The sequence below is a fragment of the Burkholderia sp. S171 genome (assembly GCF_009766085.1).
Classification (GTDB): domain Bacteria; phylum Pseudomonadota; class Gammaproteobacteria; order Burkholderiales; family Burkholderiaceae; genus Caballeronia.
Genome location: NZ_LMUF01000032.1, coordinates 1 through 57671 on the forward strand (window position 1 = coordinate 1; position 57671 = coordinate 57671).

Here is a 57671-nt window from a genome sequence, read left to right on the forward strand (position 1 = left end):
GGGGTCACGGAAGCGGCAGGAAAGCTGCATGACGCCGGTCTGATCCATCACAGCCGTGGTTGCATCAAGGTGCTCGATCGGGCCGGTCTGGAAGCCCGTGCGTGCGAATGCTACGGCATCGTCAAGCGCGAGTTCGACCGCATGCTGCCGCGCGTGCGCCAGGCTGAGGAGGTTTGCTAAGAGTTGTTCTGTTGTGCGGATCGGCGAATGAGTGGGAAGGGCGGGGGAGCCTTCTCTCGTTGCCGAAAATGTAGGACCGCGTTTCGATCGGATAGCCAAATTCGTGTAGTAAATGCGATGGTGCGAGCGGCGGTTGGAACTATACGTTGCTGCCGGCGACAACCGTGACGCCAGCAGACGACTGCTGCGCGGGCGCCTCGCAGCGCGCGAGATCGTCGTCGTTTCCGGTGCCACGGGCGCGTAGGGCACAGCCGCCGTACTGCTTGCAGTGGCGATGGGTGCTCACGCGTGATCGCTGTCGGACGGAATGCGGCTGCGCTAGATACGCTGGCGAATGCGGGACGCGGTCGCGTCACGCCGGTCGCAGCCACTGGCGACAGTGCGGCCGACGTTGAGATGATCCGCGCCGCGTCACACGGCGGTGCCGACATGGCCTTCGATATGGTCCGCGGCGCGCGACCCGAACATGACGCTTGCGGCCCTACGCAGCCTCGTCCCGGCGGCAGGCTGGTTCTGATGGGTAGCATGGCTGTGCCGGTGTCACTTCCCTATACCGAAGTGATGTTGAATAGCGGGGAGATTCTCGGCCATTTCATGTATCCGCGCGTCGCTTACCGGCGCCTGCTCGCGCTCATCGGGACCGGCGAACGCGACATGAGCGTGATCCGGCCCGTGACCTTTGCATTGCGAGCGTTGCCCGATGCAATAGAGCGGGCAGCGGCGGCGACCAATTTCGAATGCGTCGTCATTGAACACAAGCAGTGAACCCCGTGCGAGAGGAGAATTGCATTTCCACGGGCCGGCGTTGAACTCTCGCAGAAGATCATCCGTTCATGGCAGGTGCATTGTCCCGTTCGGTCATTGACCGGCGAGGTAAGCATTCATCGCCGGCAGTGCGTCTTTACCGTCAAACGTCTTGACCCCGGCAAGCCACTCGGCGAGGACGCCCGGATTGCGCTTCAACCACTCACGCGCCGCAACGTTAGGCTCTTTCTTCTCGGTGGTGATCGACTGCATCACCTCGCTCTCGAGCGACGGCGTAAATTTCAAATTCGCCACGAATTTCCCGGCATTGGGACAGCGCGTCAGATAGTCGGGCGGTACCATCGTATAGACCTTCGCCTCGCCTTAGTTCGGTCCGAAGACCGCATCGCCGCCGCTCAAATAATTCATCTTCAGCTCGATGTTCATCGGGTGAGGGTCCCAGCCAAGGAACACCACCCACTTCTTGCTGCGGACCGCGCGATTCACTTCGACCAGCATGCCTGCTTCACTCGATTCGACCAGCTTGAAGTCCTTAAGGTCGAACTGATTGCTATCGATCATCTTTTGCACGAGCACGTTGCCTGCACCGCCGGATCCCAAACCGTAGATCCGATGATCGAGCTTGTCGCCGAACTTCGCGATATCCGCGAATGATTTGAGGCCTGCATCGTAGACGTAAGACGGCACGGCAAGCGTGTACTTCGCGCCGGTCAGGTTGGGCTCGCTGAGTACTTTGATGCTGCCGCTCTTGATGAACGGCTCGGCGACGCCATCCATTGCCGGTCGCCAGTCGCCGAGGAAGACATCGATCTGTTTCATTTTCACGCCCGTCAGCGCAATCGGCACCGACGCGATTGTTTTTGTCGGCTGATAACCAAGGCCAGTGAACACCGTCGATGCCAGCGCCGTGGTCGCGGCAATATCGGTCCAGCCGATATCGGCGAAATGGACCGGCCGGCAGACCGCCGGGTCCTGAGCGTAAGCGCTTGCGCTGCAGCAAAGAATCGACAACAAACCGGTGAAACGTGTGGGGGCGTTCATTCTGTGTTCTCCAACGAGGGACAGAAACCGTAACGAAAACGGGTCGATCCGGCGAGCCGGCGTTCGTTTTTCGAAGCAGCTCATCCAGGTGCGACAAGCTCAATTCCGAGTCGTTGGGCGATGCCCGACGAGCGCTTCCTAGCGGCTTAAACGCCTCGGAGGCGTTTGTGTGACGCTTCAGCCAACACCGGGCGGCCTGAGAAGATCGCGTGCTTCGGCGTCGTGATAGGAGTTGGTGCCGCGGTAGTAGCGCTTCGAGGCGTCCTCCATCGGCTGAAAGTCCCAAGGCGTCACACGTCCTGTCGTCAACGATTGATAAACCAGACGTCGCCGACGCTGGCTGCTCAGCACCTCTTCCTTCAGTCCGGCAAGATTCCAGCGCGCGGCCACCTCTCCAAGAAATTCCTCCACTAGCGCAAGATAATCAGGATGACCAACGAGATCATTGAGTTCGTCCGGATCGGCTTCCATGTCGAACAACTGGGGAGGATCGTGGTCCACGAAGTTGAACTTGTAACGTCCCTTGCGGAGCATCACGTAAGGCGCGGCCACGCCTTCAGAGAACAGTTCGCTCACTGCAATCCGCTCGGGGTCTTCCGCCGAGAGAAGCGGTAGCAAGCTCTGGCCGTCCGGCGCTTCGGGATAGCCGCGCCAGTCGCCTCCGGAGGCGATGTCGACCAGCGTCGGGAGGATATCGATGAGACTGCAGTTCGACTTCACCCGCTGTCCTTCCGGTACACCGGGGCCGGCCATGATCAACGGGATGCGCGATGACCAGTCATAGAAGCTCATTTTGTACCAGAGGCCGCGCTCGCCGATCATGTCGCCGTGATCGGCGCAAAGAATGACGACCGTGTTGTCCATGAGGCTTGCACGGGTGAGCGCCTCCAGCACTTCGCCTATGCGCTCATCCACGTACGAGATGCTGCCGTAATAACCATGACGCGCGCGACGGATATCGTCGTCGCTCAGACCAAGCTCGCCGCGATCGTATTGCTCCCACAAGCGCCTGCTGTGCGGGTCGCGTTTTTCCGGCTCGATGAAGGGCACGCGCGGCAGATCGATTTCTTCATCGCTATAGAGATCCCAGAAACGCTTGGGCGTCACGTACGGGTCGTGCGGATGGGTGAACGAGGAGACCAGCAGGAACGGGCGATCATCGTCTTCGCGTGCCCAGTCAAAGATTTTCCGGGTTGCGTGGAAGGCCACCTCTTCATCAAAGTCCTGCTGGAGCGAACGCTCGGCAATGCCCCCGCCGTGCACGTTCTTCATGTTGTGAAACCAGTCCATCGTGCGCCAGGGATCGTCCCAATCGGCTGTCCAATTGAAATCCGATGGGCAAATGTCCGTGGTCACGCGTTCTTCAAAACCGTGAAGCTGATCAGGGCCGATGAAGTGCATCTTGCCGGAGAGGCACGTGCGATAACCCATTAAGCGCAGGTAGTGGGCGAACGTCGGAATGTCGGCGGGCAACTGCGCGGCGTTGTCCCATGCACCGATGTTCGAGCAACGCTTACCGGTCATGAATGCGAGTCGGGCAGGCGCGCACAACGGAAAATTTGTGTAGCAGTTTTCGAAGACCGCTCCACGTTTTGCAATGGAGTCGATGTTCGGCGTCTTGACCACGTTGTGGCCATACGCATGAAGGGCTCGTGCACTGAGCTGGTCGACCATGAGGACGACAATGTTGGGCCTGCGTGCCATGGCGTTCACACCCGCGCTGCGAATGGGGTCAGCCAACGACACGTGGCGGGAGCGAAGCCTGCGGGTGATGTCATCATTTTCTCCAGTTAAATCGATTCAAGGAATAGTCGATCGGCGCGGGATGGCAACGTCATGCAACCGCCTGCGACGATGGATGATTGACGTAAAAAAGTCGATGTCAGCCAGCTCCGAGAAACCAATTTAACCAGTCATAAATACGCAGCTTGATGTTTTGCGACACTTCGCGCGTTCACGATTGTCTTATGCGTTCCTGCAACAACCCCACTTCGACATACGTCGTGTAGCCGAGGGTGTGCGTAGCTGATCGGCGGCGCGAACTAGCTCGCTCTTGCACCGCGTGCTGAGCATCTCGTAGTGGGATTTGATCTGTCGATGGTTAGCGGCTTTGCAGGCCGCCATGAGCAAGTCGAGAGGCATCGGCGTGCTGTGCGAAGGAGCGCATTTGGCGGACGCGCTTCCTAGGCCACGTCGGGAACGGCCACACCCGCACATGATTCGGCCGCGCTGACGGCCTTGGAACGCTCGCCGCCTCCGCACGATGTCCAGAGGCGGCTTCTTACGTAGCTGGACGCAAAGATTTTCCGGACCGGCGGTCGCACTGGAAAAACCGTGCGGGCCATACTTGCCCGATTCACGTAATGTGATGCAGTGAGTTGGCCAAAGCGAAGACCGGCGATTTTATCTGGCGCAGGCATCCGCATTGACCACCATGCTGAATCAGATCAGAGCAACACGGCTTGCCGCAAGAGTTCCAAGGCTTTCATTTCGTCCAGACGACCCGTACGCGCCTTGCCCGCGAGCGTCTTGATGAGCGCCTCGGCTATCGGCTCAATACCTTGCAGATCGTCCAGACTCGTCGCCGAAGTCTGGTTGCGCGCCTCTGTGGCGACCTGCGTGGAGGATGCGGGCGCGAGCCGCTGCCGAACAGCGGAGTGCGGAACGTCGTTATCGACAGCTTGGTGAATCACCGGTTCGGCGGCGGACGGGACCGCTTGGTCTAGTTGCCCTGTGACCACATTCGCCTCAGCGGTGACGCCTGTCGAAACGCCTGTGCTATCCGCATCAGGAAGTAGGGCGAGTCGAGCGCCCGCAGTTTTCGTCTTCGCACCCGCAGGTTTCTTCGCCGCTGTCGCTTTTGGCTCAATCGCAGGCGGCAGTTCTTGCTGAGCAGACGCATTGTGACGCGACGGGGGAACAAGCACATCCGACACCGACGCAGGGATGTCCGTGACAGATTGCGGAACGTCCAACCAGCCAGTCGGCAAACCAAGGCGTTCGGTGAACCGGTTTGCTTCGGCATCGTCCATCCGTTTCTGTCCATAGAAACGATTGGCCATGTTGGAGTCGCTGATTTCCATCACAACGCCGAGCCGCACCTTCGATCCTTTGCGGGACGTAAGCACGTGCAAGTTGGCGCGACGAATGTTTTCCAACGCTGCGATGTCGTTCAGCGGCAAGGATTGCTGAGTCCCCGACTTTGAAGACGCTTTGACCTTTGCCGGTGCCGATTTTGTCGGGATTGCCGTGGCAGGCTTCGCGGCCGTAGCGTTGTTCTTCGCGACGGTCCTTGGCGACCCGACAGGTGTCTTCTTTGGCATTTCTGGTTCTCTGGGCGAGCGATCGGTGAGAGTAGCGTGGTGATTAGCCTGTGTAGCAGGAGCCGGCGTCAATACTTGCTCGTACGCAATGTCCGGTTCGGCGTTCGCATGAATGAAGTCAAGGGGTGACCTCAATCGACTAATGGTCTCAGGTGTGAGGACAGGATTAGGTTGATCGAAAAATCCATCCGGAAGCCCAAGTGTCGTTTCGATATGAAAGGCTGTCTCAGGTGTGAATCTCTCGCCGTTCACCAATTCGGCTACGCGCGTCAAGTTGGAGTCGAGTCCCAGTGCGATGTTTTCTGCGCCTACTGCATCTACCAGCAACTTGAACGAACGTGTCTTGAAGATGGAAGCCGTTTGGACCGGGTCTCGAGTAGGTGGAGCTTTTACGTATGGCTTGTTCTGTCGATGGGATGTCGCTTTTGCAGGTTGGCGTGCTTGACGCTGGCCTTTGTCTCGAGATCCCGAGTATCGCCCGTGTGCTTGACTCATAAAGTGGGGCTCCCCGCCGTGAAATCACTATCAGTTCGCGCATTATAGGCGAGGGTGTACTGATAGCGGACTTGCCGACGGCAACGCGCCATTCTGTGTTGGTCAGATCACGAGCACAGCTGAGTTTTGCACGACACAGTTCGCTGTGGCCTTATGCGTAATACCTCGGCATTCCCAACGGAGACTTACTGGCCCGTCGAACGCAGCGCGTGACAAGTCGGTGAAGCGTCGCACGCAGGCCACGACGGAGCCGCAACGACGTAGATTGCCGGCTGTGATTTTCGTGTCCAGACAAACGGTGGTGTGGCAGCGATCCCGCGCAGCAGGTATGTTGAGCACGCCTTCAGAGTTTTCCGGCGCTAGAGGGAAGTCGACGAAATCCAGTGGCAGCTATTGGAACCTCGTTAACACACAAATCGACTTTGGATGGAGGGGAGGAAAGGGCAGATCAGGGCGGTGCTTTCCGCTGGGAACACAGAAACAGCACCTTCCTATGGAGTTGGAATATCTTGCGTAGGGGTGAGGCGAGGCAAATTCGCAAAACTGCGCCTCGCTCATTTTCACCGGAATCCCGCGTCGCGACTGGTTTTTCATCCTGTCGAGACCCACGAAGGATCGGGATTCCAGCTATCTCGCCCTATTGGCAAGAGTCACGCCCAAAGGCGATCAGACAGTTTCAGGTGTCGAAGAAACCTGCAACCAGCTGTTCGCCTTTGCCACCTCTTTTTTCGCAGGTTCGCGATAAGCGTGGTCGAGCGTCATGCGTAGATAGTCATAGCTCTTGCGGATCGCGTTACGCACCCTGGTGATCGACTCCGGCGCAGGATTGGTCCCAAGCAGTGTCGCGATGATGTCGAGTGCCATCCACGGATGCTCGTCGTCATAATGTGCATGCACGTGAAGCCACCGCATGGCCGATTTGCGGATCGGTTCGGGGAAAGTAAGTGCATAAGTATCTTCCGAGCACACCATGCAGGAGAATTCGCCCGTTGCACCCTCGACCGCATAGTTCGTGGCCGCCATGGCCACGGCGAGGTCGTCAATCACGCTGACGTGCCCGCACCAATGCGCAAGCGCGTGCATTTCGCTCGGCACTTCCTTGTTCAGGACTTCGTGCATCGTGAGTCCCGACGCCGACGCCCACTGAAGCCAATGCTTCGCGTGCATGTTTTCGACGCGGATGTTTTGAATGAGATACGAACGCGCCATGGTCTCGCCCCGCGACGTGCCAAATCGGGCCTTCATCAAGTTCGACGCCATGAATTGCGGGAACTGCTCGATCACCGGGAAAAAACCGGCCAGGAAGCGATGTGTGCTTTCAATGTCCAGCGTTGCGTCTTTCATTGCTTTGCAGAATGGGTGGCTAAGTGCCAGTAACTTTTGTTCTTCGCAGTCTGCAACGACGCCCTGCAGCCATTCCGGATAACTTTTAATGTCTTTCAACTCACCGGACCGGATAAATTCAGTGCTCATAGGTTCATCTCTCTGGAGGGGCTCACACTTTTCGACGACGCCCCCTGGCGAAGTCGGATATCCGGGTGGACAGGGCGATGCGAGCTTTGCAGAGATAATGTATCAGTAATATGAATCTACGAACATTCTTCAAAAAAATAATAAAAATGATATTGTTCAGACAATAAAAGCCTCAGCAAATCGAATCCCGGCCGAGCAAAATAATTGCTATTTTTTATGTGAGCAGTGTCGGCTCAACGGAATTCAAGCGCTGTGGCTCGGCCCAGGGAGAAGGGCGTCCAATAAAATAACCTTGCGCATAATCGACACCATACTTCTTCAGCAATTCTATGATGTCTGCGTTTTCAACATATTCTGCAATAGTTTGACATCCTAATGAATGGCCGATGTCATTTATCGCGATAACCATCTCCTGACTGACGGTGTCTTGAGGCAGGTTCTTGATGAATGCGCCGTCAATCTTCAGGTAGTCGACCGGAAGATGTTTGAGATATCCGAACGAGGACATGCCGGCGCCAAAATCGTCCAACGCGAAATGGCAACCCAGAATGCTTAGTTCATTCATGAAGTGCACAGCGGACAAGAGGTTGCCAATTGCCGCTGTTTCGGTGATTTCGAAGCACAACAAGCCGGCAGCAATACCATTTTCCCTGATCTGTTCGACCACGTAGTGCAAGAAACGCGAGTCGCCAACAGAAGCACCGGATAGGTTGATTGCATACTCGCTATATTGCTTGGCCGGAGTGCGTGAGAGTGCACGTAACGCTGTGCGCACGACCCAGCGATCTATAGCGGTCATCAGGCCGTAGCGTTCGGCCGCAGGTATGAACTTGTCGGGCGTGATGGCCGGGCCGCCTTGCGCGTCGATCATGCGGAGCAGCAACTCGACCTTATTCAAGCCGCCTGTCTGCTGGTCTCCCGTATGAAGGTTGCGAATCGGTTGCGCATAGAGACAAAACAGGTCGTGTTCGAGCGCATGCTTCAGACGTCTAGCCCAAGACGCTTCGTTAGCGTGCGTGGCAAGGTCGCTATCATTCAGGTCAGCCTCTTGAATGCGATCTCTGCCTCGCTCCTTGGCAACGAAGCAGGCAATATCAGTCAGGTGCATCGCCGATTCTGCGGTGATGTCCGGCTCGTCCAGAACCAGAAGCCCAATGCTCAGACTTGTCTTGAACTGCTGCGCCTCCCATTGATAACAGAACGTATTCGCCGAGCGCAGGAGCTCGTCGGCCAGTGCCATGGCTTGCGCCCGATCGTATCCTCTTAACAATGCACCGAATTCATCGCCTCCCAGCCGCCCAAAGGTGTCCCCTGCACGGAAGATTCCCGACAGATGAGTCGAGATTGCGCAGAGCATGCCATCGCCCGCAGCATGACCGCAGGTGTCGTTGACGATCTTGAAGCGGTCGAGATCAAACACTAGCAACACGTCACACACCGCGGCATTGACGTGCCTCACCTCAGCGAGTGAAGCAGCGAGCTGCCGTTCAAACTCCAGGCGATTGACCAGGTCGGTAAGGCTATCGTGCGATGCTTGCCACGCGAGGCTTCGTATGTACTCCTTCTCGCGTGTCATGTTGCGAAGGATGATCACATAACCCTGATGCCCGTCGTTTGAACCGCCCAGGTCACTCAGGTAAAAAGGCGATCCGGTGATGCGCGACACCACGGCCCTGACATTGACTTCGACGCCGCCTTGAGAGACAAGGATCATCTCGACGAACTGGTCGTCGAGATCATCCCCTAGCAAGCCGTCGCTAGCGAGCTTGGCGAGAATTTTCTCCGGTTCGCGCGAGCGTTCGTACAGCAGGGAAAAAGCATCGGAAAACGGGCGCCCCAGACACCAGGCGCTGGTCGTGCACAGGATCCGTTCTGCTGCGGGATTGATGAACTCAATCTCTCCCGAGAGACTTGTCGCAATCACTGCCTCTCCGATCGAGCCCAGCGTAGCCTTGGCTCGCGCCTCGCTGCGCCGCAACGCCATTTCGGTAAGCCTGCGCTGAATCACCAGTCGGCGGACATGCCACACAGTGAGCAGCATCAGCACGGTCGCGGCCCAGAGATCGACCATGAGCAGCAGCCACGCGACCTTGCGAAACGTCGCACTCAACTCGTAAGAAAAGCCCCGGGAGAGCGGCGCAACCTTCTCATTGATCTGAAAAATTTCCTCTTGCAGCTCCACGAGTTCGGCATCAGCTTCCGACCGCTCAGAAAACCGGCGATGAAGCTGACCCGCGACCTGTTGCAGCTTGTCCATGTGAACGTCGCTGAGCTTCCAGAGATCCATCGCATCCTTGAGGTAGCTGACATGGCGGAAGATGCGATACACCCATGCAGCACTCACCACGTCCGAGCGGGCGAAGCCGCCCATGACCAGTTCGTCTTGCGCCGTGTGCATATCTGTCTTCGTACGGTCAAGAATGTCACGCGCCCGCCTCAAGTGCAGGAGCCCGCCCATTGCCTCAGCGTGCCGCTGATACAGCACTTCATCGCCGGTTTCTGCATAGAGGTGCAGGAAAAACGTCGCGTCCTTTTCGCCTTTTGACCAAACGCTTTCGGCGCCGATATAGGCGCGCAGCGACGACATGATGTCGATACTGACGACCGCCAAAGTGACGAGAATCAGTATTACGACCAGGAAGGGCCACACAAGGCGGATTACCTGATTGGCATCGCTATGGGGCACATGTTTAATGCGCATGAATGTGTTCCGTTAGTACCTCGCTTCGCTTTCCTGAATGCGATAGCAACGGCGTCGGCTGGGCCGACGTCGATCCTTTTCGACGGGATCAACGTCAGCCCAGCTTCGAAAAAGCTATCTATCCAGGACGCGGCAGCGACGTCCAACCTGCTAGTTGCCGTTCAGAATTCTGGGAGCGGCCGCCTTTTTCTCGGTAATGCGTAGACGATTTGGCCGTCGATTCGGCGCAACCTTTATGTAGAACGTCATATTTCAGGAATTCTTTAGCCCGGCGGTTGATCGGCCGCGCTCGGTCTCACAGACGCTGCTGCCGGAACGTGCCACAGCTGATCGCCGGGTTTAGATCGAAAGCCGCGTAGAAGGGACTATCGCGCCGGTTTTGATGGACTTGAGCAGCCGCATGAATTTCCGGTTGATATCTTCTATCTCGACCGGATCGATCACAGGATTGCTTCGAATGATCCGTGACACCTCGTGTTGCCGGGCCCGGGTCATGACCCACAGCAGACGCTCGGAAATCGCACGATCGGTCGCTGCGAGAAGCATTTTGGCAAGGTCGGAGGGGTCGAAAGCGTCGACCGTGTCGAAGAGCGTGCGGTCGTCGATGAATTCAATGTCGGCGAGCGACTCGTATTCGCTGGTCGACCGCGGAGGCTTTTTCGAACTGGCGGGGACGTCTTTATCTTCGCGAGACAGCTTGTCGAGCAGTAGTTGTCTTTCGATACCGATAAGCGCGTCGAGGTTCGTCAAGCCGGCCTGTTCCAGTTCTGTCACGATCGAGATGCCCAGGCTATGGTCCGCGATCCGCTGCGCTGATTCGATGATTCGCGCCGGGTTGAAAGCGACGACTTGCCGCTCGGCGGCGGCGCCAGCGGTGGAAGAGGTTGCATCCTCACCAAAGTTCCCACGCGCCGTTTCAAACGCGATCAGGTTCAACGTTTCCATACGTTTAAGCATGGCCACGATATGCATGCGAGGATGGCCGATTATGGCCTGGCATTGCTTGAAGACATCGGCGAACGAGATAGACACATGCTCCGGATTCGGATGACGGCTTGCGTCGTGACTTTCGGCCCGCGCCATCAGACTCAGCAAGTTGGCATAGGAGACGATGCCATGCGAAGGATCGACATTCGTGTTCGCCGGGAGAATTTCGTCGACGCGTTTGTTCCTGCGGATCAGGCTACGCATCAAGTGGCGAAGCACGGGCGATACGCGCTCCAGTTCGACTTCGACCGCCGTTGGGTCGATGACGATAAGCCGGCAAAAGCTTAGGGCTCTAGCGGTCGTTCCGCGCGGCTCGGACCGCAATAGCGCGCATTCGCCGAAGCATTCGTCTTTCCCCAGGATCGCAAGCACCACGCGCTTTTCATCGGATTTGGTCGAGATCTCGATCTTGCCTTCGGCGATGACGTAGATGCAGGCGTTGCCCGCAAACCCTTCCGAGTAAACGACTTCGCCCGCCGCGACGGCCCGAAATTGTGGTGCTTTTTCTTGGTGCAATGTACCCCCCGCTATTGCCGCTTATGTCGCCTGACCCGACGTTATCGATCGGGGCGGCAAACTTGTGTCGGAGACAATCGTCTTCTACAAGGGGTAACGGCATTTATTCACCACCCCTTTAATTGCAGATGGGATATTTTTTCGACAATCGGTCAGTCGGGAATTTTGGGTCAGCGTAGGTGAGGTTCGGTAAGGTTGGCCGTACGTTGCTGTCGTTTGAAGTTTCGATAGCGTCTAGCAGGACGACGGGCCGCTATGACTCGGGCAGGGGCGGTATCGCGCTGTAACAGCAGAGGGAAGGGCCCCGACGTTATCTACCTTGGAACCTTGTTTGCGCGCCACGATGCCCCTGACGATCACACGCCCGGTTTTCGCTAGTGATCAACTCAGTTCAACTTGCCGATGCCCGAATCGCGCAGGACCTTGGTCCACATGTTTGTGTCGTCGTGAATACGTTGTTGGAGCTGACCCGGTGTGCTGGTCTCAAGCGTGATGCCGCGTGCCGCCGCGAAGGCCTGAAGATCTGGTGCGGCGAGTGCCTTGACAAGCGCGTCATGCAACTTTTGAACAACGCTTGCGGGCGTGCCGGCGGGTGCGAGCAACGCATGCCACGTTGTCATGACATAGCCCGGCACCCCCGCTTCCGTCATGGTCGGCACATCCGGTAATGGACCGAGGCGCTGTGTTCCCGTCACTGCGAGCGGCCTGACCGTGTTCGCCTTGATGAAGCCGAGGGAACTCGACAAGCTGCCGAACACCATATCGGCTTCGCCGGTCAGTACCGGAAGGGCTGTATTGCCCGCGTACGTGATGTTGACGGTCTGAGTGCCCGTGCGCGCCATGAACAGCATATTCGCGAGATAGAGAGGACTGCCGACACCCGCGGTAGACACATTGAGTTTGCCCGGATGCTCTTTGGCGTAGGCGACCAGTTCTTGCAGGGATTTGGCAGGCACCTTCGGATTGGCAACCAGTACGAAGCCAGCCTCCGCTATCAGTGAAATCGGTGTGAAGTCTTTGTCGACGGAGTACGACAGATCCCGATACAGAATCGGATTCACCGTCAGTTGAGTGCCGAGGCCCCGCAGCAGCGTATATCCGTCTTTCGGCGAATGAACGACGAGTGCCGCCGCAATATTCGTCTTTAAGCAGTTGATGAACTCCACTTTGGTTGTTTTGGTATCTAATCGCGTCGACGCTAACATAAACCAAAGGAGTGTTGTCTGCGTTCGGAACGCATAGGCTAATTCGCTCACGTCCAGCAATGGAGTATCAATTGGGTAGCCTTAGTCGGAAGCGCAACTGCCGTTCAAGAGGCTGAAAGCTATCGCGTCACATCTCGACTCTACCGGTTTCCGCCGATCACCGTCCGCGACCGGGTCGAACACTGCACAAATTCGCTCCAAGCGCGGCTGACATGGATTGGCTTTTATCGTGCATCGTCAACCACGCGCTACTTACGTACATCTAATAATCTAATAGTCGTTGGCGCTAACCTGAAACGTGGATGTACGAGCGTAACGGTCAAAGGAATAAGAGCCTACGCGTGTAAGAGAGGTGCCTATGGCGCGAACGGGTGCTTCCTTAGCTGGCTTTCGAAGGCGGGTTTCCCGCCCATCCATCTCGGCCGGTGTCATTGCGCTAGCGCCCGCTGTCGCCGCCAGCGTCGTCAACTCGGTCGACTGGGTTCGTGCCGCAAAGCTGAATCATGTTAATAGGCAAATTAAGTATCTTTACGGGTCCCTCTAATCCGGGTTAACCAAAAAAGGGGTAAACACTATCGTACCGTGAAGTCCACTCAAACTGCATGGAGCGGGTATCGGCGGAACAACAGTGCGGTAGACCACTTAACTTTCATTATTCTCCTGACATATTCATCTTGGTTCCGTGCAAATGTTTTTATAATGCGTTCGTGGAAATATTCTTATACCGAATCTACGCCCGGTCGATATTGATTCGCCACGTTCCATCGGTTGATATTTTCACGGCATTAAATGCCTGATAGGTCGACCGATTGTGTCAGGCTTTAATTTTGTATGCCGGGCGGCCCTGTAGCCAAAGCGGTAATTGAGCCCTGGAGGAAGACATGTCGCACCGGCATCCCGTTGTCACACTGCTTATACCTATCCTTATCCCCGTCGCGGCCTGTTTCTGGGCGCCTTTAACGCAAGCGGCTGGCGTGCTTCCGCAAGGCGGCCAGTTCGTGGGCGGCAGCGGCAAGATCACCAGCGGCAGTTCCGGACTCAACATCTCGCAGACAAGCGCGCGTGGTGTGATCGACTGGAATAGCTTTTCGATTGGTGCGGGGCAACACGTCACGATCAACAATGGCTCGGGCGCGACGCTGAACGTTGTCACAGGTAACAGTTCTTCGTCGATTAACGGACTGCTGAGCGGGACCGGCAGCGTATACCTGATCAATCCGCAGGGCGTGCTGGTGGGGCCAACCGGCGTCATCACGACCGGTGGCCGCTTCGTTGCGTCGACGCTGGGCATATCCACCAGCGCGTTCATGAATGGCGGGTCGTTAACGTTCAGCGGCAATGGTAAGGGCACCGTCGTCAATCTCGGCGCGATTAGCTCTACCGGCGGCGATGTATTCCTGATCTCGCGCACGACAGTCTCGAACCAAGGCACGGTGACGGCGGCTAACGGAACGGCTGAGCTTGCGGCCGGTAGCCAGGTTCTGCTGCAGGATTCGTCTTCCGGGCCGCAGGTATTCGTGCAAGCCGGCAGCAACGGGCAGGTGCTCAACTCGGGCACGATTCGGGCGGCGCAGATCAATCTGCAAGCTGCGGACGGCAACGTGTACGCGCTTGCCGGAAGTCACAGCGTGCTGCGCGCGACGGGCACAGCGTCGCGCGACGGCCACGTCTGGCTGGTCGCGAACACCGGCAATGTCAACGCACAAGGCACCATCGATGCAGCGAATGCAGGCGGCAGCGGCGGCACGGTCGACATGAGCGGCAAGACGCTGAATGTCCAAGGCGCGACTGTCGATGCGGCACAGTGGAATTTGAGCGCGCCCACCTTCACGATCGACGCGGGGACGGCCAGCGCACTCGCGCAGAACCTGTCGCGCGGAACGTCAGTCGATGTAACGACAACGGGCGCCGGTCGCGCCAGCGGCGACCTGACCGTATCGTCAGGCGTCAGCTGGAAGGGCGCTGCGTCGCTTGCGCTGAACGCCTATCACACGGTCGACGTCGGGCAGCATGTCACCGTCGCCAATTCCGGAAGCGGCAATCTGACGTTGCGTGCGGATGCCGCCGGAATCGACAATCGTGGCAGCGTAATCAACGCCGGCACGATCGACTGGTCGAAGAGCACGGGCATCGTCTCTGCGCTTTACGACATGAAGGGCAGCTGGCAACCCGGCACGATCCGAAGCAATGGCGCGTGGAGCGCCGCTCCGTTTAGCGGACTGCTGACGCAGGTCACGGCCTATCAACTCGTGAACACGCTCGCCGATCTGAACAACGTATCGAAGAACCTCGCGGGCATCTACGCGCTTGGCAACAATATCCAGGCTGACCCGTCAGTCGCTTTCAACCCTGTCGGCGACACTCCGGCCACGCCGTTTACCGGTCAGTTCGACGGGATGGGCCACACGATCAACGGTCTTGAATATGCGGCGACGAATTCGGATTCCTTCACCGGGGCCATTGGTTTGTTCTCGACCGTAGGGACAACGGGTGTAGTACGCAACCTGGGCGTAACCAATGCATCTGGCAGCGGGTTATTCGCAAGTGTCGGCCTCATTGCGGGTGACAATCTGGGTCTGATCACGAACTCGTACAGCACCGGGACGGCAAGCTCCGGAAGCTTCGGATCGGGCAGTGCCGGCGGAGTGGCCGGTCAGAATGGTGGCACGATCGAGCGCTCATGGAGCAGCGCGTCAGTCGGCATCCAGGGCGAATCTGGCGGACTCGTCGGCATCAACAACGGTCTGATCCTGCAGTCGTTCGCCACGGGCTCGGTGAGCGGCGGGAGCCATGGCGAGCAAGGCGGCCTGGTTGGTTTGAATTCGTCGACCGGCGTCATCAACCAGTCATACGCGACAACGTCGATCGGAACGGCAACCGATGCAGGCGGTCTGGTCGGGACCAACGCCGGATTGATTGAAGAGTCCTACTCTGCTGCCACGCGCGGCGCGGCTGGTCCCCCGCTCGCCTCCTACGGCGGGATCGCCGCGGTGAACACGGGCACCATCGCGAACAACGTCTTCTGGAACACAGCCACCACGCGTGGCGCTCCGGGCGTAGTCAACGGTACGCCGATACCCGCTGCCAACGGTTTCACGACCGCTCAAATGAGCGTTCCGGCCAGCTTCGGTTCGAGCTGGAATTTCGGTCCCAACGGAACGTGGGTGATCCCCGCTGGCGCGACTTCTCCTGTGCTGCGATGGCAAGTTGAGCCTTGAGCGGCCAACGTTGCGGGTCGCGGCCCGGCAAGCCGCCGGGTATCGCGCGTAAGTGGGCGCATGGTGCCGCTCACGCGGGAACGGGTGCCGTCCTGATCGCTTTTGCGATCACGGCGGCGGCTCAGTCGTATCGTGACGTGACGCCCACGCCACCTCCCGCAAACGCGCACCAACCGGCGGCGCCAGCGCCTCCCGGGGGCGACACCAACGCCACGCAGGTGGCCGTCGAGACGCTGCGCGGTCTGGTCTTTGCGGCAGATCACCGCGCTCAGTCATCCGTCACCGAAGTAGCGCAGGGGGCGATCACCGCGCAGGGCCTGCCGCTACTCGACGCGCCGTTCCTCGCCGCCTTCTCAGCCGACCTCGGCCGGCCCATGACGTTCGGACGGCTCGCGCAGATACGCCGCGCGGTTGTGCAGCGCTATCGCGAAGCGGGGCAACCGCTTGTTGACGTGTACGTTCCCGAGCAGGATGTGTCGGGCGGCGTAGTGCGCATTGCGGTGACGAGTTACCGCCTGGGTAAGGTGATCGCGCGCGGGAACCGCTATTTTTCCGATTCCGTGCTCACCGGAGAGATGCCGCTTGCGAGCGGCGAATCGATCAGCGAAGCCGATGTAACGTCGGGGCTGGCGCTGCTCAACCTGAATCCGTACCGGACGGTGAACGTGGTGTACGCGCCCGGGTCAACTGAAGACTCGACCGACGTGGTACTGGACACGCAAGATCGTCTGCCGCTGCGCCTGAGTGCCGGCTACGACAATGGAGGGGTGAGCCAGCTTGGCCGGGACCGCTTCTTCGCCGGTATCGACTACGGCAATCTGTTCGGCCTCGATCAGGAGATCAGCTACCAGCTCACGACCAACAGCGACGTGTTCGACGGCCGCCCGGATATCTTCGGCGGCGCGAACCGCCCGCGTTTCGTAGGGCATTCGTTCAATTACACTGCGCCGCTGCCCTGGCTCGATCGGGTCGAACTATTCGGCATGTATGCGCAGAGCACGCCGGATCTGCCGGACAGTTATGGGCAGACCGGAATATCAGCACAACTGAGCTTTCGTTACGACTGGCGGATCGCGTCGGCAGGACAGTGGCAGCAGCAGGTGCAGTTTGGCTATGACTTCAAGCGGTCGAATAACAACCTCGAATTCGGTGGCTTCCAGGTGTTCGGTTCGAATACCCACATCCATCAATTCGTCATTGCCTACGACGTCACCAAGACCGACACGCTCGGCCAGGCAGCCGCGAACGCAACGTTTTTTCTGAGCCCCGGGCACTTTGACGGCGATGACAACGACGCGGCCTTCAACACCTCGCGCCTCGGCGCGAAAGCGCGATACGCGTACATGCAGTCATCGGTCCAGCGCGACGTGGCAATTGGCGCCGGCTTTTCGCTGTATGGGCGAGGCGTGTTCCAGTGGACGCCGAATACGCTGCTGCCCAGCGAGGAACTCGGGCTTGGCGGGGATACTAGTGTGCGCGGCTACGAGCCGTATGTCGTGCTGGGCGACCGCGGCTGGAGTCTGCAGACGGAATTGCGCACGCCGCCGCTCGGACTCGGCGCGCCGGGCATCGCGCTGCAGCCTTTTTTGTTCCTGGATGCCGGACACGTCTGGAACCGGATCGATGAACCGGCCGAGCAGAACAACGGTTCGCTTGTCAGCGTCGGCGCGGGCTTGCGCTTTCAGATGTCGCGATTCGTCACCGTGCGCGGCACCGTTGGCTTTCCTCTGCGCGCAGCCTTGCCGGGAGGCTCGACAGGGCCGCTGGCAGTCGTGTATGTCGTGATTGGCACCTAGCAAAGTGAACGACGTATAGAGGCGGTCTCGCTACATTCAAAATCGCTTCGGACTATTCCAAAGTGTATTTCTTATCGCGAGTATTCTTCCGTTGAAATTGTTTGCCTAGACTCCGTCTCAGATGCACCACTCGTTCCAAGCTCTCAACACTAACCCCCTGTTGCACTTCAGCCTTGAAACCGCCGTTGTTAGTTTGCTTTTGCAAGGGCCGCGCACAAGCCCTGGCGCTTGCGCATCCATGTCAGACGATCACTGCCCCGGACGATTGTCAAAAGCATCGCGCGATTTTTCCACTGCTTCGAGATTGTCAGCGGCCCAGACCCACACTCCACAAAACGCCGCACCCAAAGTAATACCAAGATCCGTGAGTTGGTATTCGACCTTTGGAGGCACGACCGGATACACCGTGCGTGTCACCAGACCGTCGCGTTCCATTGTCCGAAGCGTCTGGGTGAGCATTTTTTGGCTAATGCCCTCCACCAGTTCGCTAAGGCGCGTAAAGCGTAAAAGTGTTTTTTCCGCGAGTACCTCAAGGATCAACATGGTCCACTTGTCGGCCACACGACCGATGAGATCCCTGACTAATGATGCAATGCGCGGATCAAGGTCGACCGGTTGCGTAAGGCTTGAATAATATTGAGCGGCTGCAATCTGTTCTTTAGTGAATTTTGGAACTCGTTCCATTTTTACACTCTCTTTTTGGTGTGTATAAGACTTTTAGGTGCCTTCTTTCATTTTTATAGTGTACCCGTCAGACTGTGTTCATGCTTAACAACACACGCACGGAGTGACGCCATGAAGATGATCGGAAGAACCGTTTTGATTACGGGTGGAACAAGCGGAATTGGTTTGGAGCTGGCAAGGCAACTGATTGCGCGAAGCAATACAGTAGTCATCACTGGGCGGGATAACGCCAGGCTTGAAGCTGCACAGCAGACTGTCCCAGGCGTCCATCTTTTTCAAAGCGACGTTAGCGATCAGACGAGCATCAAGGCGTTATACGAGAAGGTGGCCACTCAGTTTCCAACCTTGGACACGCTGGTGAACAATGCCGGGACCATGCGCAATATCAGGCTGCACCAGCAGCGTGAACTGGATGACCTGACCTCTGAAATTGACGGGAACCTCAAGGGACCCATGTGGATGGTTCAGCAGTTCCTTCCTTTGTTGCGGAAAAAAAATGACAGCCTGATTGTGAACGTTTCGTCGGGCCTGGCGTTTGTCCCGCTTCCTATTGCGCCGATATACAGCGCTTCAAAGGCTGCGATTCACGCCTATACGCAATGCCTTAGAGCGCAACTAGAAGGTACGGGCGTATCGGTCGTCGAGTTAGCTCCGCCGGGCACCGAAACACCGTTGTTTCGGGGTGACTTTGCGATTGAAATGAAGGGTGAAAAAGGCATGAACGTAACCACGCTTGTGCAGCGTGCTATCGCCGGTATCGAAGCCGGGAAGGCTGAGATTCGTCCGGGCGTGAGCAACGTGCTGAAGATTGCAAGTCGTGTGGCGCCGCACTTCATGTTCAAGCAGATGGTCAAGCTTGGTCGCCCAAAACCGTCCGGTGCCTGAGCGTAATTTCACTAGCGGAAAAATTTGTAGTTGGACCAGGCAAGCCGGTGTTGACAGGGGGCCGCATGAAGCGGGAAACACTACAAAGCGCAAAGCACGTAACGTCGCTTGATGGGACATCGATCGGATATCAGTCTTTTGGTAGCGGGTCAGGCGTGGTGCTAGTGGAAGGCGCAATGGGCACCGCCGAGAACTATCGACAGCTTGCATTCGCATTGGCCGACCAATTCACGGTTCACGTACCTGATCGACGCGGACGTGGCATGAGTCCTCGGCCGTACGACGCCAAGCATTCGATAGACGACGATGTGGAGGACCTGCGATGCGTCCTTGAGCATACCCAGTCTCGGTATCTATTTGGTTTGAGCTCTGGCGCGATGATCGTCCTTGAGGGCCTTAGACAAGGTTTGCGGGTGGAGCGGGCCGCAGTTTATGAGCCACCGTTCTATCTGGACGGGATGTCACACGACGACATCCAGCGCTTTAACGCGCAAGTCGAGCGCAAGCAACTAGCGGCTGCGCTCGTCACAGTCATGGGAATCGTGCGGCTGGGGCCACCCCTTGTGCGGTTTGTTCCGCAATGGCTTCTGCGGGTTGGTGCGGGCCTTGCATTGCGCGCGGATAGCCGGCGTTCCACACCGTATGCACGACTCAGCGAGTTGATACCCGCGATGCGATACGACTTGAACGTCGTCGCCAGCATGAATCACCATTTAAACGACCTTCGCGTGGTCAACACGCCGGTGTTGCTGATGGGTGGAGATAGGAGTCCGGACTATCTAAAGACCTCCATCCTTACGTTGAAAAAACTGTTGCCTGTTGTCGAGTTGGTCGAGCTAGTCGATGCCGATTATTCGGCACCTTGGAACGACGACCTCAATGGAAGGCCCGTCCAAGTGGGACGCGCTCTACAAGATTTTTTCGCCCCCGGACACTGAGGCTAAGCCACGGTGCGTCGCCAGGCGGTTTGCCTTAGCCATCGTTTCCTGAAAACCAACGGACGCCGCGCGTCAAATCTGCGTTGTCCGGAAGGCGCTTCTTACCCCCGGCGCTTGCGTCGCAAATTCGGTATTTCCTGCTTATCCGAGCGAATCAAGAAATTCATACGGAAGATTTGCCCGATAGACTTTCTTAGCGGACCAGAAGTGCTATCGAGATATCCAGTGAGACAAGCATCGGATCACCTGTTGCCGATCGATTGCGGCTTGCGATTTGCGTTTGCGTGATACTCGCTGCGACGCAGGAAGCCGTGAAGTTCTTCGAGCGGCATAGGGCGGGCAAACAGGTAACCTTGCATTTCATTGCAACCATGCTCCATCAGGAAGTCACGCTGCTGAATCGTCTCGACGCCTTCAGCGATCACTTGCGCACCGAACGCAATTCCGAGTGCCAGGACGGCCAGCACGAGTGCCTCGTCCTGAACCGACACGCCAATGCCATTGACCAGTGACTTGTCGATTTTCAGGCGGTCCGGTCCAAGCGCTTTCAATGACGAGAGGTTGGAATAGCCGGTTCCGAAGTCATCGATCGCGATGATGGCGCCGCGTGCCGCCAGCGTCTTCAGTGCGGTGCCGGTGCAAGGCGATGCGAGTGTGCTTTCCGTGATCTCCAGTTCCAGTTGCTCCGGATTCACACCGGTCGCGGCCATTGAACGGGATAAAAACTCGACCACATTGCCCTGTGTGAACTGCCGGGGCGAGAGGTTGACCGCGACGCGTAATCCATCATAACGCGCCGATAGCTCGACGACTGTACTGCATACCTCACCGATCACCCACTCCCCGATCGGCACAATCAATCCGGATTCCTCAGCAAGCGGTATGAATTCCCCCGGCGAGATGGGTCCGAGCGCCGGATCGAACCATCGTATCAGCGCTTCAACGGCGACCACGCGACCCGTCGCGACGTTAATCTGAGGCTGGTAGTAAAGACAGAATTCCGTGTCACGGATCGCACGGCGCAAATTCTGCGCTGCGGACAAGCGCACTTGTGCTCGAGTGCCGGTCGAGAAATCGTAACGGCGAACCGTATTGCGGCCCATCGATTTCGCTTCGTACATGGCGGCGTCCGCGCGTTTGATCAGCGTTTCAGCGTCGCTGCCGTCGTCGGGGAAAAGACTCACGCCCATGCTGCAATCGATATAAAACTCGTGCTCGTCGATCTTCATTGATGGTGCAAGGGCGCCCTGCAGTCTGCGGAGGATCACATCCACATGTCCGTATCCAGCGATGTTCGGTATGAGGATGACGAACTCATCGCCGCCGTACCGCGCGACTGTCATTGTTGGCGAAGACGCGGACAAGAGCCTTTCGGCGACCTGCTGCAGTAGCCGGTCGCCCACGCTGTGGCCGAGTGAATCGTTCACGTCCTTGAAATGATCCATGTCGAGGAACACCACGGCAAGCTGCGTCCCGGCCAGGATCGACGCGCTGATGGCCTGCCGAAGCCGCTCGCTCAACAACACCCGGTTAGGCAATTGCGTCAGGGCATCGTAGCTCGCTTGCCGGGCTAGCCGGTTGCGCGACTCCACGAGTTCGGTCACGTCGTTCACAATGGCGATGTGATGCGTGGCAATGCCGGTGTCATCGAGCACCGGCGCAATGAGTAACTGGTTCCAGAACATGCGGCCATCGGCACGATAATTCCGCAGGATCGTGCTGACTTCGGCGTCCGTTTTTAATGCCGCGCGGATTTCACGAAGTCCTTCCTGCTGGCGTTCATCGCCTTGCAGGAAACGGCAGTCGCGCCCCATGACCTGCGCCGCCGTGTACCCGGTGATGCGCTCGAACGCAGGATTCACATAGTCGATCAAATGCTGCTTGCCGTAGGCACGCGTCATGACGACTGCGTTCACGCACGCATCGAGCGCGCGGCTTCGCAGACGCAGCGCAAGCTCGGCGGCTTTGCGCGTGGTGATGTCATCATGCAGCGTCAGAACGCCCATCACCTCGCCATCTGGATCGAGTAAAGGGACCTTGGTCTTGGCGTACCAGCGTAACTCGCGCGCCGGCTCGAAGTACGCCGGGTGTTCGTAGGCAATGTGCCCACCGTTCGCGGACATTGCTTGTGCGTCGCGGGAGCGGGCGTCGGCAGCATCCGAGCGCCATGGCAGCTCGGCGTCAGTGAGTCCATACACGTCTTCCGCGCGTGCGAGACCTATTTCCTTCGCAAACGACGCATTGCAACCGATGTATTCGGAGTGTTTATTCTTCCAGTAGATGCGCTGCGGCACGCTGTTCAAAACGGTTTCGAGCATGGACTTCGCACTCGCGACTTCTAGCTCCGCTTGCCGGCGCTTGGAGACATCCAGACAGATGACGTAACAAGATTTCTTGTTTCCGAAATCAGAGATCTGGTACGAAACGTTGACGGTAAGCTCGGCGCCTCCGTTTCGCAAATGCGTCCATTCGCCGGCAGAACCCGCGGTGTGCGTTGCCGCTGCAATTTCACGCAACTTGCGCCTGAAAGCGGGGACATCGCGGGCAGGGCGAAGTTGATCCATCGACAACCTCTTGAACTCCGCGCGGGTGTATCCGTACAGAGTGCAGGCGTGCTTGTTCGCCGCGATGATGCCTGCCGTGTCGACGTCGAAAAGAATGATGGGCAGCGGATGACTGCTGAAGTACCGCTTGAATATGAGCTTGGGAAGGTCGGCGGGAAGGGGCCGGAAGACCGATCGAAAGATCATGCCGCCAAGCAGTACGCCAAGGACTATTAACAATAAGGACTCTTGGACCTGGACGGATATCGTCTGCCCGGTCACACCCATGATCGATTCGCTGAATGCCGGTGCCGACGCGAGCAGGGCGCCTAGCGCGAAGCTGGCGGCCGCGAGCGTCGACCGGCATCGGGACGCGATCAAGCATCGCCTGACAGGCGAGGGGGTGTTGTTGATCATGAAACGGCTCTCTCAGATTTTTTATTTGTTCTCTGGAATATCGGCACGAAAACGAATTACTTGAATTCACCTCTCGCTGCGCTGTCGGGCAATTCATCTGCGGCCGGTATGTCTTTAGAGAGTACAAGCGAATTCCGTGCCGTCGCAGACTGCACCATGCAACACGCGGTGACGGAATTCTTTCGCGCGGCATCTAGCGTGCCTTCTGCCTGCGTTGCCGTGTGCCGGACGGTTGCATCCGGGTGCCGCGCCAGAAAGGCCGTAACACAGCCGATCGCGTTACGTAACACCGGTGCAGAAGCAACCTCGTCAGAAGGGGTGTGCCGAACACCGGGCCTTGCAGCACAACGCTTTCCACGTCACGGCCCAGCGGGTGAAAGCGATGGCACGCTAGTTGCAAATAGCAGCCGCAAGGCTCGCAGCATAAAAACAATCGCGGCGAGGTATCCCATGTTGATCTGGCCAAGGCCAGCTAACCGAACGAGTACTGCGATGATTGCTGATCTGCTGTTTGATACCAACACTGTCGATGCTGCCGGCTCGGCCTTATCCGAATACGCACTGTGTCATCCGCTGCAGATCGCCATTTGCCTGCGAAAACTCGCTGCGCGTCGCCACTTCATGAGCGTCGAATTCGGCGGCCGGCAGATGATGACGCAACTGCTGGACATCGATTCTTCGAACGCCCGATTTGTGTTTGATTTCGGTAGCCTGGCCACCAATAAGCACGTACTGCTCGAAGCGCCCGAACTCATCTTTCGCGGCTTGCCCGATGGTGTGCGGACCGAGTTCGCCACACGGTCCGCACAGTTGATCACGTTCGAAGGACGGCTCGCCCTGGAGGCGCGCTTTCCAGACATTCTCTATCATGTTCAACGTCGTGAATTCTTTCGCGTCGATACCCCCGTGCTCCAACCGTATACCGCGTCTGGCAAATTTTCAGACGGCGGTGCATTCAGTGTTGATATCAAGGACCTGTCACTTGGCGGTGTTGCGCTGAGAAGCCCGGATGCCTCTTTTGGAGATATCGAAATCGGCACTCGGCTGGAAGACGTGACACTGAGCGTGGGAGCCTTCGGCACACTGCGAGTCACGATGGAAGTGGTGTCCCCACGCAGGACAGTGATGCGAAACGGTAAGCAGCGCTTTGTGATTGGGTGCCGGTTTATCGATTTGCCGGCCGTGTCGGAACGGACCCTGCAGCGCGTCGTGACGTATCTTGAAGCGCATTGTCTGGGACTGGCATCCCGCTGAAAGGGGGGCTGCGCCGGAACATCCGGTGCAGCTTCACCAACCGCTTGCTAACTCTCCTTTCGACCGCCGACTCGACGAAACTGACACCGAGCGGCGCCGGATCAGCGTTTTGATCCACATCAGATACGCAAGCATCGCGGCCGCCAAGGCGGCGACAAGCGCAACGCCTCTGATCAACACTCCGCAACTGCAGCACCTTGAAGCATGTCTTCGGCGAGACGCCAGGCGCTTCGTCTCGCCGACGGTAGCAGTAAGTAATACTATCCATCACATCGATGGATGAAGGGTAAAGCTACAGTACTGCTTCAGGTGACAATACTCACCAGCCGCATCAGTTCTGATTGCCTCGAACAGCACGTTTTCTTCAGCGTCGCGGCGAGATGCTTACGGACGGTCGCCACGGAGACACCGAGGATATGAGCGCATTCGCCGACGCAGTGGCCGCATATCAATTCACACAGCACGCGGGCTTCTGCTTGCGAAAGTCCGAGGACGGACTGGAGCGTACCCGCATCCGGCCGACGGAAAATATGACGACGCTCTATGCGCAATACCGCGCGAGGCGGGGCGGAACTGACGGTGCTCGCTTCGGGCATCACCACGACGTGCCATGCGTGACCCCATGATCCTGGCACGACAATCGTGCTTCGCTGTCCGTGGAGCAAAGCGTTGGCAAGTGCAAGTCTGAGGCCTTGATGGACCCGCGCGTCGTCGTGGGACATGCGCCCGTTGGTGATGGACAGGCCTTCACGCGCGCTAAGCAATCCTGCGGCGTTGGACATGGAGCACGCCACGTTCAGATCCGCGTCCACCACGACGACTGTCGTGTCGTCGCTATGGAGATAGCCGGTCAACGACGCTTCTTCGTTCTCGTTTTCGTGATCGTTACCCGGCTGCATTCCAAGCGCTGCAAGCGGGATGCTGCCGCTTACCCGCCGCTCCGCCACGTGTTTTTGCATGTGAAACCCCTCGGTAAATGCTTTTTTATGTTCGGCTCTTGGTAAGCCGGTGTTGTGTGTGCCGCTGCTCATTCATATGCACATTGCATGCCAATCCATGTTGACGGAAAGCAGCGGCCCCGCAATCGTTTGCGCGATTTTTTGATGGTCCTAAAGGCGTATTGCTTCAGCCGTGTCGTTACGGAACACCAAGGACTGTTCCCTTCACACGCGGTCTGATTGCGAAAACTGTTTGCGCGACTTGCCATTTCTTATCATCTCCGCATTCATGCAAGCGTTGATGGTTGATTGGCGCCGTTTCGTTTCAAGCCGTTTTGTTGAACGTGAGCTTCGGCTTCGAAAGTCATCTGTTGCAGAAATGCCGTTAACCATCGGAAGGTGTTCATTTGAACCATCGACGTCAATCGGTTCATGGCGCCAGAATGCGTTCCATCAGCTCAGGAATGCAAGCAAGGCCAAACGAACACAAGAACACAGCACTCCCTGACACATAACGTATAAGCGCCGGTATCGGCGCACCGGACAGCACGAGGTGGGACATGCAACGAGCCACAGGTGATTCGTATTCCTCATGGACCAGACACGCACTCAGCGCATCTGCCGTCTGCCTGTTTGCATGCAGCGGGGCCATGACCACAGTCCATGCGCAAGATACGGATCAGTCGGGGCAATCTTCCGCGTCCAATAGCCAGGCTCGCCCGTTGATCTCAATACCCAATTCACCCGCGCCAAGTTCTCTGGCGAAGGTGAGTCCTGCCGCGGTCACACCCTCATTGACCAATAGCGCCACCATAACTAACTCGACGAAATCAAATAATCTGCCCGGCAGGCACGACGTCAACAACCAGACGCCTCTTGCCGAAGAGATTGGCGGCATTGTCACCGACGACGCCGTCACGCTCGTCGGCCAGGACTTCTACGCCGCATTCGCCCAAGCCTGGATCCAGATGCCGATGAGCGAGCGCTACATGGTCTCGATTCACGAACGGCCCTCCGCGCGTTACGGCAGTCTCATCTGGGTGGAATTCGAGCAGCGTCGCATATTTGAAGCGTTCCTGCCGATCGCCCGTGCCAACGTCCGGCCCGTTGCCCAAGGCGCCGCGGCTAGTTCGCTCCAAACTGTGATTCAAGCGGACATAGCCCGATTGCTATTCCACGAAACCGACCTCGGGTCGGATGAGTTGTAAGACCGCAAGCGTCGCTTCACCCAACCAATCACGTCCAACAGAAGGCGAGGAAGTCATGAACATTACTCACAATTTTCGTATCAGGGTCGGCTGTGTTACCCGGGTGGCATTCGTCGGCGCGGCTTTGATCGCGTTTGCCGCGGCGCACGCCACTACGCTTGTCTACACGCCGGTCAATCCGACCTTTGGCGGCGACCCGGCCAACGGCGCCGTGTTGATGAATGCGGCGACCGCACAGGACAAGCATGTGAATTCGAGCGTCTCGGATACCTCGGGCTCGACATCCACGCTCGACCAGTTCAACAGCGAACTACAGCAGGCCATTCTCTCGCGAGTGGCGACGTCGGTAACCAGTTCGATCGTCGGTCCGGACGGATCGCTCAAACCCGGCACGATCAATACCGGTAACTTCTCGATCGCGATTACGCAGGTCACCGGCGGCAACCTGCAGGTCACCACGACGGACAAGACCACGGGCTCGTCGACCACCTTTATCGTGAGCGGCCAGTAGGCAAGTCACGGGGAGGCGCCCACGCGCGTGAGTCTAACGCGGGTGTCGCGAAACTAATAAAGAATCCTAATTACGTGTAGAAACACGTACAGAAAAACCGGGGAAACAAGATGAGCCGATTCGTCATTAGGGCATCACTCGCGCTGGCCAGCGCCGCCACGCTCGCATTTACAGGTTGCGCGGTTACACCGCAAAACGTTTCAGGCAGCGCCACATTGACGCCTCCGTCGCGGGCCACGCGCGACCTCGTGCACCTGCCGCCGCCAAAAGGACGCGTGGTGGCCGCCGTGTACGGCTTTCGAGACATGACGGGTCAGTACAAGCCGTCGCCCGATAGCTCGTTCTCGTCGCAGGTCACTCAAGGTGGCGCATCGTTTCTCGTTGCCGCCATGCGCGATTCCGGCTGGTTTACGCCTGTCGAGCGCGAAAACCTGCAGGACCTGCTGACCGAACGCAAGATCATGCGAGCGCTCGAGACCCCTGACGACAAGAACCGCGCCACCGCGCAAATCGGAGCGCTCGCGCCTGCCAGCGTCATCCTGGAAGGCGGGATCGTGGCATATGACTCGAATGTGCGGACCGGCGGCGCGGGCGTTGCATACCTGGGTATCAGTGCCTCGCAACAATATCGGGTGGATCAGGTGACCGTGAACCTGCGCACCGTCGATATCCGTAACGGCCAGGTGTTGAACAGCGTCTCCACGACCAAGACGATCTACTCGTATCAGGTCGATGTCGGCGTCTACAAGTTCGTCGGCGTGATGGACCTGCTGCAGGCTGAAGCCGGCCTGACCCGTAACGAACCTCAACAGTTATGCGTGAAGGAAGCGATTGAATCGGCAGTGGCTCACCTGATTGTCCAGGGACTCAAGAACCAGACCTGGGCGCTGAAAAACGACAAGGACTGGTATGACCCGACGGTGCAGCGCTACCTGCAGGAAGACCAGAACTATGTGGCGGATATGGAGAAGGTCGATACGCCGCATGAACCCAGCCATATCGACCCGGAAACGACCCCGGGAATCTGATCCGCGCGTGCGAGGCATGTGTGGCAAATGATCCGTGTCAAAGGAGACTTCGATGAAACTCAAACCATCTACGCTGGCAGGGCCGGCCAGTTCCACTGTAGCCAAGGTACTGATTCTTGCCGTCGTCGCATCGGTGGCGAGCGCGGCGTCCTTCTCCGCGAGAGCGTTGGATATTTCGCCCCGCTCCGATTTCGGGCCGGGAGAACCCACCTCTTATGCGGTCCGTGCAGATCAGACGGCCAGCGTCACGCAGCGCGGCACGGACAATATCCTGCATGCCAGTCAGACCGGCGCAAACGTGCTGATCTCCAGTCAGGCCGGTATGGCGAATATCGCCAATATGTCGCAGAACGGGGTGAGGAACTGGCAGGCACTTGCGCAGACGGGTAACAGCAACCAGTCCGTGAGCACGCAGACGGGCTCCAACAACAGCGCCACGACAACGCAAACGGGCAATGGCAATGCCAGCCAGATCGCCCAGTCGGGGTCGTCCAATTCTGCGGCAATCACTCAGCACGGCAATGACAATCAGGCGACTATCGTGCAGACCGGATCCAACTCCGGCGTCCAGGTTCAGCAAACCGGCAACGGCGCGAAAGCGGTGGTGCTGGCGCGGTAGAAGCCGTCCGCGACGGCGAGCCGCGGACGGCGCAGGCGTGAAGAAGGACAAGCAGGTGAAGTACCGTTAAGGAGGAGAAGCAGGGAAGTCAAGCATGCAGTGCGGCAGTACCGGGGCGGGGAGGCAATCAAGCTAACAGCATGTAAAGCATGCCCGACCGATCAGTAGTCTTTATTAAACCAGACGCATCATCCATCTCAATCGAAAGAGGGTTAGCAACCATGAAGATCAAGGCATCCGTCCTCGCAATGGGTCTCGTCGCACTGGCATCGTCAAGCGCATTCGCCGGCAACGGCAACGACGACTATGTGACGTCGCTGGGAAATAACAACTCGGCCAACATCAACCAGATCGGCACCATCAATGACTCAGTCTATGTTGACCAGCACGCCGGCCTTGCCGGCGTGAACGGCAATACCGCCACCGTCGGTGAGTCAAGCACCAACACCAACACGGTGACCATCAACCAGACCACCAACAATAACAAGGCCACGGTCGGCACGGCGGGCGGCGCCGTGAATAACACCGACATCCAGCAGACTGGCATTGCAAGCTCGACCGCGTCGGTTTCGCAAACCAATGAGAACCAGAACCGTGTCTACATCGGGCAGTCGACCGCTGGCGGCGGTGACGCGACCGTCATCTCGAACGAGGGCGGCGGCAATTCGACGACCGTGCTGCAGACGAATGCGAGCGTGGCGAACGTCAACCAGAACAACGCGTCCGACAACGCAACGACGATCAACCAGGCCGGCTTGAATTACGCGTCAGTCAACCAGGTCATGTCGTCCGGCAATGTCTCCACGGTGACCCAGGCCCCCGGCTTTAACAACGCCACGGTATCGCAACTGGGCACGGTTAACAACACCACGACGATCAATCAAGCCGGCGTCCTGCTGGGGGCGTCTGTCAATCAGGTGGGCGGCGGCTTGAACACGACGGGCATTCAGCAAACCGGCCTGTATAACCAGGCGAACGTGTCGGAAACGAACTCGATCGGTAACAGCACCTCAGTGAACCAGCAAGGCTTCGGCGGCAATCAGGCGACAGTGGCGGATAACGGTGCCATCAACGGGCGTGTGTCGGTGTCGCAATACGGTTCACTGGGCACGGCGACGGTCTCGCAAGTCGCGGAAACCCGCTCGTCGGTCGCGGTTTCCCAATACGGTGTCCAGGCCAATACGGTCAATACGCTGCAGGAAGGCGGCGGGGGCAACAGCATCACTGTTTCGCAAGCACCGGGTGCGGGGGCGGGATTCTTTCCTGCGGGGAACGTGGCTAACCTGACGCAAGCCGGTGCGTTCGACTCGTCGATGGCCGTCACGCAAACGGGTGCTAATAACGCGGTGAACGCCTATCAGTCGGGCGTTGAAGAAACGTTGCTGGCGTCGCAAACCGGGACGGGCAACTCGTTGTCCACGTCGCAGGCAGGCAGCAACAACTACGCCCAATCGCAACAGATGCTCACGGGTAACTCGGCATCCATCACGCAGGTCGGCACCGGCAACGTGGCCAGCGTCCTGCAAAACGGTTCACACAACGTCGCCACGATCGCCCAGCACTAACGGGGGGAACGATGGACGCCAGCGTGAATCAATGGCGTCCGGTGGACGTTGCTTGCTTGCGTACGTCGTGCGTGTCGGTTCGGATTTGATCGATACGTGTGGGCGTGCGCTGCTTTTTTTCCTCGTCAATGGCGAATGGGTCAGGTCAGGATGTGGAACGCCGTAAGGCGCGCGACACATCGCGCGGCATCGATTGACGAACAACGCACAGGGAGCGCAGGCATGATGCCAATTTCCGATGTACAGGTTTCATTCGATGTTCATTCCGTCAATGGCACAACGCTTGTCGTCCCGTACGTGGTTGCGGCGGGAGACGCGAAACTTGCTTATGTTTTGACGGTCATCAAGACGGGCTCGTCCGGTCAGTCGAACGCGTCGCAGTCGGGCAATCTGGCCATGCGCGCTGGGGAACGCCGCGCCGTCTCGAGACTGGTGATGAGCCTGCAAAAAGGCGATTCCTGCGATGCCAGCCTCGCGCTCAGCCAGCCGGGCGAAGCAGCCAAAACATTCACCGCCGATTGCAGCCTGAAGTAAGCAAGATAGGTCGCGTAAGCTCTCGAACCTGAAGTCCGTTGAGGCGGTCGGCAGATCGTGCGCTGTATGGGCGGTTTCGACATCGCCATCGAGCCCCATGAAATCGTAAAAAACCTCGACGCGACCGGCGTGGAGGCCGGGGTTTACAATCCAGCGAGAGTAAAATTTCGCCGGGAATCCTTATTCGCGAGTTGATTAAGTACTAAAACCTGTTCTTACGGGGCTTTATTTCGGTTTATCGCCCGGTAGTTCTCGCATTCTGACGAATGTCGGACGAACGCGTGGCGTTTCAGTTTGGTGCAACTGCCCTTGGCGACGGATAATAGCGGCCATACTTTTTTGAACGCTATTTTTAGGATCCCCCCATGGAAATCAAAGTCAACTTTCTCGATAAGCTGCGTCTCGAAGCGAAGTTCGACGACTTCACGGTAGTTTCCGACCAGCCTATCCGTTATAAGGGCGATGGCTCGGCGCCGGGTCCCTTCGATTATTTCCTGGCCTCATCGGCCCTGTGCGCAGCTTACTTTGTGAAGTTGTACTGCGTAACTCGAAATATCCCTACCGAAAATATCCGCCTGTCGCAGAATAATATTGTCGATCCGGAAAACCGGTACCAACAGATCTTCAAGATTCAGGTTGAGTTGCCCGCGGATATCTCTGCCAAAGACCGCCAAGGTATTTTGCGCTCCATCGACCGTTGTACGGTGAAAAAAGTGGTGCAAGCCGGACCTGAATTTGTCATCGAAGAGGTGGCGAACCTGGATGCCGACGCCCAGTCCTTGCTGATGTCGAAGCCGGCTTCTGACGCCAGCACCTATATTGCGGGGAAGGATCTGCCGTTGGAGCAAACCATCGCCAATATGTCGGGTGTTTTGGCGGCCGTGGGCATCAAGATTGAAATCGCTTCGTGGCGCAATCTTGTTCCTAACGTGTGGTCGCTGCATATCCGCGATGCGCACTCGCCGATGTGTTTTACCAATGGCAAGGGAGCGAGCAAAGAAAGCGCGTTGGCGTCGGCGTTGGGAGAGTATATCGAGCGGCTGAACTGCAACCATTTCTACGCCGGCGCGTTTTGGGGCGAAGACATCGCTAACGCGGAGTTCGTACATTACCCGAACGAGCGCTGGTTCAAGCCCGGCCGTAAGGATGCGCTGCCGGCTGAAATCCTGGATGCGTACTGCCTGGAGATTTACAACCCCGATGGCGAGTTGCGTGGTTCGCATCTGGTCGACACCAACTCGGGCAATGTGCAGCGCGGTATCTGTTCGCTGCCGTTTGCGCGGCAGTCGGACGGCGACGTGGTGTATTTCCCGTCCAACCTGGTCGAGAACCTGTACGTCAGCAATGGCATGAGTGCCGGGAACACGCTGGCCGAAGCGCAGGTGCAATGTCTGTCGGAAATTTTCGAGCGGGCGGTAAAGCGTGAAATTCTCGAAGGTGAAATTGCATTGCCTGATGTGCCGCAGGAAGTGCTGGCGAAATACCCTGGCATTCTGGCCGGAATTCAGGCGTTGGAAGAGCAGGGCTTTCCGGTGCTGGTGAAGGATGCGTCGTTGGGAGGCGTGTACCCGCTGATGTGCGTCACCTTGATGAATCCACGCACCGGCGGTGTGTTTGCCTCGTTCGGCGCGCACCCGAGCTTCGAGGTGGCGCTGGAACGGAGTCTTACCGAGTTGCTTCAGGGGCGCAGTTTTGAAGGCCTGAACGAGTTACCCCGGCCCACCTTTGCCAGTGAAGCCGTGACGGAGCCCAATAACTTTGTCGAGCACTTCATCGATTCCAGCGGAATTGTGTCGTGGCGGTTTTTCAGCGCCAAAGCGGATTTCGATTTTGTTGAGTGGGATTTTTCGGGCCAGGGTGAAAATTCCAATGCTCAGGAAGCCTCAACATTGTTCGGAATTCTCGAGGACATGGGCAAAGAGGCGTACATGGCGGTGTATGACCAGCTGGGCGCCGTGGCCTGCCGGATCTTGGTGCCCGGGTATTCGGAAGTTTACCCGGTAGAGGATTTGATCTGGGATAACACCAACAAGGCGTTGTTGTTCCGCGCCGATATCTTGAACTTGCATCGCCTGGACGACAAGGGTCTGGCAGCGTTGCTTGAGCGGTTGGATAACAATGAACTGGATGAGCACTCCGATATTGCCACGTTGATCGGCATCGAGTTTGACGAGAATACGGACTGGGGACAGCTAACCGTTCTCGAGTTGAAGCTGCTGATTCATCTCGCCTTGAAGCAATTTGAGGAGGCACAAGAGTTGGTGGGCGCCTTCCTGCAATACAACGACAACACGGTCGAGCGCGGATTGTTTTACCAGGCCGTGAACGTGGTGCTGGAGGTGCTGCTCGATGACGACCTGGAACTGGACGACTACGGGGTCAACTTCCGTCGCATGTTCGGCGACGCCCGGATGGACGCGGCGATGGGCTCGGTGGACGGCAGCGTGCGGTTCTATGGTTTAACGCCAACGAGTATGAAGCTGGAGGGGCTCGATAGGCACCACCGCTTGATTGACAGTTATAAAAAATTGCATAAGGCGCGGGCCAGTGTGGCGGCCACAGCGCGTTAAGGTTACGAGTCATGGCTGGGCGATGATCCCGTTCATCGCTCGGATGGGCTTTTGGTTATCGCATCGGTTTTCTTGGTTGGCAACTGTCTCAGTGGCGGCTTAGAGGTCACGTCAAAATCCGCTATTTATAGCGTATAAGCTATAAATAGCGGATTCAATTCCATTGATAAGCGCAAAAAGTTGAATAAAATTCAATATAATTAAAGCGTTGACACTCTATTTTGAGATGCGTAAAAAGATTCTAGGCGTGATTTGTCCGGGTCGTCCTCGCGAAGCGACCGATGGCGATCACGCTGTCGCTCGGCGAACGCCATAGGAAATCAACCTAACGCTTTTATGGAGCGAAAATGCATAACCACGACCGTCGATTCGTCTTGAAGGGGGCTGCAGCAATCGCTTTCACTGGCGCTTTCGGACTCGCCGATAGCGCAGCCGCAGAACCAGTGGCGCGGCCTGACGACGATTCCGTGCTCCTTGTCATTGACGTCCAGAACGATTTTCTTCCAGGCGGTTCTTTGGCTGTTAAAGAGGGTGACGCCATCATCCCGATCATTAACCGTCTAGCGCCCGTCTTTCAAAATATCATCCTGACGCAGGATTGGCATCCTTCCGGGCACGTGTCCTTCGCAAGCAGTCATCCGGGAAAACATCCGTTCGACACAATTAAATTGCCCTACGGAGAACAAGTGCTTTGGCCGGACCATTGCTTGCAGGGTTCACGCGGAGCGCAAGTCAGCGACTTGCTCCAGGTGCCGACTGCTCAGTTGGTCATCCGCAAGGGTTACCATAAAAACCTGGATAGTTATTCGGCCTTTGAGGAGGCCGATCATAAGACCCCGACGGGACTTGCCGGGTACCTTAAGCAGCGCGGAATCCGGCGGGTATTCTGTACGGGGCTGGCGACCGACTTCTGTGTGGCGTGGACAGCGATGGATGCGCGAAAGGCGGGGCTAATCACCTACGTGGTCGAAGATGCGACGCGTGGCATCGATGTTAACGGTTCATATGCAAAGGCATGGGACAGCATGAAAAAGGCGGGGGTGCAGCGCATTCAGTCGAATGATCTAATGCATACCTAAGCATTTATAATTTCGGCATTGGTTTTCTGGACCGGTAACGCCGGGTCTCATCCTAACGGTTCGTGATCTCGCCTGGTCGGTAGGGAATTTGCGGGCTTCGCCCTTGTTCGGCCCGGAACGACGACGCGCGCGCAATGCCGTGTCCAATAGCGAACGGGTTTATGTCGGAGGGCGTTGTCTGCGGGTCCCATCTGGAGTTCGGTCATTCAAGCGCTGTCGCACTTTTGATTCTCGTCCAAAGCAAGAAACTGTCTACGGGATTTGAGAGGTTTCACGAAAGATCTTTATCGGCTACGCTTGACCACTGAAAGGAGGCGTCTTTACGAATCGACTGAGGGTCATGCGATGAAAGCAGCGTGGTATGAGCAAAACGGGAGCGCGAGCGAGGTACTGAGAGTGGGAACACTCGCAGATCCAGTACCATCGGCGGGCGAAGTTTGTATCAAGGTCTTCGCTTCGGGCGTCAATCCCTCGGACGTCAAAAGCCGTGCGGGCCGGCCATTGATCGCTCCACGAATTACCCCGCATAGTGATGGAGCCGGGGTAATCGTCAGCGTAGGCGCCGGCGTGGCTGACACACGCATCGGCGAGCGTGTCTGGATCTGGAATGGTCAATGGAAACGTTCTGGCGGTACGGCAGCGGAATTCATGACTCTACCCACCGAACAAGCGGTCACGTTGCCAAAGAACACGACGTTTGAGGAAGGCGCATGCCTGGGAATTCCCGCTTTGACGGCGTTGCGCGCGATGACGATTGACGGCTCGGTTTTGGGGCAAACAGTGCTTGTAAGTGGCGGCGCCGGGGCCGTAGGGGCGTACGCAATTCAGTTCGCGCGCTTGCTGGGAGCGGCGTGCATCATCGCCACGGTCAGTTCAGCCGAAAAAGCTAAAACCGCGGCGGAGATGGGTGCTGATCACGTGATCAACTATCGCGCCGAAAACGTGGCTGACCGGGTAAAGCAAATTACGGATGGGCGAGGAGCGCATCGGATTATTGAAGTAGACGGGGCTGCGAACGCCGAAATGTTGCCAAGTCTTATTGCCAGGGGCGGTCTGTGCGTGATTTACGGCTCCGGAAAGTCTCAAGTGCCATTCGATTTCGGTCCGATGATTCAAATCGGCGCGGCAGCCCGTTTCTTTATCGTGTACGAGCTGCCACGTGCCGAGCGGACGGTGACCATTGCTGCACTTAACGCCTTCCTTTCGCACGGAATGGTAAGACATACGATCGCTGCGCGGTATCAACTTGACGACATCGCCAAGGCGCATGAGGCCGTTGAAAGCGGGAAGCTATTGGGAAACGCAGTGGTCGTGTTCGATGCCTGAATCTTTAAAATCGGAAGATATATAGCAATCCTGAGTATTGATAAATTTAAAAAATATCAACCGGTCAAGATCGCTGAAATCAGGGGCCGGTCTTCGCTGCAACAAGCGGCCGCTTACTGAAGCACTGTGTTCGGCGTAGCGCTGAATGAGATGAACCGGGCGATGGACCACTTGCCATCGGGCTGCCGTTTGAAAATGTCCATTCCCGCTTCGCTACTCACGCTCGACTCGCCACCCTTTTGCGCAGTAAGCGTCCAGAACAGCCGGACTACGGCGATATCCCCGGAAACGATGATCTCGCGGATGTCAGGGCTGTCGTAATGGAGCTGCAAGCCAGGCTTCGCCAACACAGCACTGAGCTTCCCGCAGAGCGCGTCTCGGCTGCCATCGAGCACTTCAGGAACGGTCGAAATCAGATCCGAGGCGAACAGGTCACAGACCCCTGCAGCATCGCGGGCGTTAAAAGCAACCGCCCAACGCTGCAGCCGTTCCGTGATGGCTGCCTTGTCTGAATCCACGTCGGCGCGAGCAGAAGTCCCCACGCCGACGCCGGCCAACACGAAAACAATCGCCAGCAGGCATCTGATCATGGGATGTCTCCAAATCAATCGGATTTGTTGCCATCTTATAGGGAATAGATCCCGCGAGGAGTATGAGCCGCCGCATCGCCAAGTCGATTTGCGCATTACTGAGTTGAGCCTCAAAGGCGCGCCGCGCGACGAGGCGACTCGTGTCTGGCGTGCAAGGCCCGCAACGCGGTCAGCAGCGAACCGGGTTCAACGTGCCGCCTATAGTCCACGTCGATGAAAGCGAGGGCGATGATCCCGTCGCGATCCACCAGGTACGTAGCGGGCAATGGAACCAGCCAAGTACCGGCGCGGCCCGTGGGCGGCGGCACATACCCCAGCGCCTCGTAACGAGGCCTTAGACCCGCCGGAAGATCGAACGCGAGACCATACGCGCGCCCGACCTTCATGTCGATATCCTGCAGTTCGCGCATCGACATCGGGACGCTCGCCGAAGGAGCTTTAAAGGGCGATGCGAATGGGGCGATAGCCACGGCGCTTGCGCCCAGTTCAACCACCTTCTGATAGACAGTCGCAAATTCGGCAAGGCTTTCCTCTCCGAACGAACACCACGGGCCTCTAACAAAGTGCAGCACGACCGGACCGGCATGGAGCAGCTCCTCCAGGACCACCTTGCGCCCGCTGGCGTCTGCGAGGGTGAATGCCGGCGCGCGCGCTCCCGCGCGCAGCGCTCTCGACGCTGCCCCCATTGACGCAGCAACGGCCAGTTCGGCATCCGCGTCTGCTTGATTGCTGGATGTGCTTTCTTGAATCTGTGCGACTGACATACCCCATCCCCTAAGGTCGGCAATGACCTCGAAGAAATCAATTTATCTATCCTGCAGGACGCGCGGAAGGTGCAAAATCGCATAGCGCTTATTCCAAGGGAGAATCACGATGGACCGTCTCGCCGCGATCGAGATATTTATACGCGTGGTCGACACTGGCTCGTTCTCGGCTACCGCCCGGCATTACGACGTTGGCCAACCCGCCGTGTCGAAGGCGATTGCGCAACTCGAGGAATGGCTAGGGGTCAAGCTCTTGCTGAGGTCGACACGCGCGCTTACGCCAACGGAGGCCGGTCAAAGCTTCTACGTGCGCGCAAAGCGGGCTGTCGAGGAGACTGACGAGGCCGTGCTGGCCGCGCGCGGATCGGCCTCGGGCTTGTCGGGCAAGCTCCGGGTGTCGGCCGCCGTGTGCTTTGCGCGATTGCATATCGTGCCGCGTCTGCCGGAATTCCTCGAAGAACATCCCAACCTTGAGCTGGAACTCGTTCTCGACGACCGGAATATCGACCTTGTGAATGAAGGCATCGACGTGGCCCTGCGCATGGGCAATCTGGCCGACTCCAACATGACTGCCCGCAAGATCAGTGAGGCCCGGCGTCGCGTCATCGGCACACCGGCGTATTTCGAACGTCACGGCACGCCCCAGGTGCCGGCCGATCTCCTTGGTCATCGGGCTGTCATCTATACGCGCGATCGCGGCGGAGAAGACTGGACTTTTTGCAAGGAGACCGCCGAGATTTCGATCAAGATGCAAGGGCGCGTGAAAATTACCGCGACGGAAGGGGTGCGTGCGGCCGTGATTGCCGGCATTGGCCTCACTATCGTGTCGGAATGGTCGTTCACACCGGAACTGAAGTCGGGCGCGGTTGTATCGGTGATGGACGAGTGGCTGCTGCCATCGATCAGCTTGTCGGCGGTGTACCCCAATGGACGACAGGCAAGTACAAAAGCAAGGCAGTTCTCGGCTTTTGTGGAGCACTGTCTTGCCAGTTGAATCGCGAGACGCCGCCGCGCCGGGCCGCTTCCTCTAGTAGTGGAATTCTGCCTTGTGGCGCGCGGCGAAGTCTTCCCAGCGTGCAGGTTTTCGGCCGGTAATGGTTTCGAAGTTATCGAACGTGTAGTCGGCGCCGGGGATCTTGCCCGTTGCGTAGTTATGGTAATTGTTGTGCGCGCATTGCATGTAGGCATAGTCGGCGCCTGCAGCCAGCACCTTCTCAAGGAATTCGGCCGCGGGCCGGGCCTCATACCTGAATTGCTGCTGGGTCGCCGATGAAAGAATTGTCGCTACTTCATGGTAGGTCTTCGCATCATAGCCGAGTCGATACGTCTGGCCGCCGTGCCTGGAAGTGTCCCGTAGACACTCAGCCGCTACCGCAGCAATATCGTCAATATCAACCCAGCAGATCTTTGCGTCGCCAACATAGTGACGAATCACACCGTCCTTGATCGGCTTAGCGCCGCCGTACCCCAGCAGATTCTGCATGAAAATCTCGGGGCGAAGATGCGTGAACGAGAAGCCGCTCCATTCAATATATCGCTCAACGAATTGATGCCATCCCCAGTGATCCACATTCGTGTCGTCATCACCGGGCGCGCCCAGATGAACAATATGACGAACACCGGCGCGCTTCGCTGCATTGATGAAGGCTTTGCTCTGACGTAGCATGCCGACGGTGTAGTCGGTCACCATGAACACCGAATCAATATCTTGCAGTGCCGGGCCTATCGTCGAACTGTCGTCGTAGTCGAGCTTTCGCCAGGTGACGCCGAGTGCCGCGGCCTTCTCTTGCGATCGGCCGGCCGCGATCAGGTTGATCGTGTCGTCATCTTCGTCACGCTTGAGTGCGCGGATCACGGCACTGCCCACTTGCCCCGTTGCACCCGTGATCAGGATGTTGCGTTTCACGTCTGACATGGTCCTTCTCCTCATTCCTCATGGAGCCGCGAGCAACGCCGACAGCGATGCGTCGATCTGCTTTTGAGCGTCGGGTTCGACTGGAGCCATGTGCCCCCAAATCGAATTGATCGTCACACACTTGCCATTCGGCATGTGTTCGGCCTCGGCCACGCTGTCGACCGGTGGGAAAATGCGGTCCAGGTCGACAGGCGACACGATAGTGCTCGCGGTGATCGCCGACAGCGCAGCGACGAGGTCTTTCTTATATAGGCTGTTATCGCTGATATCGCCATATTCCCAAGTTGCGAGTTGAGCCAGAAGATCATTGGCATCGTGCTTGAGAAACGTCGGTTCCCAGAAAAACTTGACGAATTCCTCGTGATTGTCGGCACCCAAAGCTGCGTAGGCCTTTAACCGATAGAACGCTTCGGAGACGCCCCAGCCCGCATAGATCGTTGCCAACGCCTTGATGCCATCGACCGGGGGCCGCGCGTAATAGCCGGCCTCGAACGCGGGATCGAGTTCCAGCGCGCGCCTCATCGAAAAAAGGAACACCCGGTTGTACGACGCAGTCCGGGCCGAACCGGCGACAGGCGCAGCGCGTTCAACCATCTCCGGATATTGGGCCGCCCATTGATAGGCCTGTGCCGCGCCCATCGACCATCCGGCAACGAGCTTGATTTTTTGAATGCCCAGTGCCGTGGTCAGCAGTTCGTGCTGGAGCCGTACATTGTCGAAATAGGTCACGATCGCGAAGCGAGCGCGATCGTTGGGCGAGGGGGTATTGGACGGCGAGCTTGATCGGCCGTTACCCAGCAGGTTCGTGAACACGATGAAATGGTCTTGCGAATTGATCGCCCGTCCTTCCCCGCAAAATACGGCTTCGCTGTCATCATCCGTACCTGAATACCAGGAGGGAATAAGCACGACGTTGTCTTTTGCGGCGTTCAGGCTGCCGATCGTTCGATAGGCCAATCGCGCGATCGGGAGCACGCCGCCTTTCTGGAGCAGAAAGTTTTTTGACTCGAAATATTCAAGCATATTTTCCTCGCCTCACTGCGATGCGTGACCGGCCTGCTTGCACAGTTAAGTCACCGAATCAGTATTGAAACGCTGCTGCGTTCTCTTTCGCGAACTCGATCCACGTCCGCGGGTTGCGGCCGGTCAATGCGAAGAAGTTGTCATAGACCGCGTCCGCACCGGGGATTGCCCGCGCTTCGTAGTCGATCCAGTTTTGATACACGCAGCTCATGTACGCGACGTCGGCGCCAGCGGCCAGCATGCCGTCGAGGAACTCTTTGGGCGGCCGGGATTCGTAGGTAAATTTCTGACCCACGACCTTCGTGAGAATGTCCGCGATTTCCGGGTAAGTTTTTGCATCGTAACCAAGGTGATACACCTTGCCCGCGTGCACCTCCGGGTGCTGAAGCACCACGGCGGCCACAGCGGCAACATCTTTCACGTCGACCCAGCTGATGCTTGCATCGCCGACATAGTGGCGGATCGCGCCATTGCCCTTTTCCTCCGAGCCGCCGTAGCCCAGCAGGTTTTGCATGAAGAGCTCGGGCCGCAAATGCGTGAACGTAAATCCCGACCATTCAATATACCGCTCCACCAGCTGATGCCATGCCCAGTGAGCGACGCGGGTATCGTCGTCTCCGGGCGCACCGAGATGCACGATGTGCTTCACGCCCGCTCGCTTTGCCGCGTTCACGAGGGCATAGCTTTGCTTGAGCATGTCGACGGTATAGCCCGTCAACATAAAGATACTGTCGACGCCTTCGAGCGCCGGAGCAATCGTCTCTTCACGGTCGTAGTCGAATCGCACGACCGGCACGCCCAGGCTTTTCGCTTTCTCCGGATTGCGAGCGGCCGCAATGAGCTCAAGACTGTCGTCGTTGGCGAGGAGGCGGATAAGCTCGCCGCCAATTTGCCCGGTTGCACCTGTCACAAGGATCTTTCTCCTGCTGGCCATAATCTTACTCCTTAAGATACCTGATTAATTTTTTATCCTGCCATCTGACGATCGATGAGTGACCGTGCGGGCTACGCGCACTTAAACCGTCACGACAATCTTTCCGAACTGACCGTTGTTCTCCAGATAGCGATGGACTTCCACCATGTCGTCGAACTTGAATGTGCGATCGATCACGGGCTTGAGCGCGCCGCTTTCGAAGCCCGCCACGATGTATTCCACTGCAGCCTTGCGGCGGTTTTCATCGCCACTCGTCAGCCAGATGTTGTGCCCCTTGATGACGGGCATCTTGGCAATCATTTCCAGGACAGGTAGCGGGGTAGCACCCTCGGCGAGTGCGCCGTAAAGATAGACAATGCCCTGAAACGTGAGCGCCGCGATGAGCTTCGGGAAGTGCGGGCCGCCAACCGGGTCGAACGCGACGCGCGCGCCTTGGCCGGCGGTAATGCGCATGACTTCCTGCACCAGGTCGACCTCATCGGTGACAATCACGTGCGCAGCGCCTGCATCGAGCAACTGCTGCTTCTTGGCGGAGGTGCGGGTCAGGGCGACAGGCGTTGCGCCCGCGTAGTTGGCGATCTGGATCGCCGCGAGCCCCACGCTGCTGGATGCCGCCGGAATCAGCACGACATCGCCCTTGCCGACCTTCGCGTCTTCGATCAGCGCGCCGTAGGCCGTCATGAACATCATCCAGACCGAGGCGGCTTCCGCGAACGAAAGCGATGCCGGATGCTTCACCACCGCGTAGCCCGGTACGGTGACAACCTCGCCATACGTGAAGTACTGGTTCATCGAAAACGACGGGATCACACTGACCACATCGCCCACCACGATGCCCGTGACGTCCGAGCCTACGGCGTCGACGATGCCGGCAGCTTCATACCCCAGCCCCGCCGGGAACGTGACGGGCTCGATATACACGTCAGTGCGCCACATCGACTCGGCGCGGTTGATGCCGATTGCCTTGACCTTGATACGAACGTCGGACGGTCCCGGAGCCAGTACTTCTGTCTCGACGAATTTCAGAACGTCCGGGCCACCTGCTGTTGCGAACTTGATTACGCGTGACATGAGAACCTCGAGTGGAAACGGAAAAGTGAAATGAAAGAATCGCGTGACTTCATGCGGTCCCGGTAGCTTCCAGCGCGGGCGAATATGCCGGGAAATCCGAGTAATGCTTTTCGTCGCCGCCCCAGAACGCGGCACGCACATACGGCGTGAGCGGCAACTTGTTCTTCAGACGATACGGCAGGTCTGGGTTCGACGAGAAGTGGCGGCCAAACGCGACCAGGTCTGCATCGCCGGACGCGACGATCTCTTCGGCGCTGTCGCCGTCAAACCCGCCGGCGGCAATGATCGGACCATTGAAGTGCGGGCGCAGATAACTGACAGCGACCGGCGCATGGCCCTCGTGCAGCGTGTCGTCGCCCTTGACGCGCGGTTCGATCACGTGGAGATAAGCGAGCTTGTACTCGTCGAGCACCTTCGCGACGTAGCTGAACGTGGCTTCCGGGTTGCTGTCGGAGATGCCACCCCATTCGCCGGACGGGGAGATGCGCACGCCGACGCGGTCTGCGCCCCACACCGAGATCAGTGCTTCGACCGCTTCGCGAAGGAAGCGCACGCGGTTCTCGACCGGACCACCGTAGGCATCCGTGCGCTTGTTCGTGCCATCCTGGATGAACTCGTCGACGAGGTAGCCGTTCGCGCCGTGCAGTTCGACACCATCGAAACCGGCGTCTAGCGCACGCTGCGCCGCGACCCGGAATTCTTCGATGATCCCCGGGATTTCTTCGATTCCGAGCGCGCGGTGCGGTGACACCGGCACGAAACCATCCTTGGTGAATGCAACGCCGTCAAAAGGAACAACGGACGGCGCCAACGGCGCGACGCCGCCAGTCATTTCGACGTGGCTTTGACGGCCGCCGTGAATGAGCTGCATAAACGCGCGGCCGCCCTTGGCGTGAACCGCATCGGCGATAGCCTTCCATCCTTCCGTCTGACCGTCGTGATAGAAGCTTGCCGCGCCCAGATAAGAGCGCGCAGGGATCGAAATGCTGACGCCCTCGATGATTTCAAGTCCGCCTTCCGAGGCACGCTGGCCGTAGAAATCGGCCATCATCGGGCTGGGGATATCGCCGGGCTGAATGGTACGCATGCGGGTCATCGGCGCCAGAACCACGCCATGCGAGAAGGTATAGGCGCCAACCTTTTTCGGGGTGAACAAGTGAGCCATGATGTTTCCTTTATCGGGTAGTGAGTGCGTGACGTTCGACTGGGTGCCGATTCGTTGAATGGAATTTATCCATTCCATGCCGCGTCGTGAAGACGGGCAATTGGGATATGAATCATTCCAAACGAGGATTAGTGAGCGCACGGCAGGCATGGCGAGGGGTTAAGCTCGAGCCGCCCGCAGGGGCCGGTTCCCGACTCGGCGCTGATGAGATCAATCGCTCGGCCAATGTCGACAGGGTCCTTGGGCGGACCTGACGAGACCCGATATCAGCTGGGAAGGCGTTTCAAGGCGAAGGCAGAAGCGATGGCACTTTCTGGTCAAGGGGATGCTTGTCGCGACCACGTCGAACTAATTCGAATGAATTCGAACGAATTTCGATCTCTAAAAATAAGTGATCCTACCTGTCTGTTCCGGGCTGCTTTCTTACGTTGCATTAGGTCCCCTTGGCTGGCGAACGCTGTTTTTATTCCAATCGTGAAGAACGATGATGTGTTTGTTTTTGGTGCGCTCTGCTTTCTCGTGGCTGTACTCGTGGTGACGCGCTTTGGTATTGAAACGCGCGGCAGCACGTTGGAGCGCGTGTCCGTTAGGCGCAGTTCGCCTTAAGGCGCAATCCCGGCAATATCCATGCTTATTTCCATCTGTTGGGAACCGCACCATGGGCCGCAATGAACGTGTATGCAATCATACAAACCGTGCCTTATTATCCGAGGGAGTAACCGGTTAAAACAGCTGATTCGCCTGATTAATCCTGGATGGCCTCCGGTCCATTGTCGTCATCGAGCGGCGATCTCCAAAGCATTTCTTCACGGCCAATGAGGAAAACGAATGTCGAGACGGCCACCTCCTCGGCCTTGGCGCTTCGGGCGGCCGCGAAGAACGGCACGTTGCAGCCGACGGAGGTCACGATCGCGCGGATGGTGATCACAGAGCTCGCCAAGCCTTAACGTGAAGTCGCTCTGCAACGAATAAAACCATTCGAGCCAGGAGTTAGCGATGAAACCAACGATCGAAGCGAGATGCAAACGCTGGCCAACAGCGTTTGCCGCGGCGTTTGCAGCCGCGTTTGCCGCCGCGTTTCTGCTCGCGTCCTGCGGCGGCTCGGATCACACGAGCACATCGGTCCCTGACGCGATCATGCAGGTGATGCAGAAACCCGCCTACAACGGGGCGACCTGGGCAATGCAGGTTGTCGATGTCGATACCGGCCACGTCATCTACGATCTCAATTCCGGTTCGCAGGTGTTCATTGCTTCGGTTCGCAAGGTGTTTTCCACGGGCAACGCGCTCAACCTCTTCGGCGCGCAGCACACGCATGTGACGCCCGTGTACAAGCAGGGCACCGTCGACGCAAACGGCGCGCTCAACGGTAACCTGATCATGGTGGCGAGCGGCGATCTGACAATGGGCGGCCGCGCGAACCCGGACGGCACGATTGCGCTCGCCGCATTCGATCACAACGAAGCCGATGGTCTCGGTAACGCGCTGCTAACCGCGCCCGACCCGCTGGCGGGATTCAACGCTATTGCCGCGCAGGTAGCGGCTGCGGGCATCAAGACGATCAATGGCGACGTGGTGATCGACGATCGTCTTTTCGATGCGTTCGCGTATCGCGACGAGGTTGGCTTCAACGTCACGCCCATGCTGGTCAATGACGATGTCGTCGATGTCTCGTTCAGCTCGAGCGCCCAAGATGCGCTTCTTCCGTTCACCTATCGGCCGATGTCGGCGGCTTTCTCCGTGCAATCCACGCTGACAACGGCCGCAGCAACAACGGATTTCGCTGTCGATCTCAATCCCGATCCGCCGGATGTGCCTCAGTGCTTCGGCACGGCGAATTGCGAGGGCGAAATCAGCGGGACGGTGCCTGCGGGCGTTGCCCTTCCGCTGACCGGCACGTATCCGCTAGTGCGCACATTCCGGGTGACCCAGCCGTCCACGTATGCGCGCACGGTCTTTATCGAAGCGCTGGCGCGTGCGGGCGTGACGGTAACGGCGGCGCCGGTCGAGGCCAACCCGGTGGCGCTGCTGCCCGCGCAAGGCGCGTATTCCAGCGCGCAGCAGGTGGCTCAGCTCACGTCCGCGCCCTACGCGCAGGACCTGCGGTTTGTGAACAAGGTGAGCTACAACATTGGCGCCGACGTCACGCTGTTGCTCTACGGTCTTGCCAAGAACGGCTCGCGGACGATCGCCACTGCGCTCGCGACAGAACAGGGCGAGCTGTCGTCGACGTTCAAGATAACGCCGGACCAGTATCACTTCGTGGACGGAAGCGGCGGCGGCGACACCACGGCGACCGCCACGGCTGTCATCGCGATGCTGCGCGGCATGCGCCTGATGCCGGACTACGCAACCTACGTCGACACATTACCTTCGCTCGGCGTCGATGGATCGCTCACGACGGTCACCGACTTCGAAGCCGACCCGACACTGGCGGGTGCGAAAGGTCGCGTGTACGCGAAGACGGGCACCTATGTCGGCCTTAGCGCGACCACACCACAAACGCCGCTTCTCAAGGCACAGGCGCTCGCCGGTTATATCGATGCAAAGAGCGGCCACCGGATCGTCTTCTTCCTGACGATGAACAATGCCGTCCTGGAAGGCATTCCTACAGTCGTGAACGCCTTCCAGGATGAAGGTGAGATAGCGGCGCTACTCTGGAAGCTGCAATGATGCCGCGGCCCTTGTGCGCTCCGCGCAGCCGGACAATCTCGTCGAGGCAATGACATGCGCGCATCGTTTCCGGCTGTTCTGACGTTGATTACTTCCTGCGTGCTTGTCGCGAGTTGCGGAAGCGACAGCGACAGCACGGCTGACCCGATCGCACAGGTCATGAACAAGCCGCGCTATACGAGCGCGAATTCGCAGTGGTCGATGGTCGTAATGGACGCCGGCACGGGCGAAGTGCTCCAGGCGCTGCAACCCGATACGCTCGTGCTGACTGCATCGGTACGCAAGCTGTATTCTGTTGCGACCGCGCTCAACGTGATCGGCGCGGATCATCGTTTCGTTACGCCGGTGTATAGCGCCGGTACGGTTGATTCGTCGGGCAAGCTCACAGGTAACCTGATCCTCAAGGCGTCCGGAGATCTCACGTTTGGCGGACGGCAGAAGCCCGACAGTACCGTCGATTACACCGACTTCGATCACAACGATGCGCGCGGTTTAGGCGGCGCGATCCTCACCCCCGAAGATCCGCTGACTGCAATGAACGATCTCGCGCAACAGGTGAGGGCGTCGGGCATTACGTCGGTTAACGGCGACGTGATCATCGACGATCGCCTGTTCGATGCGTTTACCGTGCCCAACGGCCCCGTGCTGATCTCGCCGATCCAGGTCAACGAGAACGTGATCGATGTGACGCTCTCGCCGGGTGCATCGGCGGGACAGGCAGGATTGCTCGACTGGCGGCCGCGCACCAGCGCGATGACAATGCAAGGCACATCGCTCACGACGGCGGCAAACAGCGATGCCGACATCATGGTCTCCGGGGACGTGGAGAACGAGGGGCCGCTTTCCTGCTTCGCCATGCTTGGTTGCAAGGGCACGCTGTCGAGCGACGAAAGCCTCTCCGCCCCGGCCACGATTCCGCTCGGCTACGTGTCGCCGCTCGTCGGCAACGGCCTTTATGTGAATATTTTGCGTGTGGAAGATCCGCCATCGTTTGCACGCACGGCTTTCGTCGATGCATTGACGCGGGCGGGCGTATCCGTAACGGCGCCCGCGGTCGAGCCAAATCCGTCAGCCGCGTTACCGCCGACGCAGGACTATCCCAGCACGTCACAAGTCGCCAGTTTTACGTCGCTGCCGTATTCCGAATTCGCCAAGCTCGTGCTGAAGGTGAGCCTTAACACGGGCGCGAACTTGAGCCTGATGTATCAGGGCCTTGCGCAAAACGTGCGGACCGTCGGCGATGCGCTCGGCACCGAGCGCAAGTTCCTGACCGGCACGCTCGGGCTCGACGGCGCCGGCTTCAACTTCCCGACCAATGGCAGCGGCACGCCCGACAGCCAGGCGACCGCCCGTACGACAGCCACCCTTCTGAGCAAGATGAGCAGCTTGCCCGTCTATCAGGTGTATCACGACGCGCTCGCGATTCTCGGCGTCGACGGATCGCTCGCGGCGGTCGGCAAGAACGTGGTTGGCAAGGAGCACATCTTCGTCAAGAGCGGCGCGACGCTCCAGGGCAGGGAAATGGTCGCGATGAACATGGCGGGTTATATCGACGCGAAGAGCGGCCGGCGGCTTGCGTACGCGCTGTTCGTCAACAACGCCGGTCCCATCACGGCGCTCACTGACACCCTGGAGGTCTTTGACGACGAAGCGACGATCCTCGGCATCCTCTATGCAAAGTACTGAGGGTGAGAGACGGCTTCCGGCACGGTACGCCAACTGCTCGCTGCTGCGCCGTCCTATCTGGCATGCGTGGGAACACCGCTCGCGCCCGCCGAACTGGCCGGACATAGGATTTTCTTTAATCGAAAAACCAATAACAAGCTGATTCAACTGTCTTTTAATTGTGCTAAATTTGTTGCACTTATAAAGTGCGTTCTATTAGCCCTATTGTCTGGCGAAACGCTCGAAATCAATAAATCATAATACGAAAGATCGTTCGGAATACTGAACGGGCGTTCATTCATTTGTTCGATCATGGTTTACCAGCATCGGCAAATGCGAACCCTATAAAGCGACGCAACAGGACCCGAACATCATGACGGGCAAAGTCTTTGTGCGTGGTAACCCGCTTCGGCTGTGCCGGATCGCGACGGCGATACGGACGGGCACAGCGGTGACGATCCTCTGCGCATTGAGTTCCACGGCAATGGGCGCCCCGTCCGGGGGGCAGATCGTGGCCGGGTCGGGCTCAATCTCGAGCGCCGGTTCCAATACCGCAATCCAGCAAAACAGTAGCCGGCTCATCATTAATTGGAATTCGTTTGGTACCGGCGCAAACGAATCGGTCACGTTCAGGCAGCCGGGGAGTGGCGCGATCGCTTTAAATCGGGTCGTCGGACAAAATCCGTCAATACTCCTTGGCGGGCTTTATGCAAACGGCCAGGTTTTTATTGTCAATTCTAATGGCGTGCTGTTCGGCGCCGGCTCACAGGTCAATGTCGGCGGACTGATCGCCTCCACGCTGAGTCTTTCGAACAACGACTTTTTCAAGCGGCACTATGCGTTTGCCAACGAGGGGCAGGCGGGGACGGTCGTGAACCAGGGACTCATCCGCACAGCGCCGGGCGGCTATGTTGCCTTGATCGCTCCCCGCGTGAACAACCAGGGCGCACTCTTTTCACTCGACGGTTTTGCCGCGCTCGCAGCAGGGAATCGCGTCACGGTCACACTCTCGGATCATCGGATGATTGGTTTGTCCGTCGACCAGGGCGTGCTGCGTGCGCTGGCCTCGAACAGCGGACTGATCCAGGCTGACGGCGGGCAGGCGTGGCTCGCCGCCGGCTCGGAGGACACATTGCTGGCGGGCGTCGTGAACAATTCGGGCGTGATCCGCGCGCGCAGTGCGGTCAACCACGATGGCGTGATCAAGCTAGTCGCCGACGGCGGCACGGTTGAGGTCGGCGGCACGCTCGATGCATCGGCGCGGCCCGGCGGCAATGGCGGATTCATCGAAACGTCAGGCCCGCGAGTGGACCTGGCGCCCGGCGCCGATGTCACGACCGCGGCGGCGAATGGAAGCACGGGTAGCTGGCTGATCGCGTCGAATAACTTCACGATCGGGGCGCGTGGCGCTAACGCCAACGCCCGGGAGTTATCGCGCTTGCTGCAAGGGACCAACATCACGATCGGTGCCGTTTCCAGCGGCTCCGGAACGATCTCGGTCAATCAGGCGCTTGCGTGGACTACGCCCACCACGCTGTCCTTGCTCGCCGTGAACGGGATTGCGGTAAACGCCCCCATCAGCGCGCAAGCGGGCGGCCTGCGGTTCGGCACCGCCGGCATCGTGACCCAGTCAGCGCCGATCACGGCAGCAAGCCTTGCACTGCTCGGCCCGGGCGCGCACTTCCAGCTGGATGACGCGTCGAATCGCATCGGCACGCTGGCGGCGAATACAGGGTCGATCGTGCTCGCTGACAGCATGCCTCTTGTGGTTGGGACAGTGGGCGACCCGGCCATCGGCATCACGACCACGGGATCGACCACGCTGAGCGCGCCATCGATCACGCTCGATGCCCCTGTCATCAGCACCGCGACCGGCACCGCGGTCACGCTCGCGGCGGCCTCGAGCTTTGTCAATCATGCGGGCGCCAACGCGGTTTCGACACCGAATGGCCGCTGGCTGATCTATTCGAACGGACCAGACGCCGATACTTTCGGCGGCCTTCAAAGCGGCAACCTGGCGCTCTGGGGCAACGCGTTCGCGCCCGCCCCGGATAGCCACGCGGCGGCCTCCAACGGTAATCGCTTTGCGTTCACCACGCTCCAGCAAGCGGTGCTGAGCGCGAACACGATCAGCAAGATCGCGGATACGTCGCGGCCGCTGGCCGCGGGCGATGTCGTGCTCAGCCTGCGCTATGTCGGCGCCCACTATGGCAATGCCTTCACCGACAGCGCCATCGTGCATGAGCCGCTTAACTTTGTCGTGGCCAGCAACGGCAGCGGCGCTGCGGCCGCTGCCGGCGACTACGTGGTCACCGTGGACCCGGCTGGCGGCTGGCCCGCAGGTTACAACGTCGTGACGCAGAGCGGCACGCTGCGGGTGACGGCAGCTTCCCCGCCCAACACGCCGAGTACGTCGACCGGACCCACTACACCGACCACGCCCACGACGCCCACGACGCCGACTGCCCCGGTCACACCCATGCCGCCATCGCCACCCATGGCGACCGTAGCCACCCCGGACACATCGATCGTCGATTCGGTGCAGACAATCGCAGCCGAAACACTCGACGATGACCGTGCGCGCAGCGCCGCGGCGCTCGCGGTGACGTTCCCGCCGCAGCCACCGGTCGGACAGACGTCGGGCGACCAGGCGACGGACGCGAGCCGCCTGCCGTCTGACGCGTGGCCCGGCAACCAATGCCGGAAATGACGGCGGCCAGAGCGCGCCGCAGTCACCGGCCAGCGACCCGGCAAACGCAGCGGGATCGCAAGCGCCCCGGAAGACGGCCAGCCATCCTGCTTGGCATTCCGTGCGCCGTCCCGCTCGCGATTTTGCTCGCAACAACATTGCCGGGCGCGCAAGCCCAACTAGTGCCCAATGCTGGAAGCACCTTGCGCGAACAGCAGCAACAACCCGCGCCCACGCCGCCTCCAGCCACTCTCCAGCTACAGGTCACACCGCCGCCGCCAACGCCCCCCGCGCGGTCGGGTGGCCTTCATTTTGAAGTCGACACGTTCGAGTTGACGGGTAATACAGCCTTCGCCGCGCCGATATTACTCGGACTCCTGAAGGATGAGACCGGCCCTGAACGCACGCTCGACGATCTCGATGCAGCCGCCGCGCGCATCACCGCGTACTACCGCGCGCACGGATACCTTGTCGCGCGCGCGTACGTGCCGCCGCAGGAGATCGACCACCGCGTGGTGCGAATCGCGATTGCCGAAGGGCACTACGGCAAAGTCACCATCACGAACCAGTCACGCACACGCGACGCGGTGATCGCCCGCTTCGTGGCGCCCGAACGCCTGGGAGACACTATCGATGAAAACCGGCTGGCCCGGGCGACACTGCTGGTGCAGGACATCACAGGAACCCCGAGCGCCAGCGCAACGGTCTCGCCGGGCAGCGCTCCGGACACATCGGACCTGAAGTTGCAGGTGCCGTCCGTGCCGCCGCTCTCCGGCAGCCTGCAGGCAGACAACTACGGCCAGTCGACTACGGGCACGGCACGCGTGATCGGGGCCGTGCAGTGGAACAATCCGCTTGGACTGGGCGATACACTCGACGCGCGCGTGCTGAGCTCAATTACCGGCCAGACCTACGGCAATATCGGCTACACATTGCCAATTGGGGGCACCGGCCTCGCGTGGGGACTGGCCTATACGCGTTCGACCTACGTGGTCGGCGGCCAATTCAGCTCACTCGGTGCTCACGGCAGCGCGAACGTGGTGTCGACCTACCTGAGCTACCCGCTCCTGCGCTCGGTCACGGCAAATGTGAACGGCACGCTTGGCATCGACCACAAGCTGCTGGCCGACGACCTGGACACGTTCGGTTCAGCCGACGACAAGACCAGCAACGTTGGGCACCTCGGCGTGTCCGGCAACCTCTCGCTGGCGAGAAGCGTCAGCACGTTCGACACCGCCGTCCAGCAGGGCAACCTGCGCGTGAAGGACGCGACGCCGCAGGAAAGCGCCGCGCAGACCGCCGGCGCCTTTACCAAATTCGTCTACACCTTCACGCACATCGAGATATTGACCAACGCGACCCAACTCTACGTAGGGCTCAGCGGGCAGCTCGCGTCGCGCAACCTGGACTCGTCTGAGCAGATCTCGCTGGGCGGCCCCTTCGCGGTACGCGCATACGCCACCGGCGACGCCGCGGTGGACGAGGGTTATGTCGCCACGCTCGAATTGCGGCAGGCGCTCACGCAGTCGATCGTGCCCGCCCTGATCACGCTGATCGGCTTCCTCGATACCGGCGACGGCGAGTTCGCGGCGCACCCGTTTGTGGCGGGATCGAACCATGTGAGGCTGTCCGGCGCGGGCATTGGCGCATCGATCAGCACACCTGGCAATTATCTGCTGACGGCGTCCTATGCCCATACGCTCGGCTACGTTCCGTCCACTTTTGGCACCGGCCACGTGAACCGCGCGTGGCTGACCCTGGCTAAGTCCTTCTGACATGCTCGCAAAATTCTTCCGCATCGTCGTTGCATGCACCGTCCTTGGACTGTGGATGGTTGCCGCACCGGCGGCCGAGGTCGCGACCGTCACGGCGCTGGTCGGCAGCGTGGCGATCCAGTCCGCCAGCGGCGTCCAGCGGGTAGCGGCCGTCGGCACGGAGATCGACAACGGCGATACGGTCGAGACCTCGGCCGCGTCTGAAGTGATCATGATCTTTACCGACCATCAGCGCGTGTACCTGAAGGCGGGCACGGTGTTTCGCGTCGATGACTTTAACTACGCGCCCGGTGACGCATCGCAAAGTCACAGCATCCTGTCGCTCGTGAAAGGCGGCCTGCGCGTGCTGGACGGACTCGTCGCCACGCAGGGCAAGGGCGAGAACTATCGGTTGAAGACGCCGACCTCCACCATCGGAATTCGGGGGACGGAATATTCGGTGACCGATTGCGGCGACAGCGTTGCCTGCGAGGGCGACCAGATCGTGGTGTATTCCGGCCAGATCGTGGTGAGCAATGCCGTCGAGAAACGGATTGTTGGCGCCGGCGAGGGCGTGATCGTGCCAAGCCCGAGGTCGCAGTTCAGGGTAGTGCCGGCGGAACGGGTGAAGCCGGTGGTGCCGTCAGCGGCCTGCCAGTAAGGGAGAAACCGCAATGGAAGCCGCCAAGAACGTCCCGCGCATCCCGACATCCATACAACAGTCCACGTTGAGTGTGGACACGCTCGCCAGCTCGCTCATTGCCGTGTTGACCTTGTGCTACGCGGTGGGTTACGGAGCGATGATCTTCAGCGGCGGCCTCGCGCCGTGGGCGCAAAACGGTTTGCCGACCGCGCTGATCAGCTGCGTCGTCGTTTCGCTGGTGGTGGCCTTGACTACGTCGGTACCGTTCATGGTCGGCGGTCCCGATTCAAATGCGGCCGCGTTGCTTGCGGGCCTCGCCGCAGGCGTCGCCATGGATGTGCGCAACGGTGGAGGCGGCGACCGCGCGGCGCTCGCGTCCGTGCTGGTCACGCTCGCGGTGGCGTCTGTCAGCACCGGTGTCGTGCTGTACGCGCTGGGCCGCTGGAAGCACGGCAACGCGATCCAGTACATCCCGTTTCCGGTCGTTGGCGGGTTTCTCGCCGGCACGGGTTTCCTGATTGTCGAAGGCGCTTTCCGGATCATCACCAATGAGCCGATCACGTTCGCCACGCTGCCGGAGCTGATCCGCCTGCCGTGGATCGAAGTCGCCCCGGCGCTGCTGGTGGCAGTGGGGCTTCTGGTCGGCACGCGGCTGACAAAGCGCATCGGACTCATGCCGCTGGTCATCGTGCTTGGGATCGTCGTGTTCTACGCGGGCTTGCGCGTGTCCGGCCAAAGCGTGGACGGTGCACGCCGGATGGGCTTGCTGTTTCACCTCGAGTCGATCCGTAACCTGCGCCTGCCGTTCACGCAGTTGCACGACGCGTGGTTCGCCCCGATCTTCGCGCACGCGACTGAAATCCTCGCGGTAGCCGCGGTGTCTGCCATGACGGTGTTGCTGAGCGCGACGGGCATCGGCCTGTCGACTGCGCGTGACATCGACTTCAACCAGGAGCTGCGCTCGGCGGGTTTCGCCAATGTGGCGACCGGGCTGGTTGGCGGCATTGTCGGCTATCAGTCGATGAGCCGCACGCTGATGATCTGGCGCGCCGGCGTGACCAGTCGTCGTGCCGGCGTGCTGAGCGGGCTCTTTTGCCTGATCGTGGTCGTGGGATTTCCGGGTCTGATCGAGCTGATTCCAAAGCCCGTGCTGGCGGGTCTGCAGTTGTACCTCGGCAGCGCAATGTTGATCGACTGGCTGTTCAAATCGTTCAAGCGCCTACCCTGGCACGAATACCTGCTGATTCCATTGATCATGGTGATCATCGGCAGCTATGGCATCGTGGCCGGCGTCGCGTTCGGCGTGGTCGCCGCGAGCCTGCTGTTCGTGGTGCGTTATGGCCGTGTCAAATTCATTCGGTCCGAGTTCAATGGGGCCGGGCGGCGCTCGCACGTCGAGCGCACGGTCGAGCAAAACCGGCTTCTTGACCAGCAGGCTGCGCGGCTCTACGGCGTCGGGCTGCAGGGCTTCCTGTTCTTCGGCACGGCTTATTCCATCCTCACGCATATTCGTTCCCGAATCGAAGCGCCGGGGGCGTCGGGTGTATCGGGTGTACGTTTCGTGCTGGTCGATTTCAGCCAGGTTCATGGCGTCGACGCGTCGAGCACGGCGAGCTTCGTCCGGCTCGGGCAGGCGTGCGTGCGCGCAGGTGCGCAACTGGTGCTAACGGGCCTGCCCGCGCCGTTGCAAGTGTGGTTCCGCAAGGGCGGCCTTCCCGCTCAAGGCGCGCGTGAATTCCACGATCTCGACACCGGCCTTGAATGGATCGAGGAACGCCTGCTCGAGAACGCGCAGGGCGGCGCGCAAAAGGCCGAGGAGAGCGGGGAGTCGCGCTTGCCGGAAAGCCTTCGCGGGCTGCTGCCTTATCTCGAGCCTATCGCGCTGAGCGCCGGGGAGTTCCTGTTCCGGCAGGCGGATCCGGGTGATTCGGTGTACTTCGTAGATTCAGGGCGGGTGACGGTTGCACTCACGCTTGCCGGCGGCAAGACGATACGCCTGCGTAGTTTCGGCGCCGGTACGATCGTAGGCGAGATGGCCGTGTATACCGGGACGAATCGCAGCGCCGACGTGGTCGCCGATGTCCCCACGGCAGTGCTGCGTTTGCCGTTGGCTACGCTCAAGCGGCTGGAAGCCGACGAGCCGGCGTTGGCGTCGCAGTTTCACGAGTTTGTGGTAAGGGTGCTCGCGGCGCGGCTTGCGGTGGCGAATGAACAGATCCGCGCAGCATATTGAGCGAGAACCCATTGAAACCCTACGGCTTGCGCTATCTCCTCGGCCTCATCATTACGCTGACCCTGTTGGGCCACGCCTTGCACCGCTACGATGTCCGCTTCATCGACTCCCTCGATGGAATGATCTACGACGCGCAAATGCGGCTCTCGATGCCACGCACCATCGACCGCCGCATCGCGATTATCGACATCGACGAAAAGAGCCTGGCGGAAGTGGGCCGCTGGCCGTGGGACCGCGCCCGCATGGCGGCGCTGGTGAATGCGCTGTTCGAGCGCGAGCGCGTTGCCGTGCTGGGCTTTGACGTCGTATTCGCTGAGCCCGACGCTAGCTCGGGCCTGGATGTCCTGAAGCGATTGGGCAGCGGCGAACTGCGCGGCAACACGGATTTCCAACAGGCATTGGCGGCACTTGCTCCCGCGCTCGACTATGACCAGCGCTTCGCCGACGCCCTGCGAGGCCGCCCGATCGTGCTCGGCTACTACTTCGCCAACCAGGCGCGGAGCACCGGCGCCATCCCGCCACCCGCCATGCCCTCAACCGCGTTCGGTGTCTACCCGATGACGCTATTCGACTGGAGCAGTCACGGCGGCAACCTGCCGGTGTTCCAGGCTGCCGCCGGCCGCGGCGGCTTCTTCAACCCGGTCATCGATTTCGATGGCATGGTCCGTCGCGTGCCGCTGATCACCGAATATCACGGCGCCTACTATGAGGCTTTGTCGCTGGCCGTCGTCCGCGCGCTATTCGGCGATGCCGCGATTACGCCGGTGTTCGGCGATCCTGCGGACCCCGACTCCAGGCTCACGGGCATCGCCTTGCACACGCCGCGAGGCACGATGTCGATTCCCGTTGATTCAAACGGTGCCGCGCTCGTGTCTTATCGCGGATATCAACATAGCTATCCTTATTATTCTGCGGCCGACGTGCTGACCGGGCACACGGCGCCGGGTGCGCTGCGCGGCAAGATCGTGCTGATCGGCACCACGGCGCCGGGTCTCGTCGACCAGCGCTCGACGCCGGTCGGCGAGGTGTTCCCGGGGGTGGAAGTCCACGCCAACCTGATCGGCGGCATGCTGGACGGCACGATCCGGTCGCAACCTATGTTCGCTGGCACGGCGCAGGCGCTCGTTCTGCTGGTGGTCGGCGTGCTGATGATTTTTGCCTGGCCGTGGCGCAAGCCGACCCACGCGACGCTGCTCACGGTGCTGCTGGGAGGCGGCGTGGTCGCGGCTTATCTTGCGCTCTGGCGCTACGAGTTGTGGGCGTTACCCGTCGCTTCGCTGCTGCTCGAGATTGGGACGCTGTTCGTGCTGAACATGTCGTACGGATTTTTTGTCGAGTCTCGCGCCAAGCGCAAGTTCGCCGAACTGTTTGGTCATTACGTACCACCCGAACTGGTCGAGGAGATGAGCCGGCATCCGGAAAGCTACAGCATGGCCGGGCGCCGCGCGGAACTGACCGTGCTGTTTTGCGACGTGATCGAGTTCACTGCGATCGCCGAGACCCTCGAACCCGAACAACTCGCAGTCCTGATGAATGACTATCTCGGCACGATGACCGCGGTGATCCGCCAGCATCGCGGTACGCTCGACAAATATATCGGCGACGCCATCATGGGATTCTGGGGCGCGCCGGTTGAAGACAGCGAGCACGCCCGGCATGCGGTCGAGGCCGCGCTCGGCATGCGCGCGGCACTGATCGATCTGAATCAAACGCTCGCCGCGCGAGGCTGGCCGACGCTCCAGGTCGGCATAGGCATCAATACAGGACCGATGACCGTGGGCGACATGGGCTCAACGGTGCGCAAGGCCTACACGGTGATGGGCGATGCGGTGAACCTGGCGGCGCGGCTCGAAGGCCTGACGCGGCGCTACAAGGTCGATATCATCGTTGGCGAGACGACGCGCGAGCGCGTACCGGACATCGTGTTTCGCGAAATCGACCGCGTCCGGGTGAAAGGGCGCCTCAGGCCAGTGGCAGTGTTTGAGCCGCGCCTATCCTCCGGTCTCTGGGCCACCACGGAGGCCGCGCAGAACGGCGAACTTGCGCAATGGCAGGCCGCGCTGCAGCACTATCGCGCGCAGGACTGGGACGCCGCGGAAGGGGCGCTGGCCGCGCTCATGGAGCGGTATCCCGAGTGCGGCCTGTACGCGGTGTATCGGCAGCGCATTGCAGCGCTGCGGGGGGCGTTGCTGCCCACCGACTGGGACGGAGTCAACACGTTCGATACCAAATAGGACAATGAGGATCATTACTGTGCGGGCAGATCATGTCCGAGATCACCGAAACCGTCCCGATGCAGGACGCACCACGCACGATCAAACACGTGCAACTCGTGGGCGAGAAACAGGCCGACAGAACCAGGCCGACAGAACCGGCTTCAGCAATAACGACGTCGCATGTAATGCCCGCCGATTGCTCGCATGCACGCCAGCCCAACTCATCGATCTCTCAGGATACCTGACGGGTCGGCCGGAACAGGATCTCGTTCACGTCCATGTCGTCCGGCTGGTCGATGGCGAAGGCCACGGCCCGAGCAAAGGAGTCGGCCGGGATGGCGTTGGCCTCATAGAAGTCTTGCATGTGACGCGCTGTGTCCGGTTCGTTGATGCTGCCCGGCAGTTCGCTGTCCACGGCACCTGGCGACACGATCGTCGTACGAATGTTCCAGGGCTTGACCTCCTGCCTCAAGCCTTCCGACAAGGCTCGCACTGCATGCTTGGTTGCGGAATAAACGGCCCCGTTCAGCATGACCT

The 57671-nt window shown here is 59.2% G+C and carries 42 protein-coding genes and 4 pseudogenes (1 of these 46 running past the window's edge); 25 read left to right on the top strand and 21 right to left on the bottom strand.

Annotation, left to right across the window (positions count from 1 at the left end):
• A pseudogene (locus GSQ93_RS17215) lies at positions 1-180 on the top strand (Crp/Fnr family transcriptional regulator); the annotation flags it as partial.
• Positions 181-319: 139 nt separating this feature from the next.
• Here GSQ93_RS17215 and GSQ93_RS17220 read toward each other — a convergent pair.
• A complete protein-coding gene (locus tag GSQ93_RS17220) occupies positions 320-466 on the bottom strand; it encodes a hypothetical protein (protein ID WP_158936879.1) in 147 nt (48 codons plus the stop codon).
• 2 nt (positions 467-468) lie between these two features.
• Here GSQ93_RS17220 and GSQ93_RS17225 point away from each other — a divergent pair, with 2 nt between their 5' ends.
• On the top strand, positions 469-945 hold the full coding sequence (locus GSQ93_RS17225; protein ID WP_158936880.1) for a hypothetical protein: 477 nt from the start codon (positions 469-471) through the stop codon (positions 943-945).
• 93 nt (positions 946-1038) lie between these two features.
• On the opposite strand, the pseudogene GSQ93_RS17230 reads toward GSQ93_RS17225, so the two are convergent.
• The 7 genes and pseudogenes from GSQ93_RS17230 to GSQ93_RS17260 form a co-directional block, all read right to left on the bottom strand.
• A pseudogene (locus tag GSQ93_RS17230) lies at positions 1039-1986 on the bottom strand (choline ABC transporter substrate-binding protein).
• Positions 1987-2163: 177 nt separating this feature from the next.
• Positions 2164-3690, bottom strand: coding sequence for a choline-sulfatase (gene betC, locus GSQ93_RS17235; protein WP_158936881.1), 1527 nt, complete (start codon positions 3688-3690; stop codon positions 2164-2166).
• 743 nt (positions 3691-4433) lie between these two features.
• Positions 4434-5309: a hypothetical protein gene (locus GSQ93_RS38695; RefSeq protein WP_367889761.1), complete on the bottom strand. Its 876-nt coding sequence runs from the start codon at positions 5307-5309 to the stop codon at positions 4434-4436.
• 1161 nt (positions 5310-6470) lie between these two features.
• Entirely contained in the window at positions 6471-7277 is an 807-nt protein-coding gene (locus GSQ93_RS17245) for a TenA family transcriptional regulator (protein ID WP_158936883.1), read from the bottom strand.
• Positions 7278-7491: 214 nt separating this feature from the next.
• Positions 7492-9978, bottom strand: a complete 2487-nt coding sequence (locus tag GSQ93_RS17250) for a bifunctional diguanylate cyclase/phosphodiesterase (protein ID WP_158936884.1) — start codon at positions 9976-9978, stop codon at positions 7492-7494.
• A 339-nt stretch (positions 9979-10317) separates the two neighbouring features.
• Positions 10318-11481, bottom strand: coding sequence for a cyclic nucleotide-binding domain-containing protein (locus tag GSQ93_RS17255; RefSeq protein ID WP_158936885.1), 1164 nt, complete (start codon positions 11479-11481; stop codon positions 10318-10320).
• A 386-nt stretch (positions 11482-11867) separates the two neighbouring features.
• A complete protein-coding gene (locus GSQ93_RS17260; protein WP_254073913.1) occupies positions 11868-12647 on the bottom strand; it encodes a tripartite tricarboxylate transporter substrate binding protein in 780 nt (259 codons plus the stop codon).
• Between the two features lie 920 nt (positions 12648-13567).
• Here GSQ93_RS17260 and GSQ93_RS17265 point away from each other — a divergent pair.
• Together GSQ93_RS17265 and GSQ93_RS17270 are read left to right on the top strand one after the other, a co-directional pair.
• A complete protein-coding gene (locus tag GSQ93_RS17265; protein ID WP_158936886.1) occupies positions 13568-15904 on the top strand; it encodes a filamentous hemagglutinin N-terminal domain-containing protein in 2337 nt (778 codons plus the stop codon).
• A gap of 92 nt (positions 15905-15996) precedes the next feature.
• On the top strand, positions 15997-17700 hold the full coding sequence (locus GSQ93_RS17270; protein ID WP_174254640.1) for a ShlB/FhaC/HecB family hemolysin secretion/activation protein: 1704 nt from the start codon (positions 15997-15999) through the stop codon (positions 17698-17700).
• A 249-nt stretch (positions 17701-17949) separates the two neighbouring features.
• Here GSQ93_RS17270 and GSQ93_RS17275 read toward each other — a convergent pair whose 3' ends face one another.
• Positions 17950-18384 (bottom strand): helix-turn-helix domain-containing protein, encoded by a 435-nt coding sequence (locus GSQ93_RS17275; protein WP_158936887.1) that lies wholly within the window; start codon positions 18382-18384, stop codon positions 17950-17952.
• Between the two features lie 111 nt (positions 18385-18495).
• Here GSQ93_RS17275 and GSQ93_RS17280 point away from each other — a divergent pair, with 111 nt between their 5' ends.
• Entirely contained in the window at positions 18496-19269 is a 774-nt protein-coding gene (locus GSQ93_RS17280; RefSeq protein ID WP_158936888.1) for an SDR family oxidoreductase, read from the top strand.
• Positions 19270-19334: 65 nt separating this feature from the next.
• Positions 19335-20207, top strand: a complete 873-nt coding sequence (locus tag GSQ93_RS17285) for an alpha/beta fold hydrolase (protein ID WP_158936889.1) — start codon at positions 19335-19337, stop codon at positions 20205-20207.
• A gap of 242 nt (positions 20208-20449) precedes the next feature.
• Here GSQ93_RS17285 and GSQ93_RS17290 read toward each other — a convergent pair whose 3' ends face one another.
• Positions 20450-23167: a bifunctional diguanylate cyclase/phosphodiesterase gene (locus tag GSQ93_RS17290; protein WP_158936890.1), complete on the bottom strand. Its 2718-nt coding sequence runs from the start codon at positions 23165-23167 to the stop codon at positions 20450-20452.
• 492 nt (positions 23168-23659) lie between these two features.
• Between GSQ93_RS17290 and GSQ93_RS17295 the strand changes: the two genes are divergently transcribed.
• Positions 23660-24421 (top strand): flagellar brake protein, encoded by a 762-nt coding sequence (locus tag GSQ93_RS17295; protein WP_158936953.1) that lies wholly within the window; start codon positions 23660-23662, stop codon positions 24419-24421.
• Positions 24422-24726: 305 nt separating this feature from the next.
• Here GSQ93_RS17295 and GSQ93_RS17300 read toward each other — a convergent pair whose 3' ends face one another.
• The gene (locus GSQ93_RS17300) at positions 24727-25380 is read right to left on the bottom strand and encodes a hypothetical protein (protein WP_158936891.1); all 654 of its coding nucleotides are present in this window, start codon (positions 25378-25380) and stop codon (positions 24727-24729) included.
• A 629-nt stretch (positions 25381-26009) separates the two neighbouring features.
• On the opposite strand from GSQ93_RS17300, the gene GSQ93_RS17305 reads away from it, so the two are divergent.
• The 10 genes and pseudogenes from GSQ93_RS17305 to GSQ93_RS38125 all read left to right on the top strand — a co-directional run bounded on the left by GSQ93_RS17305 (position 26010) and on the right by GSQ93_RS38125 (position 35799).
• A complete protein-coding gene (locus tag GSQ93_RS17305; RefSeq protein ID WP_158936892.1) occupies positions 26010-26567 on the top strand; it encodes a CsgE family curli-type amyloid fiber assembly protein in 558 nt (185 codons plus the stop codon).
• A 55-nt stretch (positions 26568-26622) separates the two neighbouring features.
• Positions 26623-27078, top strand: a complete 456-nt coding sequence (locus GSQ93_RS17310) for a curli assembly protein CsgF (RefSeq protein ID WP_158936893.1) — start codon at positions 26623-26625, stop codon at positions 27076-27078.
• A gap of 110 nt (positions 27079-27188) precedes the next feature.
• The gene (locus GSQ93_RS17315; RefSeq protein WP_158936894.1) at positions 27189-28106 is read left to right on the top strand and encodes a CsgG/HfaB family protein; all 918 of its coding nucleotides are present in this window, start codon (positions 27189-27191) and stop codon (positions 28104-28106) included.
• A 52-nt stretch (positions 28107-28158) separates the two neighbouring features.
• Complete coding sequence (locus GSQ93_RS17320) at positions 28159-28725, top strand: hypothetical protein (protein ID WP_158936895.1); 567 nt, start codon at positions 28159-28161, stop codon at positions 28723-28725.
• A 221-nt stretch (positions 28726-28946) separates the two neighbouring features.
• On the top strand, positions 28947-30290 hold the full coding sequence (locus tag GSQ93_RS17325) for a hypothetical protein (RefSeq protein ID WP_158936896.1): 1344 nt from the start codon (positions 28947-28949) through the stop codon (positions 30288-30290).
• A gap of 222 nt (positions 30291-30512) precedes the next feature.
• On the top strand, positions 30513-30824 hold the full coding sequence (gene csgH, locus GSQ93_RS17330; protein ID WP_158936897.1) for a curli-like amyloid fiber formation chaperone CsgH: 312 nt from the start codon (positions 30513-30515) through the stop codon (positions 30822-30824).
• Between the two features lie 365 nt (positions 30825-31189).
• Entirely contained in the window at positions 31190-33394 is a 2205-nt protein-coding gene (locus tag GSQ93_RS17335) for an OsmC domain/YcaO domain-containing protein (protein WP_158936898.1), read from the top strand.
• A 347-nt stretch (positions 33395-33741) separates the two neighbouring features.
• Positions 33742-34473, top strand: coding sequence for a bifunctional nicotinamidase/pyrazinamidase (gene pncA, locus GSQ93_RS17340; RefSeq protein ID WP_158936899.1), 732 nt, complete (start codon positions 33742-33744; stop codon positions 34471-34473).
• A gap of 345 nt (positions 34474-34818) precedes the next feature.
• A pseudogene (locus tag GSQ93_RS38120) lies at positions 34819-35064 on the top strand (alcohol dehydrogenase catalytic domain-containing protein); the annotation flags it as partial.
• A 156-nt stretch (positions 35065-35220) separates the two neighbouring features.
• Entirely contained in the window at positions 35221-35799 is a 579-nt protein-coding gene (locus GSQ93_RS38125) for a zinc-binding dehydrogenase (protein WP_254073917.1), read from the top strand.
• Between the two features lie 113 nt (positions 35800-35912).
• Here GSQ93_RS38125 and GSQ93_RS17350 read toward each other — a convergent pair whose 3' ends face one another.
• Together GSQ93_RS17350 and GSQ93_RS17355 are read right to left on the bottom strand one after the other, a co-directional pair.
• The gene (locus GSQ93_RS17350) at positions 35913-36389 is read right to left on the bottom strand and encodes an SgcJ/EcaC family oxidoreductase (protein ID WP_158936901.1); all 477 of its coding nucleotides are present in this window, start codon (positions 36387-36389) and stop codon (positions 35913-35915) included.
• Positions 36390-36499: 110 nt separating this feature from the next.
• Positions 36500-37153: a peroxiredoxin-like family protein gene (locus GSQ93_RS17355; RefSeq protein ID WP_158936902.1), complete on the bottom strand. Its 654-nt coding sequence runs from the start codon at positions 37151-37153 to the stop codon at positions 36500-36502.
• 109 nt (positions 37154-37262) lie between these two features.
• Between GSQ93_RS17355 and GSQ93_RS17360 the strand changes: the two genes are divergently transcribed.
• Positions 37263-38147 carry a LysR family transcriptional regulator gene (locus GSQ93_RS17360; protein ID WP_158936903.1) on the top strand — a complete coding sequence of 295 codons (885 nt, stop codon included), beginning with the start codon at positions 37263-37265 and terminating at the stop codon, positions 38145-38147.
• A 33-nt stretch (positions 38148-38180) separates the two neighbouring features.
• On the opposite strand, the gene GSQ93_RS17365 is transcribed toward GSQ93_RS17360, so the two are convergent.
• From GSQ93_RS17365 to GSQ93_RS17390, 6 genes are all read right to left on the bottom strand, one after another.
• Positions 38181-39068, bottom strand: a complete 888-nt coding sequence (locus GSQ93_RS17365; RefSeq protein ID WP_158936904.1) for an SDR family oxidoreductase — start codon at positions 39066-39068, stop codon at positions 38181-38183.
• An 18-nt stretch (positions 39069-39086) separates the two neighbouring features.
• Complete coding sequence (locus tag GSQ93_RS17370; protein WP_158936905.1) at positions 39087-40091, bottom strand: alpha/beta fold hydrolase; 1005 nt, start codon at positions 40089-40091, stop codon at positions 39087-39089.
• Positions 40092-40149: 58 nt separating this feature from the next.
• Entirely contained in the window at positions 40150-41025 is an 876-nt protein-coding gene (locus GSQ93_RS17375; RefSeq protein WP_158936906.1) for an SDR family oxidoreductase, read from the bottom strand.
• An 81-nt stretch (positions 41026-41106) separates the two neighbouring features.
• Complete coding sequence (locus tag GSQ93_RS17380; RefSeq protein WP_158936907.1) at positions 41107-42096, bottom strand: zinc-dependent alcohol dehydrogenase family protein; 990 nt, start codon at positions 42094-42096, stop codon at positions 41107-41109.
• Positions 42097-42145: 49 nt separating this feature from the next.
• A complete protein-coding gene (locus tag GSQ93_RS17385; protein WP_158936908.1) occupies positions 42146-43261 on the bottom strand; it encodes an alkene reductase in 1116 nt (371 codons plus the stop codon).
• A 745-nt stretch (positions 43262-44006) separates the two neighbouring features.
• Positions 44007-44189 carry a hypothetical protein gene (locus GSQ93_RS17390; protein WP_158936909.1) on the bottom strand — a complete coding sequence of 61 codons (183 nt, stop codon included), beginning with the start codon at positions 44187-44189 and terminating at the stop codon, positions 44007-44009.
• Between the two features lie 68 nt (positions 44190-44257).
• Between GSQ93_RS17390 and GSQ93_RS17395 the strand changes: the two genes are divergently transcribed.
• The 3 genes and pseudogenes from GSQ93_RS17395 to GSQ93_RS38700 form a co-directional block, all read left to right on the top strand.
• Positions 44258-45934, top strand: coding sequence for a D-alanyl-D-alanine carboxypeptidase (locus GSQ93_RS17395; RefSeq protein ID WP_158936910.1), 1677 nt, complete (start codon positions 44258-44260; stop codon positions 45932-45934).
• A 54-nt stretch (positions 45935-45988) separates the two neighbouring features.
• Entirely contained in the window at positions 45989-47620 is a 1632-nt protein-coding gene (locus tag GSQ93_RS17400; protein ID WP_158936911.1) for a D-alanyl-D-alanine carboxypeptidase/D-alanyl-D-alanine-endopeptidase, read from the top strand.
• A 463-nt stretch (positions 47621-48083) separates the two neighbouring features.
• Positions 48084-48836: pseudogene (locus GSQ93_RS38700) on the top strand (filamentous hemagglutinin N-terminal domain-containing protein); the annotation flags it as partial.
• Between the two features lie 403 nt (positions 48837-49239).
• Here the strand turns inward: GSQ93_RS38700 and GSQ93_RS38705 are convergent.
• Complete coding sequence (locus GSQ93_RS38705) at positions 49240-49377, bottom strand: hypothetical protein (RefSeq protein ID WP_367889763.1); 138 nt, start codon at positions 49375-49377, stop codon at positions 49240-49242.
• A 1114-nt stretch (positions 49378-50491) separates the two neighbouring features.
• Here GSQ93_RS38705 and GSQ93_RS17410 point away from each other — a divergent pair.
• Genes GSQ93_RS17410 through GSQ93_RS17425 form a run of 4 tightly spaced genes read left to right on the top strand, consistent with a single transcriptional unit; the run spans position 50492 to position 57152 of the window.
• Complete coding sequence (locus tag GSQ93_RS17410; RefSeq protein ID WP_254073914.1) at positions 50492-52063, top strand: ShlB/FhaC/HecB family hemolysin secretion/activation protein; 1572 nt, start codon at positions 50492-50494, stop codon at positions 52061-52063.
• Position 52064: 1 nt separating this feature from the next.
• The gene (locus tag GSQ93_RS17415) at positions 52065-52703 is read left to right on the top strand and encodes a FecR domain-containing protein (RefSeq protein ID WP_174254639.1); all 639 of its coding nucleotides are present in this window, start codon (positions 52065-52067) and stop codon (positions 52701-52703) included.
• A 13-nt stretch (positions 52704-52716) separates the two neighbouring features.
• A complete protein-coding gene (locus tag GSQ93_RS17420) occupies positions 52717-54918 on the top strand; it encodes a SulP family inorganic anion transporter (RefSeq protein ID WP_158936914.1) in 2202 nt (733 codons plus the stop codon).
• 11 nt (positions 54919-54929) lie between these two features.
• Positions 54930-57152 (top strand): CHASE2 domain-containing protein, encoded by a 2223-nt coding sequence (locus GSQ93_RS17425; RefSeq protein WP_158936915.1) that lies wholly within the window; start codon positions 54930-54932, stop codon positions 57150-57152.
• Between the two features lie 214 nt (positions 57153-57366).
• Here the strand turns inward: GSQ93_RS17425 and GSQ93_RS17430 are convergent, their stop codons facing one another.
• Positions 57367-57671 carry the final stretch of an SDR family oxidoreductase gene (locus GSQ93_RS17430; RefSeq protein ID WP_158936916.1) on the bottom strand. The gene runs 442 nt beyond the window's last position, so 305 of the gene's 747 nt are visible here — the last part of the coding sequence; its start codon lies off the right edge, out of view; it ends in the stop codon at positions 57367-57369.

Excerpts from the sequence above, each read along its gene's own strand:
- betC (WP_158936881.1), bottom strand. The coding sequence starts at position 3,690 with ATGGCACGCAGGCCCAACATTGTCGTCCTCATGGTCGACCAGCTCAGT.
- GSQ93_RS38695 (WP_367889761.1), bottom strand. The coding sequence starts at position 5,309 with ATGCCAAAGAAGACACCTGTCGGGTCGCCAAGGACCGTCGCGAAGAAC.
- GSQ93_RS17245 (WP_158936883.1), bottom strand. The coding sequence starts at position 7,277 with ATGAGCACTGAATTTATCCGGTCCGGTGAGTTGAAAGACATTAAAAGT.
- GSQ93_RS17250 (WP_158936884.1), bottom strand. The coding sequence starts at position 9,978 with ATGCGCATTAAACATGTGCCCCATAGCGATGCCAATCAGGTAATCCGC.
- GSQ93_RS17265 (WP_158936886.1), top strand. The coding sequence starts at position 13,568 with ATGTCGCACCGGCATCCCGTTGTCACACTGCTTATACCTATCCTTATC.
- GSQ93_RS17275 (WP_158936887.1), bottom strand. The coding sequence starts at position 18,384 with ATGGAACGAGTTCCAAAATTCACTAAAGAACAGATTGCAGCCGCTCAA.
- GSQ93_RS17280 (WP_158936888.1), top strand. The coding sequence starts at position 18,496 with ATGAAGATGATCGGAAGAACCGTTTTGATTACGGGTGGAACAAGCGGA.
- GSQ93_RS17285 (WP_158936889.1), top strand. The coding sequence starts at position 19,335 with ATGAAGCGGGAAACACTACAAAGCGCAAAGCACGTAACGTCGCTTGAT.
- GSQ93_RS17290 (WP_158936890.1), bottom strand. The coding sequence starts at position 23,167 with ATGATCAACAACACCCCCTCGCCTGTCAGGCGATGCTTGATCGCGTCC.
- GSQ93_RS17295 (WP_158936953.1), top strand. The coding sequence starts at position 23,660 with ATGATTGCTGATCTGCTGTTTGATACCAACACTGTCGATGCTGCCGGC.
- GSQ93_RS17300 (WP_158936891.1), bottom strand. The coding sequence starts at position 25,380 with ATGCAAAAACACGTGGCGGAGCGGCGGGTAAGCGGCAGCATCCCGCTT.
- GSQ93_RS17305 (WP_158936892.1), top strand. The coding sequence starts at position 26,010 with ATGACCACAGTCCATGCGCAAGATACGGATCAGTCGGGGCAATCTTCC.
- GSQ93_RS17310 (WP_158936893.1), top strand. The coding sequence starts at position 26,623 with ATGAACATTACTCACAATTTTCGTATCAGGGTCGGCTGTGTTACCCGG.
- GSQ93_RS17315 (WP_158936894.1), top strand. The coding sequence starts at position 27,189 with ATGAGCCGATTCGTCATTAGGGCATCACTCGCGCTGGCCAGCGCCGCC.
- GSQ93_RS17320 (WP_158936895.1), top strand. The coding sequence starts at position 28,159 with ATGAAACTCAAACCATCTACGCTGGCAGGGCCGGCCAGTTCCACTGTA.
- GSQ93_RS17325 (WP_158936896.1), top strand. The coding sequence starts at position 28,947 with ATGAAGATCAAGGCATCCGTCCTCGCAATGGGTCTCGTCGCACTGGCA.
- csgH (WP_158936897.1), top strand. The coding sequence starts at position 30,513 with ATGATGCCAATTTCCGATGTACAGGTTTCATTCGATGTTCATTCCGTC.
- GSQ93_RS17335 (WP_158936898.1), top strand. The coding sequence starts at position 31,190 with ATGGAAATCAAAGTCAACTTTCTCGATAAGCTGCGTCTCGAAGCGAAG.
- pncA (WP_158936899.1), top strand. The coding sequence starts at position 33,742 with ATGCATAACCACGACCGTCGATTCGTCTTGAAGGGGGCTGCAGCAATC.
- GSQ93_RS38125 (WP_254073917.1), top strand. The coding sequence starts at position 35,221 with ATGACGATTGACGGCTCGGTTTTGGGGCAAACAGTGCTTGTAAGTGGC.
- GSQ93_RS17350 (WP_158936901.1), bottom strand. The coding sequence starts at position 36,389 with ATGATCAGATGCCTGCTGGCGATTGTTTTCGTGTTGGCCGGCGTCGGC.
- GSQ93_RS17355 (WP_158936902.1), bottom strand. The coding sequence starts at position 37,153 with ATGTCAGTCGCACAGATTCAAGAAAGCACATCCAGCAATCAAGCAGAC.
- GSQ93_RS17360 (WP_158936903.1), top strand. The coding sequence starts at position 37,263 with ATGGACCGTCTCGCCGCGATCGAGATATTTATACGCGTGGTCGACACT.
- GSQ93_RS17365 (WP_158936904.1), bottom strand. The coding sequence starts at position 39,068 with ATGTCAGACGTGAAACGCAACATCCTGATCACGGGTGCAACGGGGCAA.
- GSQ93_RS17370 (WP_158936905.1), bottom strand. The coding sequence starts at position 40,091 with ATGCTTGAATATTTCGAGTCAAAAAACTTTCTGCTCCAGAAAGGCGGC.
- GSQ93_RS17375 (WP_158936906.1), bottom strand. The coding sequence starts at position 41,025 with ATGGCCAGCAGGAGAAAGATCCTTGTGACAGGTGCAACCGGGCAAATT.
- GSQ93_RS17380 (WP_158936907.1), bottom strand. The coding sequence starts at position 42,096 with ATGTCACGCGTAATCAAGTTCGCAACAGCAGGTGGCCCGGACGTTCTG.
- GSQ93_RS17385 (WP_158936908.1), bottom strand. The coding sequence starts at position 43,261 with ATGGCTCACTTGTTCACCCCGAAAAAGGTTGGCGCCTATACCTTCTCG.
- GSQ93_RS17395 (WP_158936910.1), top strand. The coding sequence starts at position 44,258 with ATGAAACCAACGATCGAAGCGAGATGCAAACGCTGGCCAACAGCGTTT.
- GSQ93_RS17400 (WP_158936911.1), top strand. The coding sequence starts at position 45,989 with ATGCGCGCATCGTTTCCGGCTGTTCTGACGTTGATTACTTCCTGCGTG.
- GSQ93_RS17415 (WP_174254639.1), top strand. The coding sequence starts at position 52,065 with ATGCTCGCAAAATTCTTCCGCATCGTCGTTGCATGCACCGTCCTTGGA.
- GSQ93_RS17420 (WP_158936914.1), top strand. The coding sequence starts at position 52,717 with ATGGAAGCCGCCAAGAACGTCCCGCGCATCCCGACATCCATACAACAG.